The following is a 40,504-nucleotide window of genomic DNA, read 5'->3' as shown; positions in this document are numbered from 1 at the left end:
GAGTAATGTTAAAAACAAGTTAAAGGAGAAGGGGGCAAAACAATATGTATGTTCGCCAATTTATGACATCTCAGGTTTTTACAGTGAGCCCGGATGAATCGATCGCAGAAACGATGGTCCTCATGCGAGAAAAAAAGATCAATAAGTTGCCGGTTATGGATAAGGGTAAACTCGTGGGTTTTGTGACAGATGGGGATCTCCGAGAGGTCTCTCCTTCTCCTGCGACGACGTTAAGTATTTTTGAACTTAATTATCTCATCGCCAAAACTCCTATCCGAGAAGTTGCTGTAAAGAAGGTAATGACCTGTCAACCCGATACCCAGATTGAGGATGCTGCCTTGTTAATGCGGGAACACAGAATTAGTGGATTGCCTGTTCTTGACCAAGGCAAACTGGTTGGTATCATTACGGCAACTGATATCTTAGATGCTTTTCTGGATATTATGGGATTTCGCAGTCCAGGCCAACGAGTGGTAATAGAAACAAAAGATGAAACGGGTGTCCTGTTGGACCTTGCGGTGACGATCAAGCAGTTTGATGTTAATATTGCGAGTTTTGCGGTCTACCATCTAAGGGATAATCAAGTCCAAATCTTGGCGCGCTTACAGGGTGAACAAGTAGCCGAAGTAAAAGCGTCATTAAAGGAAAAAGGGTATCAAGTTAGAGAATGAGTTAGCATTCGGACCAGTTTTGGAGGCACGCTTAGTGACCACAACAGTAAAAGGTTTTCTGAACGAGCAATAACAGCTGAACTGAATCTAAGATAACGAATAAATAGTAAACTGGTGAATGAAGTAGTTACTCCCTAATAAACAATAAAAGAAAGTTACTGAATGAGTAATGGTCATCCAGTAACTTTCTTTATTCATAAAAGGCGATATAATATATAGAAAATTAAAATATCTTAAAGATAAATGAGGAGATGGGTCAATGTTTCTTTTTAACCGTTCAATTTCTATAAATGTCAGTTTAGTATCCAATAAAATTGTAGCAGTAAATGGAGTTTTTTTAGATAGCCAACACGAACTCTGTATAACCCTCGAAGCTGACCTCGAGAGTTATACGATTACATCAGCCGATGGTCAACTTCGTCGTGCTCCCCACAAGGATTGTGTACACGCCCAAGACCGAATTAAAAAACTTGTGGGGGTTAACCTGAATTGTAATGTCAGAAAGCAAATTCAAGCAGCGGTTGGCTTAGAACAGGGCTGTACGCATTTGACAGACCTCACACTTGAGTGTGTAAAGGGGATAGTTCAAGCTAAATACCAGTTGATGAAGCTTACAATGCAAGAAGAAGAAATGAAAATTCAGGTTGAACAACAACTTAATGGAAGCTGCCTGCACTATAAGAAGTTTTAGTTTGTTGTGGTGCAGTTGCCTATTTTTGTTCGGGTTTAGTATAAGCAATTAAGACGGTCTCTTGGCCAGTGGTAGGAGATGTATTAAATTTAGTTTCTAAAGCCTTAATGTCTTCGACCTGGCTGTTTGATAGACTAGAAAACAATATATCGCTCCGATCCATAATAAAACTCCTTTCTTTGTAAGATTTTGACCCACCTGCGTTCAATACAGCGCTTAATTAAAAATCTGATCTTAAGATAAATGTGGTTCCATTATTATTGTGCACACATTAATGGAAATATATACCTTTCATTTGTTGAACTTAAGCATTATGTATAATTGTATGCCATTTAAAAGATTTACTAATAACCTTGAATGTGTTATATTATTGTCGACAGAATGGGGATGGATAGTAGCTGGTGCTGCTCCCGGACTTCAAATCCGCGTGTCGGGACGCAGAACGTTCCGAGGTGTGTTCGATTCTCACGCATCCCCGCCATAATCGTGTTTCGCGGTTCGAACTTCGCTTATCGAATGCAATTGTTGTGATATTATAGTTCGAGCTTCCAGTTCGAAAATCAAAATACCGAATATCAATATGAGGCAGCGAGCAGCTGTCTTTTTGATTTCCCTGATGAGGGTTGTTGCAGGATTTTGGACAGATAGACCGAATATTAAAAGATTAGTGAAATATTATTGTTTAGTTTTGTTGCGCTAAGATAAATTTAAATTAGCTTTTATAAGGTAGGGGGGAGTACATGAATCTTATTGATGTGCTTATTATGGGGTTTGTTCTGTTTGGAGCCTTACATGGTTATCAAAGAGGCCTTATAACTAGCGTTATTAATTTCTTGAGTAGTATTGTAGGTTTTGTGGTAGCATCATGGGAGTATATGGCTGCTCTTCATTGGGCTGAGCAACATTTTGCGCTGCAAAAATGGTTGGAACCCGTGATTTATCAAGCAATCCTTCCCATTGTTCAGTCTAAAGCCAGTAGTCTACAACAACAGGCTTTAGGGAATATTTTAGGGGCCCTGCCGTCAGAATGGCGTAATATTCTCGCCTCGTTAAACCTGCCTAATGTACAGATGCCCCAAGCTATTGAGCAAGTGACCCATCGTTTAGCGGAGGCGGTTACTGAGCGCACTCTAAGCCTTATTGCCTTTGGTTGTGTTTTTTTTATAGTGGTGATTTTGATTCACTTGTTGGTCTCTATTCTTCTTCGTCTTTTTAGTATTTGGGGTGGGGCTTTTAATCGAGGAGGAGGTCTCATATTTGGGGGATTGAGTGCCCTTATTTGCCTGGCCGTCGTTGCAGGGTTGTCTTCCCCGCTCTTGAAAATGGGAGTAGGTGGAGGCATTAATGACCTAATTCAGAACTCGAACTTTTATCCTTATTTAACAGGGATCTTTCAGACCCTGGATCAGGCGTTTTCTGCGCAACTCAGTCAAAAACTGCTCGAACCGCTTTCACTTGGCAAAGGAGTTTGGTTTTAAGATGCCCTAGTTAGGGCAGAAAGTATAAATCGTCCAGCCAAGGGATAGTGAGGCGCCTATTGTATAAATCAACCAGAGACGAAGAAAACTTAAGCTAAATATAAAAATTGCTTAAGGTGGAAAGGTGATTATATGCGTTCAAAAATGGTAAAGTTGGCATGGGATGAACTAAAGATTTCTGAGAAGGAACGTCAAGCGATGACAGAATACTTAGCTTTTCTCAGTGAAGGAAAAACAGAACGGGAATCATGGCAGATCCTAGAGAGATGGGCCAAGAAGTCAGGTTTTACATCGCTTGACGAGGTGAAGGATTTTAAGTCAGGTCAAAAGGTCCGACTGGAAGTTCAAGGAAAAGCGGGCATATTGGCAATTGCAGGTCTTCGTCCATTAAGCGAGGGCTTTCGAATTGTTGCGGCTCATATTGATGCTCCTCGGTTAGATATTAAACAACGCCCTCTTTATGAAGAAGAAGGATTGGCCTTTTTAAAAACGCACTATTATGGAGGGATTAAGAAATACCAATGGACAGCCCTGCCGCTTGCTTTACATGGAGTCATCATATTAACGGAGGGTCAGAAGGTTAGTATTGTGGTAGGAGAAGATGAAGAAGACCCGATTTTTACTATTACCGACTTACTTCCTCATTTAGCAAAGGATCAAAATGACAAAAAGTTAAGTGAGGCCATTACAGGAGAGGGATTAAACTTATTGCTCGGACATGATCCTTCAACTGGGGAGGGGGAAGAACGTGTAAAATCGGCTATTCTTAATATTTTAAAGGAAAAATATGGTATCCAGGAAGATGACTTCGTCAGTGCAGAATTAGAGGTCGTCCCAGCAGGAAAAGCCCGCTATGCAGGTTTAGATCGAAGTCTGATTGCTGGGTACGGGCAAGATGATAGAGTCTGCGCCTTTGCTGCTTGGAAAGCAATTGAAGCTATAGAGCAGCCGGAGTGGACAACAATGGTTCTATTTGCTGATAAAGAGGAGATTGGCAGTGACTCCAATACAGGCATGAAAGCTCGTTACTTGGAGAACTTCGTTGCGGAACTTATTACCTTGCAAACCGGGACATATAATGGTTTGATGGTTCGACGTGCAATGGCCCGAGCCAAAGCGCTTTCGGCAGATGTCACCGGTGGATATGACCCTAATTATACAGAGGTTATGGACAAACGGAATTCGGCTTTCCTAGGTCGAGGGATGGTTATTAGCAAATACACTGGTTCTCGAGGTAAATCAGGGTCGAGTGACGCGAACCCGGAATTCATTGCAGAGGTTCGCAGAATTTTTGATAAGGCAAAGATTGTTTGGCAAACTGCCGAATTAGGAAAAGTTGATCAGGGCGGCGGTGGTACAATAGCTCAGTATATGGCAATTTACGGAATGGAAGTATTGGACTGTGGGGTAGGTATTCTAAGCATGCATGCCCCGTGGGAAATCTCTTCAGTCGCAGATTTGGTCATGATGATGCGTGGGTATTACGCTTTTTTAGCATATCGTAATTAGCAGAAATTACAGCAAAGGACCACGATAATATGAATGTCACTTGGATTCCGGATAAATTGAGTGATTTTGACTGGCACAAAATAGGGATCGCGGCGTTAAATACGTTACTATATATTGCTGTTATTCTCGTTGTTGCACGTATTGCCTATGGATTATTAATTTATCTATTAAGGCGCATGTTAGTCGAGCGTAAAGGGAAACAACTTCTAGATGAACGTAAGGCTAATACAATATTCTCACTTCTACGAAGTATGGCTTTTTACGTGATTACCTTCACGGTCGTAGTTCATATCCTTAAACGACTGTTTAATTTTGATACAGGGGCATTACTGGCTTCGGCCAGTGTTTTGGGTGTCGCCCTGGGTTTCGGCTCTCAAAGCTTGGTTAAAGATATGATTGGTGGTTTTTTCATTCTCTTTGAAGATCAATTTTCTGTTGGAGAATATGTTCAAGTGGGTGAATTCTCAGGAATTGTTGAAGAAACTGGAATTAGGGCGACTCACCTCAGAGACTGGGGCGGTGAACTGCACATTATTCCAAATGGTAGTATTGCGGCAGTTACTAACTTCAGCCGCGGGAAGATGCGGGCTTTGGTTGATATTCAGATTCCCTACGATGAAAATCTTGACCATGCAAGGGAAGTAATGAATTCAGTTTGTGAGGTAGTTAGTACCGAATTCGGAGAGAAAATCATAGAAGCTCCCACAGTACAGGGTATCATTCAATTCGGCGATCTCAATGTTGTTTTACGCATTGTTGGCTTCACCCACCCTAATGAACAGTGGAGTCTGGAACGAGAACTGCGTCGTCGCATTCACAGCGCATTTTTAGAAGAAGGAATTCGTACTCCACAACTAAAAATATTATCTTTTGAAGATCTCAAAAAAGGTTCACCTAATGACGAACAATAGACGATGGGCCCAGTAGAAATAATGGATATAAAAATACCTAGTCAATAGAGTATTAAAACTCCGTTGGGTTCAGTGAACTTATCAGGAGCTAAATAAGCGAAGTGCGATGCCCGAAGAGAAGTACGATATTAAATTTCGAACTTCGAACTTCGAACCTCGAACCTCGATTAAGGGGGAGTCGATAGTGGTGATTCCATTAAATGTTGGGGATATTGTTCGTCTTCGTAAACCGCATCCTTGTGGAAGCGTAGATTGGAAAGTAATGCGTACAGGGATGGATTTTAGGATTCAGTGCTTAGGATGTCAACATCAGGCCTGGATACCTCGTGTTAAACTCGAGCGCAATTTAAAAGAGATTCTAAAGCGGGCCGAAGAAAATGAGATGGATTAGTGAGTGAAAATCACTTATAATCTGTGGAGATAACTTGTCACATAATTAAGAGGAGGTAAAGCATGACATTACATGCAGGAATTGTTGGTTTGCCGAATGTGGGTAAATCAACGTTGTTTAATGCAATTACCCAAGTGGGTGCTGAAGCGGCGAATTATCCATTCTGTACCATTGATCCGAATGTGGGGATGGTAGAAGTGCCCGATTCTCGCTTGCAGAAACTAGCAGATATGGTTCATCCAAAAAAGATTGTTTCTGCTACCGTCGAGTTTGTGGATATTGCCGGACTTGTCAAAGGGGCGAGTAAAGGTGAGGGACTAGGAAATAAATTCCTTTCCCATATCCGTGAAGTCGATGCCATTGTGCATGTTGTGCGCTGCTTTGAAGACGATAATGTGATCCATGTCGAGGGTAATGTTAACCCTAAAAGAGATATCGAGACCATAGATCTTGAGTTGGTCTTAGCGGACATGGAAAGTGTGGAGAAGCGTGCAGATCGTACGTCTAAACTCTTAAAGGCCGGAGATAAAAAGGCTCAAGGCGAAGTGGCGCTGTTAGAGCGGTTGAAGGAAGTCTTTAATCGAGGAAAAGGGGCACGTTCTTTGACTTATACGGACGAGGAACGGGAAATTCTAAAAGGTTTTTCACTTTTGACTTTAAAGCCGGTGCTTTATGTTGCGAATGTCAGCGAAGATGGCCTCTCTACAGCAGCCGATAACTCTTATGTCCAACAAGTTATGGCAATCGCAGCGGAAGAGGATGCAGAAGTCGTTGTAGTTTGTGCTCAGATCGAAGCGGAGATAGCAGAACTTGAAGAAGACGAGAAGGAAGTTTTCTTACAGGATTTAGGACTCGAAGAGTCAGGACTGGACCGATTGATTCGGGTTGCTTTTCATCTATTGGGACTCATGACGTTTTTTACTGCTGGTCAGGTGGAAGTGAGAGCGTGGACGATTCGTCAAGGAACAAAAGCGCCTCAAGCAGCTGGAGTCATTCATACCGACTTTGAGCATGGGTTTATCCGGGCTGAGGTGGTCGCCTATAAGGATTTTGTAGAGCACAACGGGTTGAATGGTGCTCGTGAAAAGGGGTTGGTACGTTTAGAAGGCAAAGAGTATATTATGCATGACGGAGACATTGTTCACTTCAGGTTTAACGTATAAATTAACAAGGATTCTTGTACAACTAAGCGTTCTGCCTGCGCTAGCCAAGTTTTCTTTCATAAATAGCCCTTAAACGACTGGAAGTATGTATTTTATATAGAAATATTATTGCTTTTCTACTAACGAAATGGTATAATTTCTGCTTGGTAGTATAAATATCCCTGCTCCGTTTAACGGGGCCGCTTAGTCCGAGGGGAGGTGCAAATATGAAAGCGTACGAATTACTTTATATCATCCGGCCAGATCTGGATGAGGAGGCAACCACTGCACTGGTTGACCGTTTAGGTGGGCTCGTAGCCAGCAATGGTGGAGAAAACTTAACGGTCGAAAAGTGGGGCAAACGTCGGTTGGCTTATGAAATCCAAGATTATAAAGAAGGCCAATATATCCTGATGAACTTTGACGGCGAAGGCCGCACATCTCAGGAAATTGAACGGGTTATGAAAATCTCCGACGATGTAATCCGTTTTCTAACCGTTAGAAAAGATGACTAAAAGGACGGTGGGGCAAACATGTTGAATCGTGTCGTTTTGGTTGGCCGTTTAACTAAAGACCCCGAGTTACGTTATTCACCTAGTGGCGTAGCGGTAGCTAATTTCACTTTAGCCGTTGATCGTAAGTTTAAGAATGCTCAAGGTGAGAAAGAAACTGACTTCATTCCATGTGTTGTGTTTAGACAACTTGCTGAACTTTGTGCCAACTATTTGGCTAAAGGAAAGCTTGCTTCGGTAGATGGACGAATCCAAATTAGAACATACAATGATAAGGACGGCCAAAAGCGCTGGGTTACAGAGGTTGTTGCGGAAGATGTCCATTTCTTAAGTCCGAAGGACAGCGGGAGCGGCAATACGGAATCAGCTTCTCCAAGAGGGATTGGCTCGTTTGGACATGAAGTAAATTTGGATGATGACATCCCATTCTAAGTTGGGAAGGGGAGAATTAGTATGAAACGTGAACGCGGACGTCGCCCACGTAAGCGCGTATGCAGTTTTTGTGTGGATAAAGTTGTGTCAATGGATTACAAAGAGACACACAAAGTACGCAAGTACGTTACGGATCGTGGTAAAATATTGCCTCGCCGTATTTCTGGAAACTGCGCCATGCACCAACGTCAAGTGACATTGGCTATCAAACGGGCTCGTAGTATTGCCTTGTTACCATATAGCGTAGAGTAGAAAGGGGAGCGTAAGCTCCTTTTTTCTATTTTTGCCTAGTTGAAACCCCTTGTCGCAGTGCGGCACCTCTGACGAATGAAAATTGGTTGGCGAAATTTTCATGCTTGTAAAGTGCAGGAGATTTGTATGCTTATCACGAAGTGTTTGTAGATGTTTGTTTATTAGTAACATTTATTGAGAAAAATGACTTTAGGAGGGGGCAACCCTGGAGCATATTGAAGTTGATGTTGTCAAAGGCTTAAGGGCTATTGATGAACTAAAGGTCAATTTAATTCAGGCACAGTGGCTTATTCAACATGGAACACTGTGTGGTTCAGAGGCAGAGATGATTCAGGGGTTGGCTGATCTTGTGGGAATGAGTTATTTGCTGGCCAGACGGTTGGGTTTTGACTTTTCTCGGCTTGATCGCATGCTTTTACAACGCCTTGAGAGCTTAAAAGATGCGGATGAGATGAATCTTGAGAAACAGTGGGGAGATTTAAGTTTACTTTTGAGCTATCTGGCCCCTGAAGACTAAGTTTATAGGAGAATTGGCACATGTTTTTAAGTGACGAAACAGTTGCGAGCTACTTAGCGGGTGCGATCCTGTTGACCTTTCCTTGGCTGGGGGTCACTTGGGGGACATGGGGACTTATCTGGGAAGCACTTATGCTACTTGCCGTGTTTTTGGTCGGCCGTCGAAGTGGGTTACCTATAGCCACGTTTTTTCTGTTGATTGGTTATGTTGCGCCGTTGATTGTTTTAGGAGTAACAACCTTTAATCAGATGAGTCTTGTTCCTTTGGCCGGGTTACTAGGCGTCTTGGGCCAGCAAAAACATTGGCCGGTGCGCATGACCTTTTTCTGGAGTGCTATGTTAGCTGCAGTTTTAGGGGCCATACCAACCCTCTCTTTAATGGCTCAAGGGTTTGATGCCAAAACTGTGAGTGACGTGATTAACACAATAGTTGAGCAATATAAGGCTTCAGGATTGCTGGTCTTGATGCAACAACAAGGGATTAGTGAGGTACAAGTTCGAGATCTATTGCAACAAGGAATTCACTTTTATGCCTTAATCATTCCCAGTTTTGCTGCGATATCCGCATTTGTTGAGTTTGGATTGATTTTCTATATTGTCAGGCGTTGGTTTAAGGATGATGAAGGACGGGTTCCGTTCTCGCGTTGGAGTTTACCTTGGTATACGGTTTGGGGTGCCGTTTTAGGGATTGCCTGTTATCTTTTAGGCGATCAATTTACTTGGACTGTTCTTCGTGGTATAGGGATCAACATAATGGTTGTATATGGAGCCTTAGCTTTGGTGTTGGGTACTTCAGTGTACCTGTATTTCTTACAATCACCTAAGATCCCGCGCCTGCTTAAATTGGCAATAATTTTGATCAGCATTTTATATTTCTTCTTCAGTGTTGTTAGTATAATAATGTTTGGGCTATTTGACCTTGTTTTTAATTTTCGCCGTTTACCGGAAGAAGTGTAAGGAGGAATTCATATGAAGGTTATTCTTCAAGTAGATGTAAAAGGAACGGGTAAAAAAGGACAAGTCCTCGAAGTGGCTGACGGGTTTGCTCGAAACTTCCTTTTCCCAAAAAAATTAGCGATCGAAGCGACAACCGGAAATATTCAGGATATCTCGCATAAGAAAGAGCTGGAAGATCGTCGCAAAGAAAAAGAAAAGGTCGATGCGATTGAATTAGGAGGTAAACTGAATGCTCTCCTGATTGAAGTCAAGACGAAGACGGGCGAAGGTGGGCGCTTGTTTGGTTCAGTTACTAACAAAGAAATTGTTGACGCTTTGAAAAAGCAGCATGGGTTTGAAGTGGATAAACGTAAGTTAGACATCAAAGAACCGATTAAGGCCTTGGGAAACTATGAGGTTCATGTGAAAATTCATCCGGAAGTGACAGCAAAGCTTCAGGTAAAAGTTGTTGCAATATAAATGTTAATCTGATCTCGTGAAAGGGGATCCCTGATGAAAGGGCTTTTGACAAAATGGCTAGATCATACGAATCTTAGTGATCGGTTGCAGGATGAGGAAGAGTGGCGACGAGAAGTCGATGCACTCTACGTTTTACTTTCAAATTATCATGGAACCGACAAACTGGTTCTTAAGGCCAGTAGGTTAGAAGCGCTTAAACTTATGCGTTCAGATGTGCTTGTTGAACGTGTTGCCGGATTACGCAAAATTGTATCTGATGACCCTACAGTTCAGAAGATTCCGAAGCTACAGGAAGTGCCCAAGCTCTTAGATGAGATCGAAGAGCAGATTGCGGAACTTATTGCTCGGCGTTCAGTCGAGGAACGGCTAGAACGTGTTGTCTCAGAAAAGATGCAGGAGCGGCATGAGGATTACGTTAAAGAGATTAAGATTCAAGTTCTTCAAGAAACGACCGGACCGGAAAATGCCCAGACGCTTAAGAGGCTCGCCATCCTTGAAAAGATGAATACCGTTTCACTAAAACGTTCCGCGTTTGACGTATTGCGTCCGCAGACTGTGGAAGAGATTGTGGGGCAGGAAAGCGCTGTACGAGCCTTGTTGGCCAAGTTAGCAACGCCCTATCCTCAACATATCCTAATGTATGGTCCCCCTGGAGTTGGTAAGACATCTGCCGCTCGGGTTGCGTTAGAAGCGGTTAAGAAGCATTCCCATTCTCCCTTTGCCAAAGACGCTCCCTTTATCGAAGTGGATGGGACAACGTTAAGATGGGACCCCCGAGATGTAACCAACCCTCTATTGGGATCGGTACATGATCCGATATACCAAGGGGCGAAGCATGATTTGGCTGAAACAGGTATCCCTGAGCCTAAAATGGGACTAGTGAGCGAGGCTCACGGTGGAATTCTGTTCATAGACGAAATAGGGGAGATGGATCCCTTACTTTTAAATAAATTGCTGAAGGTGCTAGAAGATAAGCGTGTTTCATTCGATTCTTCGTATTACGATCCGAGTAATCCCCAGGTTCCTCAGTGGATCAAAAAACTCTTTGATGAGGGGGCTCCAGCTGATTTTGTCCTCGTTGGAGCCACGACGCGAGATCCAGCAGAACTCAATCCTGCTCTGCGTTCCCGCTGTTCGGAGGTCTTCTTTGCGCCGCTGGAGCCAGGAGATGTTCAGCATATTATACGCCAAGCCTCCCAAAAACTAGGTGTGACGTTGGAAGACGATGTCCCGGGAATTATCAGCGAATATGTGATTGAAGGACGAAAAGCAAATAGCATTCTTACTGATGCCTATGGTTTGGCGAGATATCGCAATTCAGATCAGGAAGAAATAAGAGTAGCAAGTGCCGATGTTTATGAAGTCCTGCGTTCGGCCCGGCTCACTCCTTATATTGTACGAAAAGTGCAACCCAGCATGGAAATAGGAAGAATCTTGGGATTGGGTGTGTCCGGATTTCTAGGTTCCGTGTTGGAGATTGAGGCGATTACCTTCGACGGACGGGATGGCAAAGGAACGGTACGCTTTAATGAAACGGCAGGAAGTATGGCTAGAGATGCAGTATTTAATGCTACGGCGGTCATCCGTGAGCTGACCGGAGAAGATTTGCGTAATTACGATGTGCATGTCAATGTGGTCGGTGGAGCAAAAATTGACGGTCCTTCAGCTGGATTGGCAACAACGCTAGCTATTTACAGTGCTTTGAGAAAGCAGCCGCTACGTCAAGATGTCGCGGTGACTGGAGAAATTTCTATTCAGGGTAAGGTTAAACCAGTCGGTGGAATTTACGAAAAGATCTTTGGAGCAAAGCAGGTTGAAGTTCGCAAAGTTTTGATTCCCCTAGAAAATATGGCAGATGTACCTCAGAGTCTGCAAGGTATTGAAGTGGTGGCAGTTAGTACGATTGAAGAGGCCATTAAACATGTTTTTTAGCAGTTGAAGAGTTTCAAGTTACAGAGCTTGTGAGAGCAAGAATGACCAGGAGGAGAGAGGTTATGGAACTAATAAAAGTTCCACCCCATAATTTGGAGGCTGAACAAGCAGTCTTAGGCGCGATGATGCTCGATCCCGAGGCCGGAAGTTCTGTCTTTGAAATGCTTCAACCGGAGGATTTTTATAGAGATAATCATCGTTTGATTTTTTCCGCCATTCAGGATCTGTTTGAAAAAGGAGATCCGGTTGATCTGGTCAGTGTTGCGGAGATTTTGCGCCAACAGGGGCGTCTAGAGCAGGTAGGCGGGATTGCCACGATCTCGGAGATCGCTCGTTCTGTCCCTTCAGCAGCCAATGTGGAATATTATGCTAAGCTGGTGACTGAGAAGGCGCTTCTTCGACAACTCATTCGGGCGACAAGCAGTATCTTAGAACGGGGATATGAGCCTGGAGAAGAAGCGCGTAGTCTGCTAGAAGAAGCAGAAAAGCTTATTTTAGATCTTTCACGTCGACGCATCAAAGATGGATTTAGCTTCATTCGCGATGTGCTCTTAGAGACGTTTGAAAAAATAGAGTATCTCTACGCAAATAAAGGAAATCTCACAGGCGTGCCTACTTTTTTTACAGAATTGGATCGAATGACATCAGGGTGGCAGCCGTCTGATTTGGTGATTATTGCTGCCCGGCCGTCCATGGGAAAAACAGCTATGGTTTTAAATATGGCCCAAAATGCTGCAGTTCGCGCCAAGGTTCCGGTGGCTATCTTTAGTTTGGAAATGTCCAAAGAGCAGTTGGTGCAACGGATGCTTTGCGGAGAAGCAATGGTCGATCAACAGCGTGTAAGGACGGGAGAATTACTTGATGCAGATTGGCCGAAGCTGACTCGAGCAGTGGGTCCTCTGTCAGATGCGCCAATCTTTATTGATGATACCGTGGGAATTTCTCTGGCTGAACTCCGATCGAAGGCCCGTCGCTTGAAGATGGAGCATAATCTAGGGATGATCATTATTGACTATCTCCAGTTATTGTCGGTTGGGAAAAAGACGGAAAGCCGGCAGCAAGAGGTTGCTCAAATTTCCAGAACCCTCAAAGGGCTTGCCCGGGAACTAAAAGTACCGGTCATTGCTTTATCACAGCTCAACCGGGGCGTTGAGCAACGCCAGGATAAACGGCCAATTATGTCGGACTTGTTGGAATCTGGAGCAATTGAAGCGGATGCCGATGTGATTTCATTTATTTACAGGGATGAGTATTATAATCATGAATCGGAGAAGAAAGGCATTGCTGAGTTGATTATTGCCAAACACCGTAATGGTCCAGTAGGAACGGTTGAATTGGGCTTTCTTAAAGAATTCACAAAGTTTGTTAACCTGGAACGTCAGCATCAAACTGCTTAATCTTTTTCCCCTGGCCATTTTGTGGGCTGGGGGATTTTTTAGTACTAGTCAGAAAGTATAAACTTCGTTTGTATACTGCAAGAATGCTAATTCGTGCGAAGACAGTGCTGCAAGAAGGTTTAACCCGTGCGAAGACAGTGTCTTCGTCGTCTGGAAGCATAAGTGCAACCAACGGTTTCGGCTTCGCCAAGGCTCGGCGAAGCCGGGTTTTCTTTATCCTTTTTATGAAGAATATATTAATTAGAAAGAGTTATCCTAGAATAACTTGAACTAAAAATGCCGAATGTTTTTTGTATATTTATAGTCAATGTTCGGCAATTAGATTGACAAGGGAGAAGAGGATTGTTAAGATGAAATTGTTTGTGACTAGAGGTTCTTGCCTGTTACTGAAAGTAGACGGTGCTAGGAGGAGTTACAATTGAAACATGAAGTGGATGTCTTAATTATAGGAGCTGGTCCGGCCGGAATTTTCACGGCCTTAGAGTTATCCGAACACAATAAAGACTTAAAGATCTTGATTGTAGATAAAGGAAGAACCATTGAAAAGCGAAAGTGCCCTGCCCGTGCCACTGGGATTTGTGCGGGTTGTAACCCTTGTGCTATTACTCGGGGATGGTCAGGTGCGGGAGCATTCAGCGACGGAAAACTATCCTTAAGCCCTGCAGTTGGCGGCAGATTAATGGAATATATGCAGGAAAAGCAGGCTCAGGAGCTAATAAATTACGCCGATTCTAAATACCTTCAATTTGGAGCACAGGAAAAGGTATACGGTTTAGATACCCCAAGGGTTGAAGAGATTCAATATGAGGCGTCAAGACACAATATTCAGTTAATCCATTGCCCTGTACGACATTTGGGAACAGAGCTAGCCTTCGATGTATTGAAGGGTATGTATGAGTATCTCCTAAATAAGACAAATACGACCTTTTGGGAACTTGCTGATGTTCAGGATATTTTGGCCACTCCTGAAGGCGTTAAAGGGGCAACCATTCAACGCAGAGACCAGTCAGAGCTGGATGAAGTTACCGCTCGTTTTGTAGTTGTAGCCCCAGGCCGAGGGGGTGCGAATTGGCTTGCAGAGCAGACCATTCGTTTAGGTGTGCCCACCGTAAATAATGAAGTAGACATCGGAGTACGTGTTGAAGTCCCGAACTCCATTATGGATCATCTAACGCGCGAGCTCTACGAACCGAAGCTGGTTTATTATTCTGACACGTATGACTTAAAAACACGGAGTTTCTGTGTCAACCCTGGTGGTGTGGTTTCTGAAGAACACTACGATGGTGGTATTGGCGTGGTAAATGGGCATAGTTACGCTGATCCCGCAAAAAAAACGAAGAATACAAATTTTGCTTTGTTAGTGTCAACTAGCTTCACAGAACCCTTTAATCAACCGATCGAATATGGGCGATATGTTGCCCGACTCGCGAACATGTTAACTGGTGGAGGCGTAATGGTCCAGCGACTGGGAGACCTGCTGCAAGGGAGACGAACAAACGAAACTCGTTTGAAAAAATCCACCACCACTCCGACACTTCTCTCCGCAGTTCCGGGTGACCTCAGTTACGTGTTGCCGGAGCGGTATTTGACGTCATTAATTGAAACTCTCAAAGCCTTTGATAAAATTGCTCCGGGTATGTATTCAAAAAACACGTTGTTATACGGGGTTGAGGTTAAGTTTTATTCTTCAAAGGTTATAGTTAAAACAAACTTTGAGACAGCCATTCCCCGCTTATATGCCATCGGTGATGGAGCGGGGATTACTCGCGGGTTGATGCAAGCTTCGGCGACGGGGATTGTTGTAGGGCGAGATATTGTAAATAAGGTATAACACCCAATTTGCGGGATGCTACGAAATGACAGGGGGCGAAAGTTGTTGCTCAATCGATATACTCACCCTGAAATGGGAAAGTTATGGCAGGACGGGTATGAATATGAACGCTGGTTAGAAGTCGAATTAGCGGTTGCTGAGGTAATGGCGAAGCGGGGAGAGATACCTTTTAAAGCCATGGAAGAAATCCGAGCCAAGGCTAAAGTGAATCCGAAGCGTGTCTTGGAAATTGAGGCAGTGGTGCGTCATGATCTGATCGCTTTTCTGCAAGCAGTTGTGGAGGAAATCGGAGAGGCTGGAAAACACCTACATCTCGGCTTGACCTCTTCAGATGTAAAGGATACTGCGTTAAGCCTTGTCTTAAGAGATTCCGGGCGTTTACTGAAGAAGGACCTTCAAGCGTTGCGGGCTGCCTTGGTTAAGCGAGCGCTGGAGAGTAAATATACTGTAATGGTCGGTCGAACTCACGGGATTCATGCTGAGCCACTGACCTTCGGATTGAAGCTGGCTTTATGGATCGCTGAGATTGATCGGCAAGATGAACGTCTCGACCAAGCGATTGTTACCGTAAGTGCTGGTAAGATTTCCGGAGCTGTAGGGACGTACGCGAATGTTGCGCCTGAAGTCGAGGAGGCCGTCTGTAAGCACTTGGGATTGAAAACAGCTTTGGTAAGCAATCAGATCTTGCAACGGGATCGGCACGCACACTTTATGACGACATTAGCTTTAATCGGCGGTACACTGGAAAAAATCTCGACTGAGATTCGCAATTTGCAACGTACAGATATTCTTGAAGTTGAGGAACCCTTTGCTGAGGGACAAAAAGGCTCTTCGGCGATGCCGCATAAGCGCAATCCGATCGTGTGTGAACAGGTGGCGGGTATGTCGCGGCTTTTGCGTGGCAATGCGTTGGCAGCAATGGAGAATATTGCGCTCTGGCACGAACGGGATATGACCCATTCCTCTGTGGAACGTGTCATCCTTCCGGATAGTTGTCTTCTTTTAGATCATATGCTTCGTCAAATGACCCGGGTGATTTCTGGGCTTAGGATTCGAGAGGATCAGATGAAACGCAATCTGCAGAAAACGTATGGACTGACATCTTCCCAGCGTGTTCTCTTGGCCTTGGTTGAACACGGATGCATGCGGGAAGATGCCTATGCATGGGTTCAACAGGATGCTTTTCAGGCTTGGGATAATGGGATTGACTTCATTGAGGTCGTTTCTGCAGATGCTCGCGTTTTAAAGTATCTGACCAAAGAGGAAATCCAAGGTTTGTTTGATTTAAAATATCACCTGGGGCACGTAGATGATATCTTTAAGCGACTGGGATTAGAGGCTTAGGATATATTTAAGGTCATGTTGCTCAAACAGGACGTTCGAGATTAGAGCATCGCCAAGGATGGCTAGATGCCGTATAGCAAGGCGCTGTGATGGTGAAAAAAAGCGACCGTCTGATAGAAAGATAGGAGGAATTCTAATGGCTGCTGTTGTATTAATTGGTTCTCAATGGGGAGACGAAGGAAAAGGTAAGATTACGGATTTCCTAGCTGAAAAGGCGAATGTCGTTGTTCGTTACCAAGGTGGAAACAATGCGGGTCATACAGTTGTTGCAAATGGAGAAGAATTTAAACTCCACCTTATTCCTTCGGGAATCCTATATGAAGACAAGACCTGTGTCATTGGTAATGGTGTTGTGATCGATCCCAAGGTTCTGTTGGATGAACTTGAGTACTTAGCCAAGCGGGGTATTAAGACGGGTAAACTGCTGATTAGCAGTAATGCTCAGGTGATTATGCCCTACCATAAGTTACTCGACGGTTTAGAAGAAGAAGCACGCGGTGATCATAAGATTGGGACAACGAAGCGGGGAATTGGTCCTGCTTACATGGACAAAGCATCGCGGATTGGGATTCGCATCATTGATCTCTTGGATAAAGAAGAGTTTGCGGATAAACTGCGCCGTAATTTGATAGAAAAAAATAACTTATTCGTGAAAGTCTATGGGAAGGAAGCCCTTGAATTTGATGAAATTTATGAAGCTTATTTGGGCTATGCCGAGCGAATTCGTTCATTGGTCGCAGACAGTTCACTGGCCATCGATGTAAGCATTCGAGCAGGAGAAAAAGTGCTTTTTGAAGGCGCGCAAGGCACCTTACTTGATATTGATCATGGGACTTACCCTTATGTGACCTCTTCTCATCCGATTGCAGGAGGAGCGTGTGTAGGCGCTGGCGTTGGCCCAACCCGTATCAATCGCGTGATTGGGGTAATAAAGGCTTATACCACGCGTGTTGGAGAAGGACCCTTCCCTACAGAGCTTCTAGATGAGACCGGGGAACAAATGCGGGCAAATGGACATGAGTTTGGAACCACAACCGGAAGACCACGTCGCTGCGGTTGGTTCGACGCAGTAATTGCTCGCTATGCTGTTCGGGTGAGTGGAATTTCTGATTTTGCTGTTACGAAACTTGATGTCCTGACGGGATTTGATAAACTTAAAATTTGCGTCGGATATCGTGTCAATGAAGAAACCATTCATGAATTCCCGCAAAGTCAAAAGATCTTTAAGCAATGTCAACCAGTTTATGAGGAAATGCCTGGTTGGCATGAAGACTTGACCCTCGTCCGACGCTTTGAGGATTTACCGGAGGCAGCACAAAATTATATCCTGCGGATTGAAGAGCTAACTGGCGTACCTGCTACGTTGGTCGCAATAGGACCGGGACGCGAACAAACCATAGTACGCGGCGAAATGTTTTAGGACTGCGAAAGATAGGGAATCAATAATTTTAATTTAATTAAAAGTAATACTACAAAAAGTCTTGACAGATACTATACTTTCGTGTAATATTTAAATTCGTTGGTGTACTTATTTGAGCCATTAGCTCAGTCGGTAGAGCACCTGACTTTTAATCAGGGTGTCCCGCGTTCGAGTCGCGGATGGCTCACCATGACATCTTAATCGGCCCGTTGGTCAAGCGGTCTAAGACACCGCCCTTTCACGGCGGTTACACGGGTTCGAATCCCGTACGGGTCACCATTTGCCTCGGTAGCTCAGTCGGTAGAGCAGAGGACTGAAAATCCTCGTGTCGGCGGTTCGATTCCGTCCTGAGGCACCACACAGATATAAGGGGCTCTGATCTTATCCTTGATGGAATAGATCAGAGTCTGTTTTATTGTCAGGAGTGCATTGCTTTTAAAAGCTGTTAGGATAAATTTTTTTTAAAGTGAAAACAACCTCATTTCGTGTTTGAGGAAGTTTACCTATAAATATAAATCACGAAATTTGATACTTTATAGCAGGGATCAACTTTATGATCAAAGAACTATAGCGCAATTAGATCACTTATTTTGCACGTATTTTTTAGTTCATTTACTGAATTTGAAGATGAAGTGATTAAGTTGTCACCATGTCTGGAAGATTTTAATTTTGGATTTGCATACATGGATTGATATATGTAATAGCCACTAATCACTAAAAAAATAAGTGAGAAGAAATTTGCCATAAAATTAACCCTCTGTCTTTCATTTATATAATATTCATACCGCATACCTAATAGTATGATTTGTACAGTTTAAGAGTGCTTGTCAGGCTAAAAGCTTACAAGCTTACAAGTACCAATATGATACATAACCATTTGACCAGAATGAGTTGACATAATTGATTTTTACGCTTATAATCTTCTTTGTTGGGAAAAGGGATTTCTGGCGGTCTTAAACAGGCTAAAAAGGAATAAACCCTTGATATACTAAGCGGACGTGGCTCAGCGGTAGAGCATTGGCTTCCCAAGCCGAGGATCGCGAGTTCGAATCTCGTCGTCCGCTCCATAAGAAATGTAGGCACTGCACGGGATTGCAGTGCTTTTTTATGTTGTATGGGAAGTGTAGATAATAGCTTTGACGACAACTTGACGACAACTAGCTTTTAAAAAAATAAACCGGATTTTTCCGGTTTATTTTATCGCCTTTATTAAATTGCTAAATCGAGAGACAGCCCGGATTTTGCCTTCTGGAGTACTATGACCGTAAATATCTAATGTGGTACTGGTTTTGGCATGTCCAAGGAGGTCGCTCACATTAACTGGGTTTTCACCATCATCTAAAAGCAAGGTTGCCACCGTATGCCGCAAATCATGAACCCTTAGGAGTTTGATTCCGGCTGTTTTGGTAATTGCAGCATGTTTTCTATTTAGATTCCGCGGCTCAATGGGTGTACCATAAGCAGTTGTAAATAATAGACCGCTGTCTATATAGTCAGGACCCAAAAGGATTTTTTCTTGACGTTTTAAAGATTGGAAGCGCTTAATTTCTTTAATGACTTTGGGCAATAGAGGAATAACTCGTTTGCTCTTTTTTGACTTCGGTTGAGAGAAAATAATTTTTGATTTTTCCTCCCCTTCTAACTTTTTGCGCTTAATAGTTTGGATGATATAAACTTCCCCTTTATTGGGGTCAAAACAATGATCAGGAATCCCTAAGAGTTCTCCTTTCCTTAACCCAGTCGTTAATTCTAGAAGAAAAACAGCATAGAGCCGGTCTTCTTTTAGAGCTGCTAAATAACAATCCACTTCTTCGGGGGAGTAGGTATCAAACTCTTTGTATACGATGCTGGGCAACTCGACATCTTCTGCAGGGTTCGACGGGATTTTTCTGAGTTTTTTGGCCTTAATTAGTGCGCCGTTAATCAACTGATACATCATATGCAAGCGCCGAGTTGATAGTCCTCCCTCTTTTCCGTCCAGGCGCCCAGATTCGGCCTTGTAATTAAAGAACTCCTGCAAGGTAATAGATTGTACTTTAGTTAAGAGATGATGCCCTAGTAAAGGGATTATATGCTTCTTAGCTAAATCTACATAGTCTGAATATGTTTCAATACGAATTTTATTGGGCATTGGTTTCTTATAGACATACAGCCATTGTAGAAGCCAGTCGCCAAAGGTTTCTTTTTCCGGTTCTATATATTGACCGGTTCTTAGTTTATATTTTAACTCTACAAGTTTTTCTTCTACTTCCGATTGTGACTTGCCATATAAGGATTTTCGCTTAGGTTTACCGGTCAAAGGATGATATCCGGTAGTAACCTTTGTTTCCCAACGCCCATCGGCACGCTCACTAATTCTTGTTCCTTCATTATTGGCCCGCTTCCCTACTTTCTTTTTCGGTTTTTTCTTTTTAGCAGTCTCTTCTGTCATATGAACATCTCCACTTTGGGGCTCTATATAGAAAAACTCCGCACTTTTTCCTTAGGAAAAGGTGCGGAGCGCTAGGCCCTCTGAAAATTTTTGATGCTCTGGGTCTCAGGCCGGTTTCGGCAACAGGTCCGCTGGCATATTTTAATTATTTTGCAAAATTATATTGTAAAGCAGAGCGGGGGTATTCATCCCATAGCCGTCCTTCTAAAAGACGGCCTGTTTTATATTTTTGGACTCCACCCCATTGTTTAAAGAAAAAGGCTGTATTAGAAGTTTGACACTGGTCACGAATACTTTTAATCCATTCCTCTTTGACAGGACGTGCTTTAGGACCCGATTCTCCACCTACGATAACCCAATCAATATTCGTTAAGTCGATATTATCTAATGGTCCGATTAAAGGTTCACATGATAAAAATTTTATTTTAGCACCAGTCTCTCTAAGAAAGTCAATTCTATTGGTTACATCATCGTTTTCTACGGTAACACCTTGCCACACATTACTTGGCCACTTTAGAGAGGGGGAAAGCTCAGCTAAGCGTTCGGCTCGTTTGGTTAAGATTTGAAACGTATGCCATGAAGCCTGCTGCATTGTAAAAAATACTTTTTCAATAAACTCAGTCGGAATGCTCTCATGAAAAAGGTCTGACATTGAATTCACAAAAATTTTTCTCGGTTTTTTCCACTTGAGCGGAAGATCAAGTAAATCACTATGCAGAGTGACATTAAAGCCATTTGCATATCGAGGATTCTGCATTGCCAATAGCCTTTTTGCCATCGTGCAAGCGTAACAATTTTTGCATCCAGCGGAAACCTTAGTGCATCCTGTAGCTGGATTCCATGATGCTTCTGTCCATTCAATGGATGTAATTGCAGCCATACAAATTCCTCCCTTCGGTTAGATTATAATACAATTAGCAGACTAGAACAAGTGTTCTAATGCTATTCCTGTTATATTTATAAGAGCTCCACTTGTTACCGTATTTTTTCGTTGCTTAGGTAATCGCTCGATATTAATTACGTTTTCCTTTTCAAGAACTAATAATGCCTCTTTTATTGTTCGAGATACCCCATTAGTATTTACATAGGCCCATTCTTCAATCTTATCATATTCAAAAGGTCTTTGACTTCTTTTTTCACAAAATTCAAGAATACGCTTAATTAACTCCAATTTCTGGGGGTCTTCAAAGAGGCTCATTTGCCCAGATGCAATTCCGATGGCCTCGAATCCATAAGGGCTCTCACTAACTTTAGACATATTGTCTTTCATGAGTGTTAGAGCTTTATAATTGTTCGATGCATGTACTAAATAAAATCGTGGGCGGGTTCCCATGTTGGGAGTATTTACTCGAAATGGCATAACGTATTTGGCTCCCCCAATAGACCTCAGATTTTCACAATATAAGTTTATTAGATAAGCTTGCTTTTGTTCGGGAGATCCATAGTTAAATTCTTTAAATTTTGTATTTCCAAATAACTGTTCCATGTTTTTGTAGAATTGTGCATTCTCACAGTGTCTTACAATATCGTAAACCATAAAATTGATAAATAATTCGACTAATGGTTGCTGTAGGATTCGTTTTATCGTATTCATTGAAAAATCCGAATATCCAAATGGATCAATAAAAAAGAAGATGGGTAACTTTGTGCGGCTAGATTCAATATTATTTAATAGGCTATTAATTTCGCTTTCAAATTGAGCTTGGACAACTTTCCAGTCTTGTTTATAAATGTTTTGTTCCGCTAATTTTGCAGCCAATAGATTAACGCATTGAGCTTCTTTATCAATACATAATATATCGAATTTACGGTTGGGATTCTGTCCAATATAAAAATTCGCTTTAGAAGCTACCATTAAAGGAGAACCTATGCAAGTAGTGTTTCTTTGTTCATTACTCCAGTAATATCCTGGACCGGAAAAACCATCTACATACATAAGATGCTGCTTAATTTTCATTCTTGCCTGCTGTTGATATAAGATGTTCATCCAAGGACCAATATATTTTTCTAGCAATTGATGTTTTATTATTGTTTGATCTTGAATCACCCAGGGGATATCAATCTTTTTGGCCATAATTAGCACCTCCTAATGTTCTGCTCTCAATGCTTATGATTAAGGAAACACATTTTTAGTAGTCCTAATTTGCGATACATAAACCATTCGGTAACGTTAAAGTATTCGGCCAATTCAAAGCAACTTCGACAGCCTGATTCCAGGGCATTTACAAGTTCACTGTCAGGTATTAAGAAGTCTGTGGCCCATTGAGCGGCTTTCCGCTCATCTTGGGCCTCCATGGTCTGGAGATTGGCAGATGTGTGGACTGTTAATAAATTAGTGCGTGCTGCAGTGTAAAAATGTCCTATCTCTTCAGCTAATACACACTTGTGCAACCTATACGAGTGATGGAGATCTTTATCAAGGATAATCAACGGTCCTAGCCTTTGGTCGTAAATATAAAGTCCTTTGATATTCTCTGGTAACGAGGAAAAGTCTTTATAACGTATCTCTATTCTTTCTTTAATTACAATATCCCAAAGCTTCTTCATGATGTCACCTTCTGTCGCAGTATATCTATATATGTCGAATGTGAAAAAATGAAACTACCTTCCCGTATGGGTGGTAGTTTCATTTTTTTCTAACTTTATATAATTCTTCTTTAATGATTTCCTGAACGAATCGTTTAAGTTCAGGCGATGGCTCTTGACCATATCCATCTTCATTATTGGCAGCAATTCTAAAATTCAATTCGATTTCTTCATCTTTTTCATTGTTTTTCGGGGGAGATGGCCTATGTTGATCGGATAGCCCAAGGAGATAATCAGTTGTGCAGTTAAAATACTTGGACAAGGCTCGTAAAGCATTGTGATCTGGTTCTCCGCGGCCGATTTCCCAGTTAGCGTACGTAGCTCTTGAATAGCCTGTAGCTACAGCAACGTCTTCCTGTCGTGGTTTATCCGTTCTTTCTTGTCTTAGCTTTTTTAAACGGTCTCCTAATGTGCCCATGCTTCACACTCCTTAGAGCTAAGAATAGCTTTATTTGTGCTGAATATCAACAAATTCGCAAAAATAGCGAATACCAGCAGATAAATATATTGACCTGTGCACCATATACACATATAATATGTGTATATGGTGCACAGCAAGAAGGAAGTGAGGTAAAAGATTTGAGAACAGCACTTTACAGTGCGAGAAAAAAGGCCCATTTAACACAGGAACAGGTTGCTGAAAGAGTTGGTGTTGATCGTACTGTTTATAACAAAATTGAACGTGGAAAAATCAAGAATGTTCCTGTTGAGTTAGCGCTCAAAATAGCCAAAGTGGTAGACGGTTCAATAAATACAATTTTTTTAATTAGTGATTCTCATGAAATGCACATTATTTAAACTGAAACTGCTTAAGAAAGGAGTTGCTATGTCAAATACTCGGATAAAGATCCAATCTGCGGAATTGGTTGAAATTCTGGAGAAGAATGTAAATAATTTTTTGTCTCGAGCAGATATCGAAATAAAACAATTGGATTACGAGACTGATGGGTACGAAAAGCCATACAGTGCAGCGATTTTATGAAAAAAGAAAAAAAGAGTCGGAGATCAAACGTAAACCTTGGTGCGACAAGATATTAAGCGTGAGTAAATAAATGCAATTTCTAAATTATATGGGGATGTTTTTTTCCATATTGAAGAATGGTTTTCTTAGAAAGGAGGATTTCCATGGATAACATTCCAATCAAACCACAATCTACAATTGAAATAAGATGGGAAGGCTTGCCTTTAGTTCTTTCAGTAGAGCAAGTAGCTGAATTAGTTGATGTAGGAACTCAACAGATTTATGATCTGTCTCGAACTAAGGATTTTCCTGCTAGGCGATTTGGAAGGATCATCAAAATATCTCGTGATGCTCTACGGCAATGGATGGGTGAAGATATACACAAGCCGATGGATGGAGGATGGCAGGATGAATCAAATACGATGTCCCTCGTGCGGCAAACTCCTGGGAGAATATGAACTTAAAGGTTCAATAATCTTAAGCATTATCTGTAAGCGGTGTAAAAAGCTTGTTGAGTTAAAAATCTTTGTTAGTCCTAAAGAAATTCAGAAGTAGATAATGTTGAATACTTAGCCCTTAACTACATTTAACTTTGAGATTAATCATATTCAGTAATATTTTACCATCAAACAGGTATACTTCCTATCTTTTTATGAGGCAGAAAAGAGAATGGAATATCAATACCCATATCACTTTCAAAGGGCTATATTTCGCTTGAAGCGGTATTGAAACCAGATAACCTTATAAAAGAGTTAAAGGCTGCTTCCTGATCAGACAGGAACGTACTAAAGAGATCCTCGGCTGGCTCTGCTGGGAATAAGTTCGGAAGGAGAAAAAAGCATGAACGAATACTATTTACTTAGAGCAAAGGAGCAGAATGAGGACTTGCAGACAGACAGGATAAGAAAAGGTTTAAAGGTCAGTCTTACTGATAAAGAGCATAGCAGTTTAAAGCTACTGGCTTATAAAGCAGGATTCAAGAGTGCCGGAGAGCTTTTATCATCTTTTGTTGGCGACTTAACTGATTGGCATACTAATGGATCTGATGAGAGTGACCTTGCCAGTGAGTGGTATGAGAGGGCTTTTGGCATGAGTGAGCACTATACCAACTTTATTCACTACCTTTATAACCATGACTATACCCTGGAAGACATTGCGGACATGCTCGAAGATGAGGATTATTTTGAGGATGTATATGAAAGATACATAGATGAAAATGAGGGAAAGACAAACCAGACCAGAGAAGAATGCATAAACGTTATTAAAGAACTGATAGAGAAAGGAGAGGAGCTATAAGTAACAAGGGTTCCAGTTGAGGCTGCTGAAACTGGTTTGAAAGGAATGGTTTAATTGGATATTAGTTCGTTTGAAAAGGTATTGAAACTGAATACCTCTGTGATCGGGTGAAGCGGATCACAGAAGATGTTAAAAAAGGCAATCATGAATGTGCTCTAGATTACCTTAGAATGATACGCCAGAAAGCTACAGATGCTGAATATTTCATCAAACATAACTCGCCCGCCTGATGAGCGTCAATACGCCTTGGGTCCGCTGGGTACGGATCGAAACCTCCATCCGGGAGGTCGCGGGAACCCAATTAGCCGCAATTTAATATGTTCAGTAGAGGTTCGGTAAAGTCGGACGGAAGGGTGTGGGCGAAGCTATGTCCAAGGCAAATACAAAAAATCAGGCTGCACAGAAAAACATCGGGCGTCCGATGGGCAGAAAAAACAGTTCCATCAGAGCTGATCGAATGGGAATCATCCAGACGGTCGCGGAAAAACTTATCACTGGCATGGCTACGGCCTCATCCTCAGAGCTGGCCCAGGCCATCTGGCCGGAATTATCTCAGGATAAAGTGGGTCTTAATGCCAAATCTAAAACCGTTCGCCTGGCCCTCCAAAATATCACCGAAAATCCAGAACTTGCAGTTGTCCCCAAAGAAGCTCTCATAGCAGCTCTAGCCGAAAGAGCAGGGCAAAAAAAAGCCCCGAAAGATACAGAAAAAGAAAAGAAGGCAAAAGAGGCTACCCGCCGATCACGGTTGGAGTTGCAAAAAAAAGACTGGCTGAGTCAGCCCATTCGGCTTATGGAGAGTCGGATTAAAGCAACGATCAAAGAGTCTTTAGGAATTTTTGTAGGGGAAGGAGTGGCACAACCAAGCCCTATGCCATGCTTTGATGTTAAGGTGGCTGGCAATATCTTTACCAGAGAATCTGTCCTGCGTGTGCTGGAACTCGAACTTAAGATTCAGCTACATACAGCACTTCGGTACACCTGGAATGGGGAAGAGGCCTGGGAGTTTCTGATGAAAGCTAAGGAACTGATCAGGATCAAAAAGAAACTCTATAAATCTATAGGGCTCAGCTGGGAAGAAACAAATAACCTGGCCCACCAGGCCAAGCAGCTGCGGGATGACGTTGAACAAGCTTACGAGAAAATGAACGATAGAAAGGGTTGGGCCGATCCCGATCTCAATGCAAGTCAGCAGCTTTCAAGCTATGACCAAAAAAACAAAGTCATGCAACATCACACCGAACAAGTTGAATCCTGGGCTGCCGAAAAGTTACCGGTAGAAGTAGAGATAGCTTCAGACACAAGATATCCCGACGCGGACAAACCGTGGAAGGGGAGGCCGCTAATTAAACCAGATGTACAAACTGATTCTCATATTTATGGATTAGGTACAAAATTAAAAGAATTTGATGATGATATCGTAGATTTTGAAATAGCCAGCATTATGAGCAAACGACTTCTACGAATAGCTGGTCTACAAAAAGAAAAGGCCTCGGACAAAGCCGAGGGTCAAAGAAAAATATTAAGCACATTATAAGTCATATCGGAACGTGTAAAGGCATTGTAACCGGTTCATAAGTAAGCCTCTCAGAAATACAGATCTGTGGGGCTTTTTGAGCGCAGAGTGACCGCCCAAGAGGGCGGGTAATGCGGCAAGTCGGTCACAAGCCCGGCGAAAACGCTAACTTTTTACGAAAGGAAAGATGTAAATGAATCAATGCGAAATTATTGCTATAGCCAACCAAAAAGGAGGCGTAGGCAAAACTACCACAACCATCAATCTTGGTTATTCCCTAGCCGAGAGGGGGAAAAGAGTTCTACTGGTTGACTGCGATCCCCAGTCCAATCTCACCATGAGCTTTGGCATCGACCGACCAGACGAGCTTCCCATAACGCTCTATCACCTTATGACAGATATCATCGAAGAGAAAGAACTGCCTCAGAGAAGTGATTACATTCTTTCCTTCAATAACCTCGATATCCTGCCTTGTAGCATCGAATTAGCAGCTGTCGAGGTCAATCTAGTGACTGCCATGAGCCGAGAGATTACCTTAAAGGCCATCCTTGATCAACTTAGACCCTACTATGATCATATCATCATCGACTGCATGCCCTCATTAGGCATGCTAACGATTAACGCCCTGGCTGCCTGTGACCGGGTCCTGATTCCCGCAGCTCCCCAATATCTATCAGCGAAGGGACTGGAACTACTCCTGAAAAATATTATCCGAGTTAAACGTCGCATCAACCCTAGTATCGAGATTGATGGTATTCTCATAACAATGTTTACTGAACGGACAAAACTCAGCAAAGAAATCGTCAACCTCATCAATGAGTCCTACGGAAACCATATCAAAATCTACGAAAACAAAATTCCCGTGTCAGTCAAAGTGGGCGAAGCCGTTCTTAAGTACAAGAGCATTGTGGAATTTGATCCTAACGGCAAAGTTGCTGTAGCCTACAAGAACTTTGTAAAGGAGTACGCGGATGAGTGAAAGAAAACTCTTATCGCTTGAAGATATGTTTGGTGGTCCGATTGAAGAAACACCTATAGAAAGGAATAAGGAAGCGATCACCGAATTAGAGATTTGCAACCTTGTCCCTTTTGAAAATCATCCATTTAAACTTTATGCTGGCGAACGATTAGACAATATGGTAGAGAGTATCAAAGAAAACGGTGTTATTCAACCTATTGTAGTTAGGCTAATTGCTGACAATAAATTTGAGATTTTAGCAGGGCACAACCGTGTTAATGCCTCTCGATTAGCCGGGCTTACCAAAATCAGGGCAGACATACGGGAAAATGTCAGTGATGATGAAGCCGCCTTAATCGTTACTATTTCCAATTTTGAACAGCGATCACCCTCGGATATGTTGCCGTCAGAGTTGGCGAAATCCTTAAAAATGCAGCTTGAAGCAGCCAAGGTAACTGGAAAAAAACAAGAACTTTTAAACACATTAAAAACAGTCCCAAATCCGCATGAATACAGGGATTATGGTCAAGTGGCCCCATTGGGGCCGCGAGGGATAAGTGCGGAAAAAGTAGCGGATAACAACAGGATGAGCCGAACCAATATCCAGCGGTATATTCGATTAAACTTTCTTATTGAGGGGTTACTGGATAGGGTGGATGAAGAAAAAATAGCGTTGCGTCCTGCGGTTTACCTATCTTATCTATCTAAAAACGAGCAGCAAATAACTGTAGATATTATTTCAATTAACGATTTCAAACTAGACATAGTTAAAGCGGAAAGGATGAAAGACCTATCGGAGCGAGGCAAATTAACAGGAGATAAGATCTATTCAATTCTTTCCGGTGAAGATGACAAAAAAACGAAAAAGCCAGCCGGAATTAAACTTAGACCCAAATTGGTAACGACATTTTTTAATGCTGGTCAGAAACCAGCAGAGATTGAGCGAATCATAGAGAGGGCACTAATTTTATATTTCGAACAAGAAAGGGGAATAAATCATGCCGACTGAAAATCAAGAACTCAAGCAATTTAAGGAACTACTCATCAAGCTTACCGAACCAAACGAATCTGAAAAAGAAATTCTAAACCTTTATCTTGAGCAATATGGGCTAAACCTTTTCGATTATCTTGACCTAGTGGATCTCTCTTTACCCATACTGGAAAAACTTGATGCTATTCGCATTCTTACAACGGCAAGTAAGGAGGAACTTCAGTGAATTCTTTTAGTGATCAGTATTTGACTGACCGTTTTCTGAATGGCTTTGCCGGACTTACCGGCCTATCTTACGCTCAGCTTAAAGAGTATGCTGAATCCAATTCTATTTTTAATATTGTTGATTATCCGGATCTAGTCCATCCGTCTCCTGAGCAGTTAGCGAAAATTGAACTGCTAAAAGAATTGATCAAAAGTTACAATGTGCTGAGGACTATAGAAGATTCAAGGTTGGAATTGAGTAACTCTTCTGTCGTAGGTAAATATTTTGTATCTTTTTTGGAAGGTAAGAGAGATAAGGAAGTGTTTATGGTTACCTTCCTAGATACAAAGCTTAAGGTAATTGAAACGAGGGTAGTGAGTGAAGGGGATATCGATTCGGCTGCTGTTTATCCGAAAGATATTTTAAAGAGAGCGTTGGATTGCAGGTGTTCTTCGATTTTCTTAGCACATAATCATCCCAGCGGAGATCCAACACCAAGCATAGAGGATATAGCTATAACGCAAAGACTGGTTAACATTTTTGAACCGTTGGGCATTGGGGTTAAGGATCATTTCATTGTAGGAGGGATGAGTTATTATTCCCTAAGAGAACATGGAGCGTCTTGCTTCAATAGCAAGGATATCGCAAATTATGAACCGATTTATTATAACGATTCTTTGGCTGACGAACTTGAATTGGAGCTTTAAAGGCCGGTAGAAGCTTAAATGAACAATTGGTAACAATTGAAATCAATAATTTTAAGGCGCAAAATACTGCGTCTTTTTTTAATACCGCAAATTCGTTGAAAGGAGGTAAATCTGCATGGGAAAGCTTTTCACCGATGAGCAGATTGCTCAGGCTAACCAGATCAATATTCTCGAATACGCGCGTCAGGCTGGTTATCCCGTTGAGAAAATCACACCCAAAGAATACAAAGTTCCTGGCTTTGGCGGTTTACGTATTGACGGTGCTGGTCGCAAATGGAACTGTTTTTCGGCTAATGCAGGTGGCGGGCCAATCCAATTTGTCATGTTCACAGAGAAAAAAAGCTGGGTAGAGGCAGTAAAACAGCTACTTGGTCTAAGTCTAAATCAAAATAATTTTCTGTATCGAACTTCAAGGGATATTGAAAAAGAAACTGAGGAAAAAGGCGAGTTTGTTCTCCCCGAAAAGAATAGCACCTACAAGCACGTCTTTGCCTATCTGATTAATACACGAAAGATAGACAAGGATCTTGTTATTTCTATGGTCAAACAGAAAAAGATTTATGAAAACACTCATCGATCCTGTGTCTTCGTTGGCTATGATCAGGAAGGTATCTCCAGATATGCGTCAGTTCGCAGCACGAATACTACCGGCAGCAGCTATCGCGGAGACGTCGCAAATTCCGATAAAGCCTTTGCTTTTAGTATCAAAGGATTGAGCAACACCATCCGAGTTTTTGAATCCCCTATTGATGCGTTGAGCTATACTACATTCCTTAAGCAGTTTGGGTCAGAGAATAAGGACCACATGTTGGCACTTGGCTGCCTTGGTGATGTATCGCTTGAACATTACTTAAAAGGCCATCCGGAAATCAATCGAATTATTTTTTGCCTGGACAATGATCAATGGGGGCACCAAGCTCTCGATCGGTGGGTAGAAAAGTACAAACCGAATTACGCAGTAGCTCATCATTTCCCCAAGGGAAAAGATTGGAACGAGGATTTAGTTTCTTTTTTCAAAGAGATGGAGCAAAGGAGGGAGGCAGACGTGACAGTAGACCAGGAAAGTGAAGAAGAGGCTATAATTTAGCCGAATAAAGGAGGCTGACCATGAAGACTGATATGGAATCAGATGGTTTACCGTTAAGGTATGCAATATCCAATGATAAGGTTGTTCTTGTTTCAGCAAGTGTAAGGAATATAGCCTATTTAGCAGAAAGTTTTAATCAATATCCTCCATTAAATAACGCAGCTACTATTCAGGAAAAGGAAGCTATTGCAAAAGAAGCATTTGCAGCAGAAGGTTACAAAGAAAATGTAGATTTTGTATTTGTTCCGGTAGAAGAGTTGAAAGAGGAAGTCGATAGATACAACCAGGAGAATTGTGAAAAAGAGGAGTTTGAAGAAGCTGAAGGCTCTGCAATGGAGCGAGAAGAAGACTGCGAAGAAGGTATGGAACTCTGAAACCCAATTCTTGGGCAACGTTAATTAATAAGACCGTAAACAATGGTGCTACCTTGGTCAATTCAGAGTACGTAATCAGGGTTTTGAGGGGAGACTATTATGAAGATGAGCCAAATAATGCAAATATGCCTTCAATTGTTGACAGCAATGGGGGCATTTCTTTTTCAGTATCACCGCCCCAGATTGCGTCTTATGTCCTGGCAAGCTTCCTACTTGGGTGCTCACGCACCCAAGTAGCTTGTTGGGAGTGCCTCCCAAACCCTCTTATGGGGACTGCGTCCCCAAACCCCTCTTAGATACTGAAAAGAAGATCGAAAGTACCGAATATAGGAGACGTCCCAAATCTGCGAAACTTAGAACAGAGGATTGAAAGGAGGGTAGTATATGTCAAACAGAGAAGATTGGTTCGCAGTTTCTTCATTTTTGTACTCAGGGATCTCAAGCAAAATTAGTTTATGCAAGGACTTTCCGAGGCTTGCCACTCCTCAAAATTTGAAGGAGTTGGAAGATGCCATAAAGATTTATTCGAAGAATTGCATCACAAGTGGCAAATATTTACAAGAGGAGTATCAAAGCCTTTCTGAGAGCTTAGTTAAACAGTCCATGGAGGATAAATATAAAAGAGAACCCCCTCAAGAAAACATCCTTGCAAGAACTATTGAGAATTATAGAAAACAGGAAAGATTTGATCCGCAGCAACTTAAGCAAATTGAGATCGGGTTGCAAAAGGAAATTGATGTTTCAAAGTACGCTGATCCTTCCTATGACGTAGATCAAATGCTGGAGATCCGTTGGGGTTTGGAGGATGGCGCGGATGTGAATTCCTATACTGATCCTGAGCTTAACCCAAGAGAAATGGAAAGAAAACGGCTAAATATGAATTGGGGTAGCAAAGTCAGTGAGGAAGTAGAAGTCGAAGTGAAAGATGAATATGACATGGAAATCTAACCTATTAAGAGGTGAGGATGAGTGAGAGCTAAGCCAAAGCGAGTTGTGATTTGGGTTACAGAAGAAAAAAAGAAAGTACTTAAGGAAAAAGCGAAAGCCGCCGGTAATTGCCATCTTTCTGACTACATGCTCCAGATGGAGGAACGAGGAATCATCTGCGTGGTCGAAGACGTGCCCAAGCTTCTTCGGCAGCTCAGTGGAATGGCCAACAACCTGAACCAGCTTACTCATTTATGCCACATCGGGAAAATTAAAGATCCTGAAATTCTCGTGCACCTTAAATCGAATATGAATGGGGTGAAAGACATATTGCGGTCATTGAATTCATTAATCGCGCGAACAAAGAAATAAGAAGTCTTCAGAAGGCAATTGACTATATTACTAACCCTGAGAAGATCAAAGTTAATGATTTTGATACTGAAATGATGGCCATCGAAAGGGTTCTGAAAGATGAAGACAGTTCTAAAGTTGTCTTGGACTATATTATGAATCCGAATAAAACTGATCTCGTTACTGGTGTTAATTGCGTGCCCGAAACGGCATTTGAAGAGATGCTAATGGTTAAAGCTGGCTACAACAAGCAAGAGGGCAGACAGTTTATCCACATCGTTCAATCCTTTCATCCGGCCGAGCAGGTTACGCCGCAGCAGGTCCACGAAATCGGCGTTCGTTTGGCAAAAGAATTTGAGCGGTTCTCAGGTTTTCAGATAATCGTTTCAACTCATTTGGATCGGGAACATCTTCATAACCACTTTGTTTTTAACACTGTCAACATGGAGACCGGCCTTAAATGGCAGCAAAGTCCCTGGCAGCTGCAGCAGTTGAAAGACTTTTCAGATGAGCTATGTAAAAATTACGATCTCAGCATCATTGAACACAAAGGAACTCAGAGAGAGTCCACTGGGGAGCACCGGGCTAAGAAACGCGAACAAAGTTGGATGCATGAGCTTCGCTTGGCGGTTGACTCATGTAAACAAACATCTACTGGCCGAGCCGATTTTATTTCCAACATGCAAAAACTTGGCTATCAGGTAAATTGGACAGATACCCGGAAGGACATTACTTTTACAACGCCTGAGGGAAGGAAATGCAGAAACCTGAGACTGGATAAAACCCTTAGTAAAGAGTCTTTGCAGGAAGCCTTCCGCCTCAACAAAGAATTTGGTGATCCCAAGGTTATGGCTAGGCAGATCGGACAGTTGGAATTGGCAACTAAAGTTGCAAAAATGATGCCTGTTGAAGATGGCGTGATTGTCGAGCAGACCATCGAAAACGAACATAGAAATGGGCAAGTCGAGATTGAAATTAAAGATGCTTTGATCACCGCGGAAGGAAATGAATTCGAGAATCACATAGAGCAAGACCTTTTGGCTGGAGATGCGTTTGAAGAAGATGGGTCAAAAGAGAATGTAATTGTTGACCTTCAAGAAATCGCCTACATCATGGAATGGAGTGATCGTTACAAAGAAGCTCGTACATTTCTCTATGGCAGCAAAGAGGTGGAACAAAATGTTGCCGAAGCTTACCGATTGTTTTTAGAGGAGGCTCAAATCGGCAATGCTCTAGCCTTGCATGATCTGGGCCGGATGCACATGGACGGACTTGGCGTGGAGATGAATCCCGAGACTGCTCAAGAATGGTACACTAAGGCACTTATCGCATTTCAGGCAGTAGAAAGAGATAAGTCGGGATCTTATCCTCAATACCGTATCGGCAAAATGTATGCTGCTGGATTGGGAACACCTCAGAATTACGAAGAAGCAGCAGATTGGTATGAGATGGCCGTCGCTAGAAACCACAAATACGCTCAGTACTCTTTAGCCGGTCTTTACTACCGTGGTCAAGGTGTGGAGCAGAGTCATACGACTGCTTTTTTACTTTATGGCAAATCAGCGGCCCAAGGAAATCCTTATGCTTCTTACGAACTGGCCAAAATGTACCGGGATGGATTAGGCTGCAATAAAGATACGGAGAAGGCCGATCAATATTTCAAAAGTGCTTTTATCGGCTTTTCTGCATTAGAGGCCGACAGCCATGATGACAAGCTCCAGTATCGCCTTGGTCAAATGCTCTATATGGGCACTGGCACAGAAAAAAATTCAGTAAAGGCTGTCGATTACCTGGAGCAATCTGCCAAGCTGGGCAATGTGAATGCCCAATATTTACTTGCCAAGATTTATCTTGAGGCAGATAGCGGGCCTGAAAACGTAGAGAAAGCGTTGGAATGGCTGGGGAAGGCGGCCAAAAATGGCAATGCTCTAGCTCAATATGCCTTGGGTAAGCTCTACCGCGACGGCAACCATGTAGAAAAGGATATCGTCAAAGCTATAGAGTTGTTCAAGTTGTCTGCAGAACAGGAAAACCAATTTGCCCAATATGCTCTCGGAAAGCTGTATCTGTTTGGAGAAGAGATCCCGAAGGATGTGGAAGCAGCCGTTAAATGGCTGAGGGCATCTGCCGAGCAGGAAAACAATTTTGCCCAGTATACCCTGGGTAAGTTGTACGTAGAAGGCAAAGACGTTCCGAAAGATGTGGAAGCAGGGTTGAAACTATTCACGGCTTCAGCAGAACAGGGTAACCAATTCGCCCAGTTTCAACTTGGCAAGATTTATCTGGCCGGAAAAGAAGTGGAACAAGATAAAGCCTTGGCTACTCATTGGCTATCATTGTCTGCAGCTCAAGGAAATGAATATGCTCAACTCCTTCTGGAAAATATGGATTCTTATAATGCAATCGAAATCGATTTTCTTTTGGTATTAATGCAGTTTTTCTCAACTCAAAACCATAGGCAAAACCAGTCTCGTAACTATCCCTTGTCACATCTCGAAGGCCACGCCCTGCGAGAAAAGATTCTAGACCTTCAATTTGGAAGCATTATGAATTGGAATAAAGGTCAAGGTTACGAACGATAAACTTTACAAGGGAGGTATAACAAATGTCAAAAAGCATACCGGAAATTCAGATCCCGGAGAGCAAAGAGAAAATTATGGGACAGATCAATGCCTTGGAAATGATGGTCAAAGAGGACACTAATGATCATGACCGGCACATTCATGAAACAGCATTAAACGATTTACAGAAAGCGTTAAAACAAAGTCAGATCAGTGAGTCATTAGAAAACTATAAACAACTTGGGTTTGACGGTGAAAAATTAAATGAGATTAAAGTCGGGCTTGAAAATGGTATCGATTTGTTACCCTATGCAATAAAAGGATTTGATGCTAGCCAATTACATGAAATTCATCTGGGACAAAAACAAGGCGTGAACACCGAAGCCTATGCGAAAAAGGAATTTAATTCGTTGCAAATGGGAATTATTCGGATAGGTTTAGAACATCGGGTTGATGTCTCTGTTTATGCGAAGCCAGAATACGATGGACACCAGATGGACGAAATAAGGATAGGGTTAATAAAAGGACTTGATGTTAATTGCTATGCTAATCCGAATTTCTCTTGGCAACAGATGTTTATCATTCAAAATGGGTTAGAAAAAGGTATAGATGTAAGCATTTTTGCAAAAGAGGAGTTTGATCAATCTCAAATGGAATTGTTGAATCTCATGCTTTCAAGGAATATGGACGTTTCGAAATATGCTATGCCTGAAGTTCCTGCTGAAGAAATGGCACGGGAATACTTCAAGGACATTGGGATAAGCATTTCGGATAATGAAAATCCACTAGAGTCCTTCGATTTTTATGATCACTATAACAAAACTAAGGGAGAAAAAATTGATATAGAAAATGATCATCAGACGGATGCCTGTGACTGGGAACATGAATCTTAGGAGAGGGGAAGCCATATGGCAGAGAAGCAACGTCTATTAGTGGATATGGACGGCACACTTGCCGTCTTCACTCCTGTTGACGAACTGGAAACATTATATGAACAAGGATACTTTCTTAATCTTAAGCCAATTAACAATGTCGTTCAGTCCGTTAAAGAAATCATTAAGCATAACCCAGACATTGAAGTCAGTATACTATCCGCCTATTTGTCAGATAGTCCCTATGCTTTGGACGAGAAAAACGCATGGCTTGATCAATATCTTCCAGAAGTGGACCTAGAGCACCGTATCTTTTCACCTTGTGGATCAGACAAGAAAGACTATCTTCCGGGCGGCATAAGGGAAACGGATTTTCTGTTAGATGATTACACCCACAATTTAAAGCTATGGCAGCCGCCCGCGCGAGGTATTAAGTTACTTAATGGTATTAACGATACACGGGGAACATGGGAGCATGACCGTATACGGTATGACAAATCTCCGGAAGAATTAGCGGGGAATATTGTCAACATAATGCGAGGTGAGGAGCAAATACATGAAGATAAACTAAATGCTTTAGCGCCGAATAACTATTGTGATCCTTATTGGAATAAGCATTCGTTAGTTAACGATGACGAGATTGAAGATGAATGGGAAAATGTTCCCTAACCAAATCCAGATAAATATCACTTCTCAATTAAGCCCAATTCAAGGAATCTATATAAAAACGAAAGGAGGATTTCAATGGATGGACTATGATGAATTAAAAGACGATTTTACCCAAGCTTGGTATCACGAATTGTTTCGGCGGCTCAGGGAAGACGGGTATGAGATAGATTTGATAAATAACCACCGAATCTATGCCAATATTTACTCGGGAGATGCTTTGGTCTGCCAAATTGATAAGGATAATGAGCTCAGCGGTGATTGGAGAGGTAAAGTCGTTAAGAGAATTGCTGAAGAAACGGCGGAATATGTATTTGCCCATAAAACGGCACCGACAATAAATTGTATTATTTCGGGCATGCAGCAAATGGGCTATAGAAAACTTTTGGCTTTTAATGACCAGATTCTGGCTGTAAAAAAGATTAGAGAGAAAGGTTATCAATTTGCCACAGGCTATCGGACAGTATTAAGTCTTAACCACTACATCTTGAATAAAAGATACTGCGACTATTCGAAGGCTTGTGAAGACTTTGCCATGAGAGCGGGCTTGGTAGATCAGGATAAGCTTTTAAATGAAGCTGAATTGAAAGTGATTTATTCTGGTTTAACGCAACTCATTAGAATCGATCCCCCACAAGTAACCTTTGAGGAGTTAACCGCTATCGGCCAAGTTTTAAACAAAATTAATTTCTCCATTTTACCCGAATTAAACCTAAGACTAAGCTTAACTGAGGCAAATAATCATGAGCTTGAAGAATTGGAAGTGTGAAAAGAGGGTGATCAGGGGTTGAATAAAATACGCCAGTTAATTATGGCAGGAATGGCCGCTGCCATAGGTACAGTGGCCAATGTGTATTTTTCTACGTTGTTACATTTACTGCTGAAAACAAAATCCCTGGAGTTTGGTTTTCCGACCCTTAGCAGCTGCATCCAGAGCTTAGTATCAGTGAAATCTCACCTGATGCTTTTTTTATGCTTTGAAGGGTTTATCTTACTCTTTGCGGCTTTTCTGTTTTTCAGTAACAACAAACCCTACCAAAGCCGCATGATGCAAATTACGACTGAGATCTCCACCCCCGTGGCTGTAGGGCAGAAGCAGCACGGCTCTGCACGGTGGATGACGGAGAAAGAAAAGAACACCACCTTTCAGAGCTATAGTTTAAATCCTAAAGATAGTACCATTCAGGAATTGATCAAGAGAGGATTAGACGACATTGAGAGTAGTAATGAAGACAATAGAGTGTCTATCAAAACAACGTTAGATCATGGTGGTATCCTATTGGGAATGGAAAAAGACCAAAATACTAAACGACAAAAATTCTATTATAACGCAAAGGATAGGCATAGCTTATGTATTGGTGCCACCGGGAGTGGTAAAACCAGAACAGTACTGCTACAGACCATCGGAACCATAGGGCTATCGGGAGAGAGCATGATTCTTTCTGATCCTAAAGGAGAGTTATTCCAATATACCTTTCCTTATCTTAAGCGGTTAGGTTATGAAGTCGTTGCCTTGGATTTTAGAAATCCTCTCAAAAGTCATTGCTACAATTACCTTCAATCGGTCATTGATGCCATCGATCAAGAGGATATAGCTAAAGCTATTAGTGCAACATGGGATATCACGGCAACTTTAGTTGGGGAAGCAAAAGGGGAGCGAATTTGGAACGATGGAGAAGCCTCCGTGATTGCCAGCTCTATTATGAGTGTCGTATACGATAATAGGGAAGGAGATAAGCGTAAATACCAGAACATGACCAATGTCTACTACTTTATCGCATTTATGTGCAAAACCATTAATAACAAGATGCCCATCCTTGAGTATGTCAAGCGACTTCCCGATTCACATCCAGCGAAAGCCTTGCTCGCTATTTCAGAGGTGGCACCAGCGAGGACAAGAGGTAGTTTCTATACGGCGGCCTTATCGACACTGCGCTTGTTTACCGATCCTTCCATCTATTCCATGACTTGTCGGAGCGATTTTAACCCTGGTGATGTGGGATCTAAGAAACAGGCTATTTTCATCATATTGCCGGATGAAAAGACCACCTTTTATTCTCTGGCCAGTTTATTTGTTTCACAACTGTACGGGCAATTAGTTCAGATCGCAGATCAGCGCGGAGGGCGATTAGAAAACAGAGTTCACTTTAACCTTGAAGAGTTTGGAAACTTTGTCAAGATTCCTGACTTTGCCAACAAACTGACGGTTGCCCGAAGCCGTGGTATTCTGTTTGATCTTTTTATTCAATCCTTTGCCCAACTTGAAGAGAAGTATGGAAGAGAGATTGCGCGAATTATTCGAGGCAACTGTGAAAACTGGATTTACCTTCAGGCAGATGATGAAGAGACACTCAAAGAGCTATCAGGAAAGCTAGGAACTTACACCGTTTCATCCTATTCCCTAAGTGCTAATAATGGAAGGTATTCCACACCATCTACGAGTCAGAGTACAAGCCTAATGAGCCGATCCCTACTTACACCTGATGAGGTTCGGCTAATATTGCGTCCCTACAGTTTGATAACTTCACGCGGTCATCCGGCCATTATGTACGCTCCTGATTTGTCAGAAACTCATTTTAACCTAATGTTCGGATTAGGTGACGAAAAACACAACATAAGTATCCGCGAACTACGTGAAAACCGGAGACCTAAGCGCAATGTCAATATCAATGACATGGAGCTATGGGGAGTGTGGAAATTCTATACCGCGGCTTGTCTGCAACCATCTTCGACAGTCCCCATCCGGTCTCCAGATGAAGAAGGATTGCGCTTTCACAAAAAATATCAAGAGGGATTTACTAGTCGTCAAGATGACGAATAAAAGGAGGTGAATAATAACGTATGCTCAAAAACTACAGAAAAACCATCTTGGCAGTCATCTTTATGACTGTCTTTTTGTTAAGCTTCCCGCATGCTGCTTTTGCTGAGGATATAGCTAGTAGCAAGATTTTTACCGGTTCCATGAAGCTCTTTGAGGATTTGGGGAAGGCCTTAATGATTGCTGCTCCAGTAGCTGGAGTGCCTATTTTGGCCTACTTTTGGCTTAGGCGTGGAGCTGCAGATGAGATGGATCAAAAGTCCTGGAATAAAAGGATTGTTGTCGCATTAATATCTGTTCTTGGTGTAGAACTGACAGGGGTCATAATCAGTGTTGCTATGTACTATTACGCGTAAGGAAAGAGGAGGAAACGTGTTATGAAAAAAACCTTCGGTGTGATTAATCAAAAAACGACTACGGTTTACTTTAACGGGAAAGGAAAACTTATTAGAGTCTTATCCAACCGGCGTGGGGAGTCCGACACCACGGGGGCTGCTGTAAAGATTCTTATCTCCGTAGTATTAGGAGCATTAATACTTAGTGGACTCTATTACCTGATACATGATATCGTTCTGCCCAACCTAAATACCCGGGTAGAAGATATGTTTGACTATAATGGCTAAAGCTTGCCTCATGGCTTGCGGGGGTTATCCCAACAAGCCATCTTTAGAGAAAGGGAGGTCTAAGCTTGGAAGCTCTTTTAATGGTATTAATCGAAGCACTTTTATCCGGTGTATTAGAGTACATGGATAGCATGCTTCTCAATTTGGTGCCTATGGCATTTTATGCTGAGCGGTTTTTAGATCAGATGTTAGGGAGAGATGTCATATCTGAGCTTTTTAATATTCTGTTTTCTTTTGGAGTTTCCCTGATCATTCTAAAGTTTATTAAGAAAGGATTCGATACCTATATCCTTTGGATTGATGGAGATGCGGATACTGACCCAATTCTTTATCTAACCTATTTAGTAAAAGCGTTAGTGGTTGCCATCTCCTTTCCTACCCTCTATGGGTGGATGGCGACCATTGTTCAAAATTTAACCGACAAACTGTTAAACATTATTAGTCAGGGAGTCGTTGTAGATTTTACCAGCATTATTACGGGTATCGTTTCCAAGGGGCTTCTTACCGGCATTGTCGGCGTGATCTTCTTCGGATGTCTCCTTTATCTCTATGTCAAATTTCTACAAACGGGGCTTGAAATTTTGATTCTCCGCCTAGGTATTCCGGTAGCCTGCGTGGGTCTGGTGGACTCTGACCAAGGAGTTTTCAAAACGTACATGCAAAAATTCTTTCAAGCCATGATTACGGTGATGTTGCAAATCGCACTCCTTAAGTTGGGCTTGGCTCTTG

Annotated in this window: 45 protein-coding genes and 5 tRNA genes; 44 read left to right on the top strand and 6 right to left on the bottom strand. The window is 42.2% G+C overall.

Translation table 11 applies throughout. From position 1 onward, the window contains the following. The first annotated feature begins 44 nt into the window (after positions 1 to 44). Both DSBG_RS14575 and DSBG_RS14570 read left to right on the top strand, forming a co-directional pair. Positions 45 to 671: a CBS and ACT domain-containing protein gene (locus DSBG_RS14575; protein ID WP_068965028.1), complete on the top strand. Its 627-nt coding sequence runs from the start codon at positions 45 to 47 to the stop codon at positions 669 to 671. A 259-nt stretch (positions 672 to 930) separates the two neighbouring features. After that, positions 931 to 1,362, top strand: a complete 432-nt coding sequence (locus tag DSBG_RS14570; RefSeq protein WP_068965027.1) for a DUF2889 domain-containing protein — start codon at positions 931 to 933, stop codon at positions 1,360 to 1,362. Between the two features lie 19 nt (positions 1,363 to 1,381). On the opposite strand, the gene DSBG_RS23175 is transcribed toward DSBG_RS14570, so the two are convergent. Continuing rightward, complete coding sequence (locus DSBG_RS23175) at positions 1,382 to 1,525, bottom strand: hypothetical protein (RefSeq protein ID WP_176716284.1); 144 nt, start codon at positions 1,523 to 1,525, stop codon at positions 1,382 to 1,384. A gap of 220 nt (positions 1,526 to 1,745) precedes the next feature. Here DSBG_RS23175 and DSBG_RS23170 point away from each other — a divergent pair. The 21 genes from DSBG_RS23170 to DSBG_RS14470 all read left to right on the top strand — a co-directional run bounded on the left by DSBG_RS23170 (position 1,746) and on the right by DSBG_RS14470 (position 18,912). Beyond that, a tRNA-Sec gene (locus DSBG_RS23170) sits at positions 1,746 to 1,843 on the top strand. 259 nt (positions 1,844 to 2,102) lie between these two features. Further along, positions 2,103 to 2,840, top strand: a complete 738-nt coding sequence (locus DSBG_RS14565; RefSeq protein WP_068965026.1) for a CvpA family protein — start codon at positions 2,103 to 2,105, stop codon at positions 2,838 to 2,840. 132 nt (positions 2,841 to 2,972) lie between these two features. Then, on the top strand, positions 2,973 to 4,349 hold the full coding sequence (locus DSBG_RS14560; RefSeq protein ID WP_068965025.1) for an aminopeptidase: 1,377 nt from the start codon (positions 2,973 to 2,975) through the stop codon (positions 4,347 to 4,349). 29 nt (positions 4,350 to 4,378) lie between these two features. After that, positions 4,379 to 5,260 (top strand): mechanosensitive ion channel family protein, encoded by an 882-nt coding sequence (locus DSBG_RS14555; protein WP_068965024.1) that lies wholly within the window; start codon positions 4,379 to 4,381, stop codon positions 5,258 to 5,260. Positions 5,261 to 5,447: 187 nt separating this feature from the next. After that, positions 5,448 to 5,651 carry a DUF951 domain-containing protein gene (locus DSBG_RS14550; RefSeq protein ID WP_009619683.1) on the top strand — a complete coding sequence of 68 codons (204 nt, stop codon included), beginning with the start codon at positions 5,448 to 5,450 and terminating at the stop codon, positions 5,649 to 5,651. A 62-nt stretch (positions 5,652 to 5,713) separates the two neighbouring features. After that, the gene (gene ychF / locus DSBG_RS14545; RefSeq protein ID WP_068965023.1) at positions 5,714 to 6,814 is read left to right on the top strand and encodes a redox-regulated ATPase YchF; all 1,101 of its coding nucleotides are present in this window, start codon (positions 5,714 to 5,716) and stop codon (positions 6,812 to 6,814) included. Between the two features lie 206 nt (positions 6,815 to 7,020). Beyond that, entirely contained in the window at positions 7,021 to 7,308 is a 288-nt protein-coding gene (gene rpsF, locus DSBG_RS14540) for a 30S ribosomal protein S6 (RefSeq protein ID WP_009619679.1), read from the top strand. Positions 7,309 to 7,326: 18 nt separating this feature from the next. Beyond that, complete coding sequence (locus tag DSBG_RS14535) at positions 7,327 to 7,737, top strand: single-stranded DNA-binding protein (RefSeq protein ID WP_068965022.1); 411 nt, start codon at positions 7,327 to 7,329, stop codon at positions 7,735 to 7,737. 21 nt (positions 7,738 to 7,758) lie between these two features. Next, positions 7,759 to 7,989 carry a 30S ribosomal protein S18 gene (gene rpsR, locus DSBG_RS14530; RefSeq protein ID WP_034141199.1) on the top strand — a complete coding sequence of 77 codons (231 nt, stop codon included), beginning with the start codon at positions 7,759 to 7,761 and terminating at the stop codon, positions 7,987 to 7,989. 214 nt (positions 7,990 to 8,203) lie between these two features. Beyond that, positions 8,204 to 8,506 carry a MazG-like family protein gene (locus DSBG_RS14525; RefSeq protein ID WP_040412188.1) on the top strand — a complete coding sequence of 101 codons (303 nt, stop codon included), beginning with the start codon at positions 8,204 to 8,206 and terminating at the stop codon, positions 8,504 to 8,506. Between the two features lie 20 nt (positions 8,507 to 8,526). Continuing rightward, the gene (locus DSBG_RS14520; protein ID WP_068965021.1) at positions 8,527 to 9,462 is read left to right on the top strand and encodes a DUF2232 domain-containing protein; all 936 of its coding nucleotides are present in this window, start codon (positions 8,527 to 8,529) and stop codon (positions 9,460 to 9,462) included. A gap of 12 nt (positions 9,463 to 9,474) precedes the next feature. Next, positions 9,475 to 9,921 (top strand): 50S ribosomal protein L9, encoded by a 447-nt coding sequence (gene rplI, locus DSBG_RS14515; protein WP_009619672.1) that lies wholly within the window; start codon positions 9,475 to 9,477, stop codon positions 9,919 to 9,921. A gap of 33 nt (positions 9,922 to 9,954) precedes the next feature. Then, a complete protein-coding gene (gene lonC, locus DSBG_RS14510) occupies positions 9,955 to 11,853 on the top strand; it encodes a Lon family ATP-dependent protease (RefSeq protein ID WP_068965020.1) in 1,899 nt (632 codons plus the stop codon). A 62-nt stretch (positions 11,854 to 11,915) separates the two neighbouring features. Further along, positions 11,916 to 13,250: a replicative DNA helicase gene (dnaB, locus tag DSBG_RS14505; RefSeq protein ID WP_068965019.1), complete on the top strand. Its 1,335-nt coding sequence runs from the start codon at positions 11,916 to 11,918 to the stop codon at positions 13,248 to 13,250. A 418-nt stretch (positions 13,251 to 13,668) separates the two neighbouring features. Further along, positions 13,669 to 15,081 (top strand): NAD(P)/FAD-dependent oxidoreductase, encoded by a 1,413-nt coding sequence (locus DSBG_RS14500; RefSeq protein WP_068965018.1) that lies wholly within the window; start codon positions 13,669 to 13,671, stop codon positions 15,079 to 15,081. 45 nt (positions 15,082 to 15,126) lie between these two features. Further along, positions 15,127 to 16,425, top strand: coding sequence for an adenylosuccinate lyase (purB, locus tag DSBG_RS14495; RefSeq protein WP_491005759.1), 1,299 nt, complete (start codon positions 15,127 to 15,129; stop codon positions 16,423 to 16,425). Between the two features lie 136 nt (positions 16,426 to 16,561). Beyond that, positions 16,562 to 17,845, top strand: coding sequence for an adenylosuccinate synthase (locus tag DSBG_RS14490; protein WP_068965016.1), 1,284 nt, complete (start codon positions 16,562 to 16,564; stop codon positions 17,843 to 17,845). A gap of 114 nt (positions 17,846 to 17,959) precedes the next feature. Further along, positions 17,960 to 18,035, top strand: a tRNA-Lys gene (locus DSBG_RS14485). A 13-nt stretch (positions 18,036 to 18,048) separates the two neighbouring features. Further along, positions 18,049 to 18,124, top strand: a tRNA-Glu gene (locus DSBG_RS14480). A 3-nt stretch (positions 18,125 to 18,127) separates the two neighbouring features. Then, positions 18,128 to 18,203, top strand: a tRNA-Phe gene (locus DSBG_RS14475). Between the two features lie 634 nt (positions 18,204 to 18,837). After that, positions 18,838 to 18,912 (top strand) — tRNA-Gly (locus DSBG_RS14470). Positions 18,913 to 19,037: 125 nt separating this feature from the next. Here the strand turns inward: DSBG_RS14470 and DSBG_RS14465 are convergent. The 5 genes from DSBG_RS14465 to DSBG_RS14445 all read right to left on the bottom strand — a co-directional run bounded on the left by DSBG_RS14465 (position 19,038) and on the right by DSBG_RS14445 (position 23,280). Continuing rightward, complete coding sequence (locus tag DSBG_RS14465) at positions 19,038 to 20,276, bottom strand: tyrosine-type recombinase/integrase (protein WP_068965015.1); 1,239 nt, start codon at positions 20,274 to 20,276, stop codon at positions 19,038 to 19,040. Between the two features lie 145 nt (positions 20,277 to 20,421). Beyond that, positions 20,422 to 21,156 (bottom strand): DUF5131 family protein, encoded by a 735-nt coding sequence (locus tag DSBG_RS14460; RefSeq protein ID WP_068965014.1) that lies wholly within the window; start codon positions 21,154 to 21,156, stop codon positions 20,422 to 20,424. A 42-nt stretch (positions 21,157 to 21,198) separates the two neighbouring features. Continuing rightward, complete coding sequence (gene tcmP / locus DSBG_RS14455; RefSeq protein WP_207647235.1) at positions 21,199 to 22,350, bottom strand: three-Cys-motif partner protein TcmP; 1,152 nt, start codon at positions 22,348 to 22,350, stop codon at positions 21,199 to 21,201. Between the two features lie 26 nt (positions 22,351 to 22,376). After that, complete coding sequence (locus DSBG_RS14450) at positions 22,377 to 22,823, bottom strand: ImmA/IrrE family metallo-endopeptidase (RefSeq protein WP_068965013.1); 447 nt, start codon at positions 22,821 to 22,823, stop codon at positions 22,377 to 22,379. A gap of 79 nt (positions 22,824 to 22,902) precedes the next feature. Further along, the gene (locus DSBG_RS14445; protein WP_052693145.1) at positions 22,903 to 23,280 is read right to left on the bottom strand and encodes a helix-turn-helix domain-containing protein; all 378 of its coding nucleotides are present in this window, start codon (positions 23,278 to 23,280) and stop codon (positions 22,903 to 22,905) included. Positions 23,281 to 23,369: 89 nt separating this feature from the next. Here DSBG_RS14445 and DSBG_RS21915 point away from each other — a divergent pair, with 89 nt between their 5' ends. The 21 genes from DSBG_RS21915 to DSBG_RS14345 form a co-directional block, all read left to right on the top strand. Continuing rightward, positions 23,370 to 23,660, top strand: a complete 291-nt coding sequence (locus DSBG_RS21915; protein WP_176716283.1) for a helix-turn-helix transcriptional regulator — start codon at positions 23,370 to 23,372, stop codon at positions 23,658 to 23,660. 28 nt (positions 23,661 to 23,688) lie between these two features. Beyond that, positions 23,689 to 23,844, top strand: coding sequence for a hypothetical protein (locus DSBG_RS23165; RefSeq protein WP_176716282.1), 156 nt, complete (start codon positions 23,689 to 23,691; stop codon positions 23,842 to 23,844). Between the two features lie 143 nt (positions 23,845 to 23,987). Next, a complete protein-coding gene (locus tag DSBG_RS14435; RefSeq protein WP_052693143.1) occupies positions 23,988 to 24,281 on the top strand; it encodes a helix-turn-helix domain-containing protein in 294 nt (97 codons plus the stop codon). Positions 24,282 to 24,663: 382 nt separating this feature from the next. Beyond that, the gene (locus tag DSBG_RS14430; protein ID WP_068965012.1) at positions 24,664 to 25,119 is read left to right on the top strand and encodes a hypothetical protein; all 456 of its coding nucleotides are present in this window, start codon (positions 24,664 to 24,666) and stop codon (positions 25,117 to 25,119) included. 367 nt (positions 25,120 to 25,486) lie between these two features. Beyond that, positions 25,487 to 26,656, top strand: a complete 1,170-nt coding sequence (locus DSBG_RS14425) for a hypothetical protein (RefSeq protein WP_068965011.1) — start codon at positions 25,487 to 25,489, stop codon at positions 26,654 to 26,656. 172 nt (positions 26,657 to 26,828) lie between these two features. Further along, positions 26,829 to 27,614 (top strand): ParA family protein, encoded by a 786-nt coding sequence (locus DSBG_RS14420; RefSeq protein WP_068965010.1) that lies wholly within the window; start codon positions 26,829 to 26,831, stop codon positions 27,612 to 27,614. Further along, positions 27,607 to 28,602 carry a ParB N-terminal domain-containing protein gene (locus DSBG_RS14415; protein ID WP_068965009.1) on the top strand — a complete coding sequence of 332 codons (996 nt, stop codon included), beginning with the start codon at positions 27,607 to 27,609 and terminating at the stop codon, positions 28,600 to 28,602. Before DSBG_RS14420 ends, DSBG_RS14415 begins: the two co-directional genes overlap by 8 nt. Further along, the gene (locus DSBG_RS14410; RefSeq protein ID WP_068965008.1) at positions 28,592 to 28,810 is read left to right on the top strand and encodes a hypothetical protein; all 219 of its coding nucleotides are present in this window, start codon (positions 28,592 to 28,594) and stop codon (positions 28,808 to 28,810) included. The genes DSBG_RS14415 and DSBG_RS14410 overlap by 11 nt, the downstream gene beginning before the upstream one ends. After that, positions 28,807 to 29,496 carry a JAB domain-containing protein gene (locus DSBG_RS14405; protein ID WP_068965007.1) on the top strand — a complete coding sequence of 230 codons (690 nt, stop codon included), beginning with the start codon at positions 28,807 to 28,809 and terminating at the stop codon, positions 29,494 to 29,496. Before DSBG_RS14410 ends, DSBG_RS14405 begins: the two co-directional genes overlap by 4 nt. A gap of 115 nt (positions 29,497 to 29,611) precedes the next feature. Next, a complete protein-coding gene (locus DSBG_RS14400; protein ID WP_068965006.1) occupies positions 29,612 to 30,583 on the top strand; it encodes a DUF3991 and TOPRIM domain-containing protein in 972 nt (323 codons plus the stop codon). Positions 30,584 to 30,603: 20 nt separating this feature from the next. Further along, positions 30,604 to 30,957 (top strand): hypothetical protein, encoded by a 354-nt coding sequence (locus tag DSBG_RS14395; RefSeq protein WP_068965005.1) that lies wholly within the window; start codon positions 30,604 to 30,606, stop codon positions 30,955 to 30,957. Positions 30,958 to 31,341: 384 nt separating this feature from the next. Beyond that, a complete protein-coding gene (locus tag DSBG_RS14390; RefSeq protein ID WP_068965004.1) occupies positions 31,342 to 31,905 on the top strand; it encodes a hypothetical protein in 564 nt (187 codons plus the stop codon). A 21-nt stretch (positions 31,906 to 31,926) separates the two neighbouring features. Continuing rightward, entirely contained in the window at positions 31,927 to 32,256 is a 330-nt protein-coding gene (locus tag DSBG_RS14385) for a MobC family plasmid mobilization relaxosome protein (protein WP_068965003.1), read from the top strand. 74 nt (positions 32,257 to 32,330) lie between these two features. Next, entirely contained in the window at positions 32,331 to 34,817 is a 2,487-nt protein-coding gene (locus tag DSBG_RS14380; RefSeq protein ID WP_068965002.1) for a relaxase/mobilization nuclease domain-containing protein, read from the top strand. Between the two features lie 23 nt (positions 34,818 to 34,840). Continuing rightward, positions 34,841 to 35,689 (top strand): hypothetical protein, encoded by an 849-nt coding sequence (locus DSBG_RS14375; protein WP_068965001.1) that lies wholly within the window; start codon positions 34,841 to 34,843, stop codon positions 35,687 to 35,689. A 15-nt stretch (positions 35,690 to 35,704) separates the two neighbouring features. Next, the gene (locus DSBG_RS14370; protein WP_068965000.1) at positions 35,705 to 36,337 is read left to right on the top strand and encodes a 5' nucleotidase, NT5C type; all 633 of its coding nucleotides are present in this window, start codon (positions 35,705 to 35,707) and stop codon (positions 36,335 to 36,337) included. 79 nt (positions 36,338 to 36,416) lie between these two features. Continuing rightward, positions 36,417 to 37,103, top strand: coding sequence for a hypothetical protein (locus tag DSBG_RS14365; protein ID WP_068964999.1), 687 nt, complete (start codon positions 36,417 to 36,419; stop codon positions 37,101 to 37,103). An 18-nt stretch (positions 37,104 to 37,121) separates the two neighbouring features. Then, positions 37,122 to 39,155, top strand: a complete 2,034-nt coding sequence (locus DSBG_RS14360) for a VirD4-like conjugal transfer protein, CD1115 family (RefSeq protein WP_068964998.1) — start codon at positions 37,122 to 37,124, stop codon at positions 39,153 to 39,155. 20 nt (positions 39,156 to 39,175) lie between these two features. Continuing rightward, positions 39,176 to 39,508, top strand: coding sequence for a hypothetical protein (locus DSBG_RS14355; protein ID WP_068964997.1), 333 nt, complete (start codon positions 39,176 to 39,178; stop codon positions 39,506 to 39,508). A 21-nt stretch (positions 39,509 to 39,529) separates the two neighbouring features. After that, entirely contained in the window at positions 39,530 to 39,775 is a 246-nt protein-coding gene (locus tag DSBG_RS14350; RefSeq protein ID WP_068964996.1) for a DUF6133 family protein, read from the top strand. 65 nt (positions 39,776 to 39,840) lie between these two features. Beyond that, positions 39,841 to 40,504: conjugal transfer protein TrbL family protein (locus DSBG_RS14345; RefSeq protein WP_141694331.1), on the top strand; the 664-nt coding region annotated here is incomplete at its 3' end.

The organism is Desulfosporosinus cupriresistens (genome assembly GCF_001707885.1).
Classification (GTDB): Bacteria; Bacillota; Desulfitobacteriia; order Desulfitobacteriales; family Desulfitobacteriaceae; genus Desulfosporosinus.
This window is presented reverse-complemented; position numbering and strand designations above follow the sequence as displayed.

Bases quoted from the DNA above. Each gene is read 5' to 3' on its own strand.
- DSBG_RS14380 (WP_068965002.1), top strand. From the start codon at position 32,331: ATGGCCATCGAAAGGGTTCTGAAAGATGAAGACAGTTCTAAAGTTGTC.
- DSBG_RS14420 (WP_068965010.1), top strand. From the start codon at position 26,829: ATGAATCAATGCGAAATTATTGCTATAGCCAACCAAAAAGGAGGCGTA.
- DSBG_RS14450 (WP_068965013.1), bottom strand. From the start codon at position 22,823: ATGAAGAAGCTTTGGGATATTGTAATTAAAGAAAGAATAGAGATACGT.
- DSBG_RS14555 (WP_068965024.1), top strand. From the start codon at position 4,379: ATGAATGTCACTTGGATTCCGGATAAATTGAGTGATTTTGACTGGCAC.
- DSBG_RS14460 (WP_068965014.1), bottom strand. From the start codon at position 21,156: ATGGCTGCAATTACATCCATTGAATGGACAGAAGCATCATGGAATCCA.
- DSBG_RS14370 (WP_068965000.1), top strand. From the start codon at position 35,705: ATGGCAGAGAAGCAACGTCTATTAGTGGATATGGACGGCACACTTGCC.
- rpsR (WP_034141199.1), top strand. From the start codon at position 7,759: ATGAAACGTGAACGCGGACGTCGCCCACGTAAGCGCGTATGCAGTTTT.
- DSBG_RS14355 (WP_068964997.1), top strand. From the start codon at position 39,176: ATGCTCAAAAACTACAGAAAAACCATCTTGGCAGTCATCTTTATGACT.
- DSBG_RS14425 (WP_068965011.1), top strand. From the start codon at position 25,487: ATGTCCAAGGCAAATACAAAAAATCAGGCTGCACAGAAAAACATCGGG.
- rplI (WP_009619672.1), top strand. From the start codon at position 9,475: ATGAAGGTTATTCTTCAAGTAGATGTAAAAGGAACGGGTAAAAAAGGA.
- DSBG_RS14410 (WP_068965008.1), top strand. From the start codon at position 28,592: ATGCCGACTGAAAATCAAGAACTCAAGCAATTTAAGGAACTACTCATC.
- DSBG_RS14490 (WP_068965016.1), top strand. From the start codon at position 16,562: ATGGCTGCTGTTGTATTAATTGGTTCTCAATGGGGAGACGAAGGAAAA.
- DSBG_RS14570 (WP_068965027.1), top strand. From the start codon at position 931: ATGTTTCTTTTTAACCGTTCAATTTCTATAAATGTCAGTTTAGTATCC.
- DSBG_RS14375 (WP_068965001.1), top strand. From the start codon at position 34,841: ATGTCAAAAAGCATACCGGAAATTCAGATCCCGGAGAGCAAAGAGAAA.
- DSBG_RS14560 (WP_068965025.1), top strand. From the start codon at position 2,973: ATGCGTTCAAAAATGGTAAAGTTGGCATGGGATGAACTAAAGATTTCT.
- DSBG_RS14435 (WP_052693143.1), top strand. From the start codon at position 23,988: ATGGATAACATTCCAATCAAACCACAATCTACAATTGAAATAAGATGG.
- DSBG_RS23175 (WP_176716284.1), bottom strand. From the start codon at position 1,525: ATGGATCGGAGCGATATATTGTTTTCTAGTCTATCAAACAGCCAGGTC.
- DSBG_RS14445 (WP_052693145.1), bottom strand. From the start codon at position 23,280: ATGGGCACATTAGGAGACCGTTTAAAAAAGCTAAGACAAGAAAGAACG.
- DSBG_RS14575 (WP_068965028.1), top strand. From the start codon at position 45: ATGTATGTTCGCCAATTTATGACATCTCAGGTTTTTACAGTGAGCCCG.
- DSBG_RS14415 (WP_068965009.1), top strand. From the start codon at position 27,607: ATGAGTGAAAGAAAACTCTTATCGCTTGAAGATATGTTTGGTGGTCCG.
- DSBG_RS14390 (WP_068965004.1), top strand. From the start codon at position 31,342: ATGTCAAACAGAGAAGATTGGTTCGCAGTTTCTTCATTTTTGTACTCA.
- rpsF (WP_009619679.1), top strand. From the start codon at position 7,021: ATGAAAGCGTACGAATTACTTTATATCATCCGGCCAGATCTGGATGAG.
- tcmP (WP_207647235.1), bottom strand. From the start codon at position 22,350: ATGGCCAAAAAGATTGATATCCCCTGGGTGATTCAAGATCAAACAATA.
- lonC (WP_068965020.1), top strand. From the start codon at position 9,955: ATGAAAGGGCTTTTGACAAAATGGCTAGATCATACGAATCTTAGTGAT.
- DSBG_RS14465 (WP_068965015.1), bottom strand. From the start codon at position 20,276: ATGACAGAAGAGACTGCTAAAAAGAAAAAACCGAAAAAGAAAGTAGGG.
- DSBG_RS14520 (WP_068965021.1), top strand. From the start codon at position 8,527: ATGTTTTTAAGTGACGAAACAGTTGCGAGCTACTTAGCGGGTGCGATC.
- DSBG_RS14395 (WP_068965005.1), top strand. From the start codon at position 30,604: ATGAAGACTGATATGGAATCAGATGGTTTACCGTTAAGGTATGCAATA.
- DSBG_RS14350 (WP_068964996.1), top strand. From the start codon at position 39,530: ATGAAAAAAACCTTCGGTGTGATTAATCAAAAAACGACTACGGTTTAC.
- DSBG_RS23165 (WP_176716282.1), top strand. From the start codon at position 23,689: ATGTCAAATACTCGGATAAAGATCCAATCTGCGGAATTGGTTGAAATT.
- DSBG_RS14365 (WP_068964999.1), top strand. From the start codon at position 36,417: ATGGACTATGATGAATTAAAAGACGATTTTACCCAAGCTTGGTATCAC.
- ychF (WP_068965023.1), top strand. From the start codon at position 5,714: ATGACATTACATGCAGGAATTGTTGGTTTGCCGAATGTGGGTAAATCA.
- DSBG_RS14535 (WP_068965022.1), top strand. From the start codon at position 7,327: ATGTTGAATCGTGTCGTTTTGGTTGGCCGTTTAACTAAAGACCCCGAG.
- DSBG_RS14565 (WP_068965026.1), top strand. From the start codon at position 2,103: ATGAATCTTATTGATGTGCTTATTATGGGGTTTGTTCTGTTTGGAGCC.
- DSBG_RS14400 (WP_068965006.1), top strand. From the start codon at position 29,612: ATGGGAAAGCTTTTCACCGATGAGCAGATTGCTCAGGCTAACCAGATC.
- dnaB (WP_068965019.1), top strand. From the start codon at position 11,916: ATGGAACTAATAAAAGTTCCACCCCATAATTTGGAGGCTGAACAAGCA.
- DSBG_RS14430 (WP_068965012.1), top strand. From the start codon at position 24,664: ATGAACGAATACTATTTACTTAGAGCAAAGGAGCAGAATGAGGACTTG.